Below are 57,671 nucleotides of genomic sequence, written 5' to 3'. Positions count from 1 at the left end.
CGGACGCGTCCAGCAACACGAGGTGACGGATCCGCCCCGGATGCACCCGGGCCGCCACTTCGACCACCGCGCCACCGAAGGAATGTCCCACGGCCGTGACGGGTTCCCGAACGCCGCACACGGTGAGCACGGCGGCGAACCGATGCGCCTCCTCATCGAGATCGGGGAGTTGTTCGGACACCCGGTCCCCCTGGGCGTATCCGGGGCGGTCGTACACGATCACGCGGTGGTCCCGGCGTAGCCGTTCGACGACGGGAAGCCAGTCCCACAGGGTCGACGCCACGCCGGAACAGCACACGATGACCGGCCCGGAGCCCGCATCGAGGATCCGTACGGGGCCGCCCATAACTTCGCGGGTGCTGACATGATCCCCGATGCCCGACGGCGCGGAACCGTTGTCCTTTTCGTTGTGAGTTCCCGTGAGCGCAACCGCTGGGCGACGGGCACACCGGCCGCGGCGATGAGCCACACCGCGATTGCGGGAGGACATCACTTCGCGGGCCCGTCCGTCCCTCGCGCACCGTTCGGGAGAGCGCGCCACAGGGTCCGCAGCCGCGCAGAGGAGAACGCCGTCACCCCGGCGAGCACCACCCCGACCACTGCGTCCACGGTTCGCAGCACGGTGGCCCCGGCGAGGTCCGCGACGACGCACTCGGACACGAAGGACGTCCACGGGTGCAGTTCCCGGTTCACGAGCGGATAGAGGACCCACACCGAGTACAACAGCGCCGCTACGGCCCACAATCGGCGAGAAGCCAGAGTCACGGAACCGGGTCACCCGCCTGAGTCGTGGGCCGCACGTACGGAACAGCCGCCGAGTCTACTAGGCCGCGGCGGCTCCCGGAGGCGGGTGCCGCCCTGGATACGACGAAGGCCCCCTTCCGTACTGGAAGAGGGCCTCCGTGGTGGCTCCCCCGACTGGACTCGAACCAGTAACCCTTCGATTAACAGTCGAATGCTCTGCCAATTGAGCTACGGGGGAATGTACGCACTGCTGCGCAACGAGACGATACTTTACCGCCCCGTCGCGGCTTCCTCAAATCGAATCCCCGCCACCACCCGCAAGCGCCACACCCCTCTGAGTCGGGGTCACACCCCGGTGAGGCTGCGCCGCTGCAGTTCGAGGTCCAGCAGTTCGCGGTTGAGCTGTTGGTACAGCTCGGGTTCCCGTTGCGCGTTCAACCGGTTGAGGTGGGCCAGTTTGTCCGACTTCGCCCGGTTGATGTGCATCTCCACGAGCGAGGTGAGCACGCCCACCGCGTAGTTGCGCATTTGTTGCTCGGTGGCCGCGGGTAGCGGCGTGACGGACAGTTGTGCGAGGTAGCCGTGCAACGGTTCGGGCAGGTGGGCGCGCACGTGTTCGAGCCACGCGCGACCGCCCTCCCCGTGATAGTCCTCGTCCGCGCGGGCGGCCACCACGGCATCGTGCAAGACCTGGTGCACCCGGTACGTCATGCCGGCGGAATCGAAATGCTCCCAGTAGCCGTCCGGCACGAGGTCCGGGAGCTGGAGCACCACTTCGAGCGCCTCCCGTTCCATCCGGGACACGGGTTCGCGCGGATCCGGCAGCTCGGGCGCCTCGGGCCGGTGGTTCTCACCGGGGGCCGAGCCGGGCCCGGAGACAGGCCCCGAGCCATGCCTCGATCCGACCGAGTCACCGCGGTGGCCACGCGCATCCGGACGGTCCGGGGTCGACCCCTGAGCGCGCCCCCGCCCCGGTTCTCCCCGGCCGTTCTCACTGCGGGAGGCGGCGTCGACGGCGCGCAGCACCTCGTTCGTCTCGATCCCCAGCCACCCGGACAGCTCCCGCGCGTACGCGGGGCGCAGGGCGGGGTCACGGATCCCGGCCACGATCGGGGCGCACGCCCGCATGGCGCGGAGCCGACCCTCGAGGCTGTTGACGTCGTACTCGCGGATCGTGGCTTTCAAGGCGAACTCGAACAGCGGGGTGCGGGACTCCACGAGATCACGCACGGCCACGTCCCCGCGGGTCAGGCGCAGGTCACACGGATCCATCCCGTGGGGCTCGACCGCCACGTAGGTCTGGGCCACGAACCGCTGGTCCTCCTGGAAGGCGCGCAGCGCGGCCTTCTGTCCGGCGGCGTCGCCGTCGAACGTGAACACGACCTCTCCCCCGGCGGAGTCGTCCGAGAGGAACCGGCGCACGATCTTGATGTGGTCCGCGCCGAACGCGGTGCCGCACGTGGCCACCGCCGTGGTGATCCCGGCCAGGTGGCACGCCATGACGTCCGTGTACCCCTCCACGACCACGACCTGTTTGGTCTTGGCGATCGGCCGTTTGGCCAGGTCAATGCCGTAGAGCACCTGGGACTTCTTGTAGAGCTGGGTCTCGGGGGTGTTGAGGTACTTGGGGCCGGGATCGTCGTCGTAGAGCTTGCGTGCCCCGAACCCGATGACCTCCCCCGCGACCGCGCGGATGGGCCAGATCAGCCGCCCCCGGAACCGGTCGTAGAGTCCGCGGTTGCCCTCCGAGACCATGCCGGTGAGCTTGAGTTCCTGGTCCGTAAACCCGTGATTGCGCAGGTGCTGCAACAGGTGGGACCACCCCTGCGGTGCGTAGCCGATCCCGTAGGTGCGAGCGGCGTCATGATCGAAACCGCGCTCCCCCAGGAACCGCTGGGCCGCGGCGGCCTGCCGGGTGTAGAGGTTGCGTTGAAAGAACTCCGCGGCCACCTTGTGTGCGTCGAGCAACCGCTGTCGACGCCCTACTTCCTCCCGGTTGGGTGCGGAACCCTGCTCGTAGTGCAGCTCGTACCCGATCCGGGCGGCCAACCGTTCCACGGTCTCCGAGAACGGCGTGTGGTCCATTTCCATGAGGAAGGAGATGACGTCCCCGGACTCGTCGCACCCGAAGCAGTGGTACGTGCCCAGTTGGGGGCGCACGTGGAAGGACGGCGTGCGTTCGTCGTGGAAGGGGCAGAGTCCCTTGTACGAACCGATGCCCGCGGGCTTGAGGGTCACGTACTGTTCCACGACCTCGCGGAGGTCCGTGCGCGCACGGACCTCGTCGATGTCTTCACGCTTGATCAGTCCGGCCACTCGGCCAGTTTAGGCACCCCGTCAAACCGGATCGCGCACGCGTCACGGATGTGCAGCGGCCCGGAACGACTGGTTAACGGGCCCGCAAGGACACGCGATGACTCCGGCCACGGCGTCACCGAACGGTCCTGCGACGAACAGGGCGCGGGGTCAGCGAGCCGCCGGGGCGTCGTCGTTCCCGCCGACCACCATGCGGCGGTCCGGGGCACCCACGGTCTTGGAGCCGACCATAGCCAGGCTGCCCAGGGCACCGACCGCGGCGAACGCGAAGAAGCCCCACGGGTACGCGAGCCCGGCACCCAGCAGCGTGCCGCCCACGATGGGACCGCTGATCGCGCCGAGACGCCCCACCCCGGCGGACATGCCCAGGGCGGTCGCGCGCACGCGCGGCGGGTGGTTGGTCGCGGTGAACGCGTACACGAGCACCTGGGAAGAGAACACGAAGCACCCGGTCAGGAACACCATGACGTAGATCCCGGCCACGGGCAGCCGGATCGCGAGGGCCGCGAGCAGCACGGCCGAGGCCGCGAACCACATGATGCTCGCGATGCGGGGGGTAATCCGGTCCGCCACGCGGCCACCGATCCACAGCCCCACCACGGCGCCCACGTTGAGGATGAGCAGGAAGCCCAGCGCGTTGCCGAGGTCGTAGTCCGCGGCGCGCATGATCTGCGGCAACCACGTGTTGAGCCCGTACACGAGCAGCAGACCCATGAAGGACGCGATCCAGATCACCACTGAGTTGCGCGCGTACGTGCCGCTCAACAGTAGGGCCGCGCCCTTCTTCTCGGCCACCACCTGGGCCGACGGCGCTGCGGCACCGCGCGCGCCCGAGGCCGCGGGGGCGGCGTCGCCGATCTCCAAAGGCACGTTGTAGTGCGCGGCCACCCGGCGGGCATCCTCGAGGCGGCCCTTGGACGCGAGGTAGGACGGGGACTCGGGCAGGAACACGAGCATGAGCGGTACGAGGATCAGGGCGGGCAGCGCGCCCACGATGAACATGGTGTGCCACGTGAAGTGGGACAGCACCCAGATCGCAAGCGCTGCGGTGAGCACGGCACCCACGTGGTAGCCGGTCATCATGACCGTGGTGGCGTTGGAGCCGCGGCCGGGGCGGGAGAACTCGGTGACCATGGAGATGCCGGTGGGCAGGCAACCGCCCAGGCCCAGGCCCGCGAGGAAGCGCAGGATGCCGAACCACAGGACGGTCGGGGTGAACGCGGCGGCGAACGTGAGCACCGAGAATACGATCACGGCGCCGATGAGCATCTTGCGCCGGCCCCAGCGGTCCGTGAGGTAGCCCATGCCCAGGGCGCCGACCATCATGCCGAACAGACCGGCGGTCGCGACCGCGGTGGCCTCACCGGTGGTCATCCCCCACGCCTGGTCCGCGAGCAGGGCGGGCATGACGGCGCCGAGCACCACGGCGTCGAAACCGTCGAGCAGCACCGCGATCCAACACAGCGGAGCCACCCAGGCGGCGGATTCCAGGACGAGCCCACGCGATGGGGCGGCGGTTTCGGAACTCACGGGATCACTTCCGGTCGTGGGGAGGGAACACGGTGATCTTAGTCTCACGCGGACGTGACGCACCCGATTTTCCCGATCAACGGGACGCGATGTGGGGCACAGAATTGATGCCGCCGGACCTCACCAGAGCGGCTTGTCCCCCGTGCGCCAGTTGGTGCCCCGGATCCGGTCGTGCAGCGCGACCGCGGAGCGGTCCGTGAGGCACGCGATCTGATCGACCACGAGCCGCAACCGGGCGGCTTCACTGCCGGGGCCGTCCCCCAGGGCACGCCAGTCCGCGGCGAACTCGGGGGCCAGGAACCGCCCGTCCGTCTGCATCAGGGCGTCCACGAGGATCGTGAGGATCTCGTGCTGGTTGTCGTAGAGGGGCAGGGCGTCCCGCACGGTCATCACGAACGCGGTCGCGATGCCCTTGAGCACCCCGATCTCCAGCTCCGTCTCGCGCGGGACCACGAGGGACGCCCGGTACCGGGTGAGCCGGTCGTCCCCGGCCACGTCCCGGGTGGCCGCGACCGCGGACATCGCGAACCGGCCGATCAACTGGCTCGTCATGTTCTTCAGTCGTGCCAGATCCGCGCGTGTCCCGTGCAGACGGGGAATCCACACGGATGAGGACTCGAGCCGGGACAGCGCGGCGTCGAGCTCGTCCTCCGTGGCCGCGGGCAGGTACCAGCTGCGGGTGCACTCGATGACCCGGTGGCGGTGCGCGGGTTGCGTGAGGTTCTCGAGCTGCAGGGCGTGGGCCGCGACCGCGTCCTCGACGTCGTGGACGCTGTAGGAAATGTCATCCGCGAGATCCATGACCTGGGCCTCGATGCACTTGCGTCCGGGCACCGCGCCCGCGCGGAACCACTCGAACACAGGCAGGTCGTCCTCGTAGACTCCGAACTTGCGGTTGGGGCGCCCGTCCGGCCGGGGCGGGGCGTCCGCCGCGCTCCACGGGTACTTGCACGTGGCGTCGAGTGTCGCGCGGGTAAGGTTGAGCCCCGCGGGCTCCCCCGACGGCGCGATGATCTTGGGCTCGAGCCGCACGAGCAGGCGCAGGGTCTGGGCATTACCCTCGAAGCCCCCGATCCCGCGGGTCAGCTGCGCGAGCGCCGTCTCACCGTTGTGCCCGAACGGCGGGTGACCGAGGTCGTGGGACAGGCACGCGGCGTCCACGACGTCCGGATCGCACCCGAGCGACTTGCCCAGCTCGCGCCCGATCTGGGCGACCTCGAGCGAATGGGTTAGCCGGTTGCGCACGAAGTCGTCCGACTGCGGCGAGACCACCTGGGTCTTGGCCGCGAGCCTTCGCAGCGCGGAACTGTGCAGCACGCGCGCGCGGTCCCGCTCGAAGTGGCTGCGATGGCGGTTGTGGTGGTTCTCGACGACGAACCGCTCGGTGTCGGTGGGCTCGTAGTCCGGGGGCAGGATCGCCAGACGGTCGGGGGTGTGCAGTGGGATCAGCCTCCCGAGACGTCGAGCTCGGCGGCCGCGAGACCCAGCCGTTCGGCGTCGCCCAGGATGCGGGAGTCGAGCCAGCCGTCCGGCAGGTGGGGCTTCTTGGGCGAGCCCGCCCGGCCCCGAGGCCCTTCGACGTCCGCGCCCGGGTAGGGGGCATCCAGGTCGAGTTCGTCGAGCAGTTCGCGCAGCGCGGCGAGTGTGGGCACCTGCGCCATGCGGGCGCGTAACTGCCCGCCCACCGGGTACCCCTTGAAGTACCAGGACACGTGCTTGCGGATCTCGCGGCAGCCCTTGAGTTCGTCCCCGAACTCCTGGGTGAGCAGCTCGGCGTGGCGGTACACGGTCTCCGCGACCTTGCGCACACCCGGCCGGTAGCGGCGCGGGCTGCCCTCGAAGGCTGCCTGCAGGTCCCCGAACAGCCACGGCCGGCCCTGACAGCCCCGACCCACGACGACGCCGTCCACGCCCGTGTGCTCGACCATGCGCACCGCGTCCTCCGCGGAGAAGATGTCCCCGTTGCCCAGCACGGGGATGTCCGGGAGGGCCTCGCGCAGCCGCGCGATCGCATCCCAGTCGGCGTGGCCCGAATAGTGTTGTTCGAGGGTGCGCCCGTGCAGGGCCACCGCGGCGATCCCCTCATCGCGGGCCATGCGCCCGGCATCCAGGAAGGTCTGGTGTTCGCCGTCGATGCCGATGCGCATCTTGACGGTCACGGGGATCTCCCCGGCCTCGCGCACCGCCGTGCGGATGATCGCGCGGAACAGGTCGGTCTTCCACGGCAGGGCGGAACCACCACCGCGCTTGGTGACCTTGGGCACGGGGCACCCGAAGTTGAGGTCGATGTGGTCCGCGCGATCCTCCTGCGCGACCATCCGCACGGCCTTGCCCACGTTCACGGCGTCCACACCGTAGATCTGGATGGATCTCGGGGTCTCGTGGGGGTCGTGGTCGATGATCCGCAGGGACTCGGGGCGGCGTTCCACGAGTGCCCGCGCCGTGACCATCTCGGTCACGTATAGTCCCCCGCCGTACTCCCGACACAGGGTGCGGAAGGACTTGTTCGTGACCCCGGCCATCGGCGCCAGGACCACGGGTACGTCCACGGTCAGCCGGCCCAGCTGTAGGGGTTTCAAGTTCAACACGGCCGGTTCACGGTCCGCGGTCTCAGTCGTCTCGGTGCTCATCGTGGGCCATTGTCTCATTCGTCCGCTGCCCGGCGTCGCGGTCGGTGCGCGCGGACGCGTCCACCTGCTCGAGTCGCATCGCGAGCTTGAACGCGCGCACCTGCTCCTCCCTGCGACCCAGGGTCTTGTACACCGCGCCCAGGTCCCGCAGGCACTGCACCCACTCGCGGGTGTGGGCCTCCGGCTCGGGCAGCGCGGGGTAGAGGTTGCTTGCGGTGTGGAGGGCGTGGGCAACGTCGTTCCAGGCCATCATCCCCTCGGCGAGCGCCGCGAGCCCTTTCCAGCACATGATCTGCCCGGCCACGTCCCCGCGCGCTTCGCAGCCCGCGAGCACGGTCTCGTAGTGCTCGGCCGCGAGTTTGCGCCGCCCGGCCGCTTGCGCCGCGGTGGCCAGGTGGGACACCCAGCGCAGGTCCTCCCGCGTGACGAAGCCCGCACCGTCCCCGGCGGGTCGCGCAGGATCCACCCCCGCCGCCGCGGCCCCCTCCTGGAACTCGCGGTATGCGTCCCACGGGCGCCCGGCCAGCAGCAGCACGTCCCCGAGGTTCTCGAGGCACTGCACCCGCGCTCCCAGGGATCGCGCCGACCGTGGCGCGCGCTTGTACTGCGTCGCGGCCAGTCGGTAGTAGTGTTCCGCGTCCGCCCAGTCGCCGGCGTCCCGCGCGAGATTCCCCAACCACGACGCCGCCTGGCCCGCTTCCAGCCACGCCTCCCCGAGTCGCGCCGCGCGCAGGGCCGCCTCGTAGTGATCGCGTGCCGTGGCGGTGTCCCCGGACGACGACGCCGCCCGGCCCCGTTGCAGCCTGCGCGCCACCCTGGCCCGTGCGAACATGCGCCCTCCTCCTGTGCTCCTACCGCGTGATTCTTCCAGCACCGATCATTGCCCCGTGCAACCGATGCCGCAGGGGCGCGGGGTCAGAGGACCCTGCGGGCGGCGTCGGACGGGGTGAGCGTGAGGAACAGCGGATCGGGGAACCCGTTCTCCCCGAACCGGTGCTGCACCGCGCTCGCGAGTCGCTCCACGTGGGTCTCGGGAACCAAGGCGATCACCGAGCCCCCGAAACCGCCGCCCACGACCTTGGCGCCCACGGCCCCGGCGGCCAGGCAGCCCTCGACCGCCGTATCCAGTTCCGGGACCGTGACCTGGCAGTCGTCCCGCATGGACTCGTGGCCCGCCACGAGCAGCCGCCCCACGGCCGCCCAGTCCGGGTCCGCCTCACGCAGGAGTCGGGCGATCTTCTCCGAGCGCACCATCTCGGTCACGGAATGACGCAGGCGCAACCGGGTCCCTCGGGGGTCCTCGGTCAACGGAGCGCCCGCCCCGAGCAGGTGGTCGAAGCGCTGGAGGACCGCCGCGGCGTCGTCGAACCCCGGATCCTCGGGCAGTGCGTCGCGCAACCGGGAGACCCCGAGCACCGCGGCAGCGGCCTCGCACTCGGCGCGGCGGGAACTGTACTGACCGTCGGCCAGTTTGTGCGGGGCGCACGTGTCCACGGCGAGCCACGTGAGACCCGCGAGCGCGGGATCGGCGGGCAGACGGGCGACGTCGAAATCGCGGCAGTCCAGCGCGAGCAACTGCCCGGCGTGCGAGCGCAGGGACGCCGTCTGGTCCAGGCCGCCGGTGTTGGCGCCCACGATGTAGTTCTCCGCGTCCATGCAGGCTCGGGCCAGGGCGCGGCGCAGGGTGTCGTCCGGGTGGTCGTCGCCCGTGCGCAGCGAGAACAGGGCGAGCGCGACCGAGCACTCGAGCGCCGCGGAGGAGGCGAGCCCCGCGCCGATGGGCACGGTCGAGTCCACGAGCAGGTCCGCGCCGAAGTCCGCACCGAGCGCGAGTTCGGGCACGGCCTCGTGCTCGGAGTGCCCCACGGCCACGCGGTTCATCCCCCACGCCACGCCCGCGGCGTAGCCGAACCAGCCGTGGATGGCTCCGGGTTGGACGTCACTCACCCGGGCCGCGCGCGGCTCACGGTCCGCGACGGAGGCGTCCGCGTCCTGGAGGGACTGCGCGTGCAGCAGCCCGTCCGTGCGGGGTGCGGCGGCGGTCAACGTCACATACTGGTGGGCGAAGGGCAGGCACATCCCGCCCGAGTAGTCGATGTACTCGCCCATGAGATTTGCGCGGCCGGGCGCGGCCCACACCCCTGCGGGCGGGCGGGCGTAGACCTCCTCGAACTTCGTGCTCAACCGCTGCGCCCGCTCACGCACGTCCGGTTGCGCGACCCAGCGCGGGCGCGCGAAGTCTTCCGGGGTGGTGGTTTCGCTGAGCTCACAGGACACGGACGGTTCCTCACATGGTGTGGACGGGGCGTCGTAGGACGACTGACGAACCATTGTCCCCTACCCGGCGCGGAAGTAGCGCTCCAGCTCCTCGAGGGACTTGTCCTTGGTCTCCGGGGCCACGCAGTACACCCACACGATCGCGACGAGCTGGAGCACCACGAAGATCATGATCGTGTACCCCACGCCCAGCGCGTCCGTGAGCACGGGGAACGTGAGCCCCACCAGGAACGTCATCATCCACAGGATCCATGCGCACACACCCATGCCCACGCCGCGCACGTTGAGCGGGAAGATCTCGGACATGTACAACCACGTCACGGTGCCGATGCAGCACTGCATGAACCCCACGAACACCACGATGCACGCGAGGATCACCCACGCGCGCGCCGGACTGCCCTCGGGGATCGTCAGGTAGGACACCGCGAAGCCCGTCAACGACGTTGCCGTCCCCACCAACCCGGTCAGCAACAGTGTCCGGCGGCCCACGTGCTTGAGCAGGTACATGGCCAGGGCAACAGCCACGACCCCCATGATCCCGGGGATGATGTTGGCGTAGAACGCCCCGTTGCCCCCGAAGCCCACGTCTTGCAGCACCGTGACGCCGTAGTACTGGATCGCGTTGATCCCCGAGATCTGGTTGATCACGGCCATGGACGCGCCCAGCACGAAGATTCGTCTGATCCACGGGACGCGGACCAGATCCGTGATCCGGGCCGCGGGGCGGTGCTCGTCCTCGTGGGCAAGTTCCAGGACGGTCTCACCCTCGCGCCGGTCGTAGGAGTCCTCGCGGATGCGGCGCAACACCTGGAACATCTTCTCCACCGCTCCGTGGCGGGCCAGCCAGCGGGGGGACTCCGGCACCACGATCATCCCGATCCACAGCACGAGCGCGGGGACGGTCGCGAGCACGAGCATGACGCGCCACACGTGCGGGAGGTGCCCGAACGCCGTCGCCAACCCCGCGTTGAACACGAAGGCGAGCGCCTGGCCGCCCACGATCATCAGCTCGTTCTGAGCGACCACGCGACCGCGCAGGTGCGAGGGGGCGAGTTCGGCGAGGAACACGGGCACGATCACGGAACACGCGCCCACGGCCAGCCCCAGCAGGCAGCGGAACATCACGAGCACCGCGACGGTGGGTGCGATCGAACACCCGATCGTGGCGACCACGAAGACCACAGCCAGTATCATCAGCACCCGGCGGCGGCCGTAGCGGTCGGCGAGCTTGCCGCCGAACGCCGCGCCCCACGCCCCGCCGAACGGCAGGATCGAGGCCACGAGACCCTCCAGGAACGGCGTCAACCGCAGATCCGCCACGATGGACGGCAGCGCTCCGTTGATCACCCCGGTGTCGTAACCGAACAGCAATCCGCCGAACGTGGCCACCGTGGCGATCAGCCGCAACCGGCCGTTCATCTCCTGGCGTCGCGGTGGCTCCGTGCGCGACGGACTCGCCTGGGTCTCGGGCATGGGACTCCTTTCCTCCGTGAACGTCTTACCACGAACGACGCATTGCGGGGCCCGCGAGGCTGCTCGGCGCCGACCCGCTCGACGTCCTGTCGTCAGGTCAGTCCTCGGTGCCCGCGATCCTGGCCGCGGGCTCCACCGCCGTGGCGCTCGCGAGCGTGGCCGCGTGGCTCGTGACGGCCGTGCTGTCCCGGCACGAGCAGCACGCGGAGGCCTCGTAGACCGAGACCGGACGGCGGCGGTCAGTTCGCACCGCGGCCCGAACGGATCCCGTGATCGTGGAGCTCGTCCCGCAACGCGCGCCACATCCTGTCATACGTGAACCGCTCGGTGACCACGGCCCTACCCGCCTCCGCGAGCGCCTCCCGCTCGGCCGGGTGGCGCAGCAAGCGGTCCACGGTGTGTCGCCAACCCTCGGGGTCACCGACCGCCACGGGTGCCGCGAACCCCGCGCTGAGGTATTCGCTCAGGGCTTCGGTCGCGGTGAAGGCCACGGCTGCCCCGCCGGCCGCGGCCTCGAGTGCCACCGTTTGCCCGGTGAGGTACGCGAGCTCCCGCGTGGGAACGGCCGTGATCGGACCTGGCGGCGAGGACGTCGACGGCCCGCTGCGTCCCGTCGTCGGTGAACAGTTCCGGTGCGCAGCCGAACGGGATAGCGGCCGCCTGATCGGCCCGGAACCCTGCATCCACGAGGATGTCGATCTGGTTCCGGCTCAGCGTGAGGATCAGATCCACCGCCGAGAACCGGCGGACGAGCGCGCGTCTGCGATGGGGATCCGCTCGTCGGATCCATTCCATGAGCTAGCACGAAATCATCACCAGGAGTGTGCCTGCGTACGGCGGCACGTCCCGCCGCTTGAGCTGCGCGGCGAGTGCCGTGACGGGTTCGAGCACCCCCAGGACCAGTTCGGCGTTCCGCACCCCGGGCACGGCCCTGAGGGGCACGTCCACCATAGTGTGGGTCCGATGCTCCACGACGTCCCGCAGTTTCCGGGGTAGCCTGCCGCGCAGGGGTCGGACACCGGTGACCGGGAAACCCGGACCCGGAAACAGGTCGATGCCGTACGGGCACGCCGTGTGGTCACCCGCGTGGAGAACCAGTGTCCTCACCGCACCCGTCCTCCCCCCGCACCGGCTTGGACCGGCGGCCTTACACGCGGTCGTCCACCAGCGTGACCGTTTCCGTGACCACGTGCGCGACCCCGGCCTCCAGCAGGTTGTCCACCACGGCCACGAGCGGGGTCATGGAGTCGTCCACCTCGAGCTCCACGGGGTAGTCCCGGACCAGCAGGGCCAGCAGCGTCTCCACGGCCGCACCCGCCTCACGCGCGGAACCGTCATCGGAAGAGGCGCCCGGCACGTAGCCCAGCAACACGTCCGCGGCCTCGAACCGGGTGGCCCGGTCCTCGGGATCCTGCGGATCGAACGGGCGGTAGCTCACGGCGAACGCGGTGATCGGTGCGGGACCGTCACTCCCCGGAGCGCCCGCGCGCAGCACCAGGGCTCCGAACGCTCCGGCGGTGTCCGAGAGCAACTGCCGGTTCACCGCACCGATCCCGATCTCCGCGACCGGGTCCCATTCGTGGACCGAGCGGTAGAACTCCCACAAGGCGCGTGTTAGTTCCACGGAACCGGTCGCGAGATCTTCCACGGAGCGCACCCACGAGCCGTCCGCGGCCTGTCCGAGCGCGGGTTCGGGCAGGGCACCCGCGGCCACGCGCACCACGCGCGAGCGCATGGCCGGGGTCAGGCCCTCCGCCTTCGCGAAGCTCTCCCCCGCGGAGCCGGGGGTCACGCGGGAGCGCAGCGCCGTGACGCTCGACGGCGCGTCCGCGGCCACTTTCCGCAAGCGCGCCAGGAGCTCCCGGCCGATGCCTTCGCGCTGCCGGTCCGGAGCCACCTCCACGTACGCCCACAACCGGCGCGGGTGCCACGAGGACTCGTAGACCACCCCGGCCGCCACGGGGACGCCGTCGTCGACGGCCACGAGCGTGCGGGAGAACGCGGCGGCGTCGTCGGCACCCAGTCGCGCACGGAAGGCCTGCGCGGGTGCCGACGGCGCGTCCGGCCAGACCTCGAGCAGACGCAGGTCGTCGTCCTCGCGCCACGGACGGTACTCGATGCTCATGCGGTGCCTACTTCTCGAGGTGGTCGGCGAGGTACTGCTGGACGCGGTCCAGACCCACGCGCTCCTGGGTCATCTCGTCGCGCGAGCGCACGGTCACGGCCTGGTCCTCGAGGGTGTCGAAGTCCACGGTGATGCAGAACGGCGTGCCGATCTCGTCCTGGCGGCGGTAGCGGCGGCCGATGGCCCCGGCGTCGTCGTAGTCGATGTTCCAGCGCTTGCGCAGCTCGGCGTCCAGGTTCTGCGCGGCGGGGCGCAGGTCCTCCTTCTTGGACAACGGCAGCACGGCGGCCTTGACCGGAGCGAGGCGCGGGTCCAGGCGCAGCACGGTGCGCTTGTCCACGCCGCCCTTGGTGTTGGGGGCCTCGTCCTCCACGTACGCGTCCACGAGGAACGCCATCATGGAACGGGTCAGCCCGAATGACGGCTCGATCACGTACGGGGTATAACGCTCCCCCGAGGCCTGGTCGAAGTACTGCATCTTGGTGCCGGAGTGTTCGGTGTGGTTGTTCAGGTCGAAGTCCGTGCGGTTGGCCACGCCCATCAGCTCGCCCCACTCGGAGCCCTGGAAACCGAAACGGTACTCGATGTCGATCGTGCCGTCCGAGTAGTGCGCGCGGTCGTCCTCGGGGACGTCGTAGCGGCGCATGTTGTCGGGGTTCACACCCAGGTCCACGAACCAGTTCCAACACGCCTCGACCCACTCGTCGAAGTAGCGCTTCGCCTCGTCCGGGTGGATGAAATACTCGATCTCCATCTGCTCGAACTCCCGCGTGCGGAAGATGAAGTTGCCCGGGGTGATCTCGTTGCGGAACGCCTTGCCGATCTGCCCGATCCCGAACGGGGGCTTCTTGCGCGCCGCGGTGACCACGTTGAGGAAGTTCACGAAGATGCCCTGAGCGGTCTCCGGGCGCAGGTAGTGCTTGCCCTCCTCGTTGTCCACGGGACCCAAGAAGGTCTTCATGAGCCCCGAGAACTGCTGGGGGTCGGTCCACTTGCCGTCCTGGCCCGTCTCGGGGTCCTTGACGTCCGCGAGCCCGTTGACCGGCGGATGCCCGTGCTTGGCCTCGTACGCCTCGAGCAGGTGGTCCGCGCGGTAGCGCTTGTGGGTGTGCAGCGACTCCACGAGCGGGTCTGTGAAGGTCTCCACGTGGCCCGAAGCCTCCCACACCGCGGAGGGCAGGATGATCGAGGAGTCCAGGCCCACCATGTCCGCGCGGCCGCGCACGAAGGTCTGCCACCACTCGCGCTTGATGTTCTCCTTCAGTTCCGCGCCCAGGGGCCCGTAGTCCCACGCGGAGCGCGAACCGCCGTAGATCTCACCCGCCTGGAACACGAAGCCCCGGCGCTTGGCCAGGGAGATGACATTGTCCAGGGTGGATTTGGCAGCCATGCGGTCTCACGTCCGTTTCTCGCCCGACCGCTGGCTGCGGCCGTGCGTGGAGTACTGGGTGGGTCGTTCACGGCGCCGACGACGACGCCGCGGGGCCGCCCACGCGGGACCGGCACCGAAGGGTGCGGGTGCGGTGGGGACGAGAACGCCCGACGGCGCGCGAAGGCGCTGTCACCAGGGTAACGAGGATGCCGAATCCCCGCCTAACCGTGCGGCCCTCGCTCATGAGGGACCGCGCCCGGTCGGTCACGACCCCGGGCGCGGTCGTGCGGGCACGGCTTCCCACTTCTGGTCGTCAGCTCCCGGCCACTCAGACGAACGCGGAAACCCCCGTCAGCGCCCGGGAGACGATGAGCGAGTTGATGTGGTAGCTGCCCTCGTACGTGTAGATGGCCTCGAGGTCCCCCAGGACCTTGGCGATCTCGTAGTCGCTCAGCAGGCCGTTGCCGCCCAGGGCGTCACGCGCCAGTGAGGCCGAGCGCCGGCCGAGCCGGGTCGCGGTGGACTTGGCGAGGGCCGCGTGCATCATGTCCATCTCGTCGCACGTTTGCAGGCGGGTGACTTGCACCATGAGCGCGGAGCTCGCCGCGAGGTTGCCCGCGATCTCCGCCATGGCCTGCTGGACCATCTGGAAGCTCGCGAGAGGCTTGCCGAACTGTTCCCGCCGCAGGGTGTACTCGCGCAGGACGTCCAGGATGGCCTGTTGGGCGCCCACCGCTTGCCACCCGACCCAGGCGCGCGAGTCCTTGAGCAGCATGTTGGCGGCGTCGAAACTCACGGCCCCGGGGAGCAGGGCGTCCGCGGGGACACGCAGGTCCGTGAACGTCACGTCCGCGTTCTGCATGATGCGCAGACCCATCTTGTTGCCGATCTTGGTCGCGGCGTACCCGGGTGTCCCGGTGGGCACGGCGAAACACTTGACCTGACCGTCGGCCGTGTCCCGCGCCCACACGAGGGCCAGTTGGGCCACGGTTCCGGCACCGATCCAACGTTTTCGACCGTTGATGACCCACTCGTCACCCTCGCGGGTGACCGTAGTGGCCAGGCCGCCGGCGATGTCCGAGCCGTGCTCGGGTTCAGTGAGGCAGAACGCCCCGATCGTGGAGAGGTCCGAGAGTCCGGGGAGCCACGTGTCCTGTTGCTGCTGCGACCCCAGTTCCACGAGGGTCCCCACGATCAACTCGTTGTGGATCCCGATCAGCGCGGACAGGGACACGTCCGCCCGGGCGAGCTGCGCATGCACGAGTCCCTGGAATAACAGGGACGAGCCGTCCCGGAACAGGTTGCCCAGGCCGAGCTCGGCGAGCGGGGGCAGCATCTCCAGGGGCAGGTGCTCCCGGTTCCACGGGTCGATCGACTGACGGCGGACGTTGTCCTGCAGGTGCTTCTCGATCCCCGCCAAACGGGTGCGTTCGTCATCGCAGAGCAGCTGCTGGATCTTCAGCAGGTCCACTCCGGGAAGCTCGGACGCGGCACGGGGACGAGAGGAGGTGATGGTGGTGGTCATCCTGGCCCTCGGGTGCTCGGTAATCCAATGGTGATCTTTTCAATTATAGACCGTCCAAGTACATATGTGTGTCACAGATCACATGAATTCGAGGGGGGGCGGTCATGACCGTCACGGACGAGATTCGCGCCGCACGCGACCACCTGGTGTCGCTCCAGCAGGAGTGGGAACGGGCCCGGGAAAAGTTCGTGTGGCCGCGCTTCGATGCTCAACAACCAGGTGGAGCTGTGGGAGTGCATGCTCGCGTGCATCAAGCTGGGGGCGGTGGTGATCCCCTCGACCACCCAGATGGAACCCACCGACCTCACGGCCGGGTGGAACGCGCCGGCGCCTCGCGGGCGGTGGGCGGCGTGGAGGATGCCGCCAAGTTCGCCTCCGGGCCCGGGGACTACGCGGTCGTGTACGTCCCGGGGGTCCGGGCGGGTTCCGAACCGGTCGCCGCCCCCGAGCTTCCCCACCGCACGTGCCTGGACTACCGGGACGCGTACGCGAGCTCGGACGAACTGGAACCGGACTCGCCCACGGGCGGGGACGCTACCCTGCTGCTGTACTTCACGTCCGGGACCACGTCCAAGCCGAAACTCGTGGAGCACACCCACACGTCCTACCCCGTGGGCCACCTCTCCACGATGTACTGGATCGGTCTGGAACCCGGCGACATCGTCTCGGTGGACGAGAACGGGGTGTTCAGCTACATGGGCCGCTCCGACGACGTGTTCAAGTCCAACAACTACAAGATCTCCCCGTTCGAGCTCGAGTCCGTGCTCGTGGAACACCCCGCGGTGCTGGAAGCGGCCATCGTCCCCACCCCGGACGAGCTGCGCCTCGCGGTCCCCAAGGCCTGCGTCACGCTCGCGCCCGGCCGCATGGCCGACGTCGCGACCGCCACGGAGATCCTGGCCTACTGCCGCACCAAGGTCGCACCCTACAAGCGGATCCGTCGGATCGAGTTCCTCGAACTGCCTAAGACCATCTCGGGCAAGATCCGTCGCGTGGAACTGCGCTCGGTGGAGACGCGGCGCTCCAAATCCGGCCGAGCGCCGGAGGGGTACGGGACGGAGTACCGCGAGGAGGATCTGTCCCTGGACCAGTAATGGCCGCCCGGTGACGGCCCTCCCGTGACGGTCGCCCGGTGACGGACGTTCGATGACAGGCCCTTGGTACCCTGACCGGGCCGCGGGAGGGCACCGACGGCATCCGATGAGGAAGGCGGGTTCCCTATGTCGACCACTCCCGGGCTTCCCAGGGACCCCATTGCCGAGGCCCAACGCAACTGGATGCGGCATGGGTGGGAGGACACCGCCGCGCCCATGGCGGCGGTCACGGCCATCATGCGCGTGCAACAGATCCTGCTGTCCCGGGCCGAGGCCGTCCTCAAACCGTTCGGGCTCACATTCGCGCGCTACGAGCTGATCGCGCTGCTGAGTTTCTCGCGCGAGCACCAGATGCTCATGAAGAAGGCCAGTGCCCTGTTGCAGGTCCACCCGACCTCCGTGACCAACGCGGTGGACCGCCTCGAGGACGCGGGCCTGGTGCGCCGCGAACCGCTGCCCAGTGACCGGCGGGCCATCACCATCGTGCTCACGGATCGGGGGACGGCCGTAGCCGCCGAAGCCACCGAGGCGCTCAACCGTGACCTGTTCCGCGACACGGGGTTCGCACCGGACGAGGTGGACTCGCTCATCGCGATCCTGCGGCGCTTCCGCGCACACGCCGGGGACTTCGCGATCGAGGGCTGACGCCCCTGCGACGCCAGGCCCCGCCATTTAAGCCCCGCCGCGCAAGCTCCCCGCTCAATCCTTGCTGGTCAGGCGATGCCATTCAGGCCCCGCGCTCGCTCTCGGCGCGGATGGTCTCGATGATCCCCGAGAAGTCCCGGTGGGCGCCGTCGCCGGCCGCGAACTCGCGGTACAGCTGCGCGGCGAGCGGGCCCATGTGGGCCGCGACCCCGGTATCGGTCAGTGCGGAGACGGCCAGGTTCAGGTCCTTGGCCATCAGGGCTCCGGCGAAGCCCGGCCGAAAATCGCGGTTGGCGGGACTCGCGGGAACCGGCCCGGGCACCGGGCAGTTCGTGGTCAGGGACCAGCACTGTCCCGAGGCCTGCGAGACGACGTCGTACATCGCGTCGTGCGTGAGCCCCAGTTTCTCGGCGAGCACGAACGCCTCGCTCACCGCAATCATGGACACGCCCAGGATCATGTTGTTGCAGATCTTCGCGGCCTGCCCCATGCCGTTGCCCCCGCAGTGCACGATCCGCCCGCCCATGATCTCGAGCAGCGGGAGCACCTCCCGGTATACGTCCTTCGGGGCGCCCACCATGAACGCGAGCGTTCCCGCCTCCGCCCCGACGACGCCGCCCGAGACCGGTGCGTCCGCCGCCCGGTGGCCCGCCGCCACGGCGAGTTCGGCGGCGTCCTGCGCGTCGGAGATGTCGATCGTGGAGCAGTCGAGGAACGTGGTCCCGGCGGGTGCCGCCGCGAGCAGACCGGGCGCGGCGTCGTCGCCCGTGTAGGCCTGCCGGACGTGTCGACCCGAAGGGAACATGGTGATGACGACCTGCGCCTCATGGACCGCGGCCGCGGGCGAGTCCACCACTGTGACCCCGGCCGCGCGGGCGGCGTCCATCGCGGCGGGGACCACGTCGAACCCCAGGACCGGGACGCCCGCGGCCACCAAGTTGGCGGCCATGGGCCCGCCCATATGGCCCAGGCCCAGGAAGGCCACCCGGAGATCTGTTGTGCCGGAGGTGTTCATGGTGCTCCCTGACGGTACGGAACCCGGGGGTTCGGGACGTTCGGTTCGGGCGTTCGGCTCGGGTCGCGAAGTGCGGGTCGTGAGGCGCGGGACCTATGGGGCGGGGACCAGGGCCGGGCCCCGTGGAAGGGAACCCGCGGCCGCCCGCGGGCCCGCTCAGCTGCCGGCGGGCATCACGAAGCTCGAGCCCTCCTTGGCCCCGGAGGGCCAGCGCGTGGTCACGGTCTTGGTCTTCGTGTAGAACTTCAACCCGTCCGTGCCGTGCTGGTTGAGGTCGCCGAAACCGGAGGCCTTCCACCCGCCGAAGGTGTAGTACGCGATGGGCACGGGGATCGGGACGTTCACGCCCACCATCCCCACGTCCACCCGGGACGTGAAGTCGCGCGCGGTGTCCCCGTCGCGCGTGAAGATGGCCACGCCGTTGCCGTACTCGTGCTCGGAGGGCAGGCGCAGGGCCTCCTCGTAGTCCTCGGCACGCACAACACACAGCACGGGGCCGAAGATCTCGTCCTTGTAGATCTGCATGTCCGGTGTGACGTGGTCGAACAGGGTGGCCCCGACCCAGAAGCCGTCGGGGTGACCCGCGACCTCCGCGCCGCGCCCGTCCACGAGCAGCGTGGCGCCCTCCTGCTCACCGATGCCGATGTAGCGCTCGATGCGTTCCTTGGCGTCCGGGCCCACGACCGGGCCGAAGTCCGAAGCCGGGTCGAGGGACGGGCCCAGGGTGAGTTGGTCAATGCGTTCGCGCAGCAGGTCGACCAACCGGTCTGCGGTGGCCTCCCCCACGGGCACCGCCACGGACACCGCCATACAGCGCTCCCCCGCGGAGCCGTAGGCGGCGCCCATGAGGGCGTCCGCGGCCTGCTCGAGGTCCGCGTCCGGCATGATGACCATGTGGTTCTTGGCACCCCCAAAGCACTGGGCGCGCTTGTTGTGCTGCGCGGCGGCCACGTAGATGGACTGGGCGATCGGACTCGAACCCACGAATCCCATGGCCTTGACGCGCGGGTCCTCGATCAGCGCGTCCACGGCGGTCTTGTCCCCGTGGACCACGTTCAGCACGCCCTCGGGCATCCCGGCCTCGACGGCGAGTTCCGCGAGCCGCACGGGCACGGACGGGTCGCGCTCCGAGGGCTTGAGCACGAACGTGTTGCCCGCTGCGAGCGCGATGCCGGTCTTCCACAGCGGGATCATGGCCGGGAAATTGAACGGTGTGATCCCCGCGACCACGCCGAGGGGCTGGCGGACCGAGTGGACGTCGATCCCCGTGCCGGCGTTCGCGGAGAACTCCCCCTTGAGCAGGTGGGGTGCCCCGGCGGCGAATTCCACGACCTCGACGCCGCGCTGAATGTCCCCGCGCGCGTCCTCCAGCGTCTTGCCGTGTTCGTTGGACAGCAGCTCGGCCAGCTCGTCCGCGTTCTCGTTAATCCGGTCCACCCATTTGAGCAAGAGCCGCCCCCGGCGTTGGGGGTTGAGCGCGGACCATACGGGGAACGCCTCCTGGGCCGAGATGACGGCGCGCTCGACCTCGTCCGCGGTGGCCAGGGGCACCTGCGCCGCGACCGTGCCCCGCACGGGGTTGTAGACGTCCCCGAATCGCCCGGACTCCCCCGGGACGCGTGTGCCTGCGATGAAATGTGGGATCTGGGTCATGGTCGTCTCCTCGCGGCGCTCCAGTGTGACGTGCGTCTCACGAAAAATCTAACGACAAACCATTACACGTGCAATCAATCGTGGGGCGACGGATTCCCGACCACACCACGCAGAATCGCGCCTCAGGAAAGGCGGCGTGAACCCCACGGGAGTGTGACGACCACGAGGCCCACGAGGGTGGCCAGCGTGCCCGCGACCGTGACGGGGGTGACCACGGTGGCCGCGGTGGGCACGGCGACGTCGAGCACGAGCGCCCCAAGCAGCATGCCCGTCACGAGCCCCAGGCTGGTCTGCAGCACACCCACGTGCCGGGCCAGCACCGCCCCGGCGGCCACGAACACGATGCCCAGGATCCCGCCCGTGTAGAGCCACCACTCGTGGGGCCACTGCACGGGTCCGGGGCGCGTGAGCCAGCGGGCCACACCGGCCACGACCACGAGTGCCACGGTCCCGGCCGCGAAGTTCGTGAGCGTGGATGTGAGGGGCGTCCCTGTGGCCGCGGCAATGTGAGCGTTCCACGCCGTCTGCACCGTGTTGAGCACACCCGCCAGAACCGGCAACGCCACCGCGCCCACGAGCGCCGGGGTGGACATGTGCAGGGAACCCGCCGAGAACCGCGGCACCATGGCCACGGCCACGGCGGCCAGGATCAGGACGGTACCGAGCACCCTGTAGCGGCTCAGCGGTTGCATCCCGCCGGGGCCGATCCCCCACCGGTCCACGAGCATCCCGCCCAGGGACTGGCCCACCACGAGACCCAGGATGAACACGGACACGCCCAGCAGCGCCGTCGTGAGCGTCTGCGCGATCACGAGGTACGCGCCGAAGACCCCGGCCAGGAAGTACCACCAGCGGATCCGCCGCGTGCGCAGCACGCCCGGCAACCGCGCCGCGCCGCGCCGGCCCGCAGGCAGTAGGACGGAGCCCACGAGCAACACTGCGAACCCGATCCCGAAGCTCACGAGCGCGGCGAGGTACGGGTCCCCCATGGCGCGGCCCAGCGCGCCGTTGAACCGCGACTGGACGGCCAGGCACGACCCCGCCAGGATACTCAGCACGACCCCCGTGAGCAGGACGAGCGGGCTCCGGGCGGGCGCGTGTGGAGTGGGGGCGCGACGGCGGACGGGGGTGGAAGAGGTCACCGATGAAGACTACTCCCGAGCCTGCGAGGATGGACCCATGCATCACGACGACTACGAAGAACTCCCGATCCGTGACGAGATGATCCGATTGGGCCAAGCGCTCAAGCTCGCGAACCTCGCGGAGGACGGCCAACACGCCAAGCACTTGGTGTCCGAGGGGCAGGTCACGGTCAACGGCGCGGTGGAACTGCGCCGCGGCGCGCAACTGCACGCCGGAGACGTGATCGCGGTGGTCGGGGCGGAGCTGCCGCCCGTGCGCATCGTGACGGGCTGACGCCCTACGAGGTCGCGTCCACGGCGGCCTGGAGATACTCCTTGATGTGCGCGAGTTCCTCCGGGCACACCCCGTGACCGATGCCCCGGTACTGGATCTTGGTCAGCTCGGTGTGATCGTTGGCCCACTCGGCGGTGCCGTCTACGAGCACCGAGGTGATCACGGGGTCCTCCGGGTCCCGGCCCCAGAACATGCGCAGCGGCTCGGCGCGCAGACGTTCGTCTTGGAAGAACCCCGCCTGGGCGTCGTCGGGCGCCACGGGCACCACGAACCCGGACATCCCCACGACGGCGTCCACGAGCTCGGGGACGTGACGCGCCACGGTCGTGGCCATGGCCATGCCCTGGGAGAACCCCAGCAGGAAGACGTGCGTGTGCTGCTGGGACTCTTCGCGCAACCACTCGATCACGGCCTCGGCCGCGGCGACCACGGCGTCCGTGGTGAACGCGAGATCTGCGGCTAACGGGAACCATTGGAAACCCATACCCGCGCGCTGCGGTGCGCGCACGGACGCGTACGTGTAGCCCTGCGGTAGCGCGAAGCTCAGGGCCATGAGGTCTTCCTCGTACGAACCGTAGCCGTGGAACATGACCACCAAGGGTGTTCCGGCGCGGTCCTGCGGTTCGTTGTTCCAGATCACGTGGGGAGCTTGTTGCATGGTTCCATCCTGACATGCCCACCCGGCGCTGCCCGCGGGCCTGAGTCGTTCAGGCGGGTGTGTTAGAACCCTGGTATGGATAAGAGCACGCACTCCCGAGCCCCCTCCGACCCGAAGCACCCTTGGCACCGCATGGTCTCGATCGGCGATTCTTTCACGGAGGGCGTCGGCGATCCCGACGACGCCGTCCCCGGCGGTGTGCGCGGTTGGGCCGATCGCGTGGCCGAGGAGCTCGCGCGCCACACCGACGACTTCGCGTACGCCAACCTCGCGATCCGCGGTCGGCTCTTCCAGGGCATCGTGGACGAACAGCTGGAACCGGCCATCGAACTGCGCCCGGACCTCGTGACCATCAGCGCGGGCGGCAACGATATGCTGCGACCCGGTGCGGATCCGGACGACATCGCGGTGCGGCTCGACGCCGTGATCGAGAAACTCGCCGCCACGGGTGCCACGGTCACGATGTTCGACGGCCCGGACATCGGCAACACCCCCGTGCTGCGCGGCATCCGCGGGCGCGTGGCGATCTTCAACGAGAACGTGCGCGTGGTGGCCGCCCGGCACGACGCCGTGATGGTGGACCTCTGGGGACTGCAGCAACTGGGGGAACCTGCCATGTGGGCACCGGACCGGTTGCACTTCTCGCCCCTGGGCCACCAGCTCATCGCGTGCGAGGTCCTGGACTCCCTGGGGGTCGAGCACGACCTGGTTCCCGGTGAACTCGGGGACCGCCCCGCGCGCACGTGGCGCGAGGCGCGTCGAGAGGACCTCGTGTGGGCCGGGAAGTACCTGGTCCCGTGGGTCGGCCGCCGGATCCGGCGTCGCAGCTCGGGGGACAACATCACCGCCAAGCGCCCTTCGTTCGGGCGCACCACGATCCCCGGTGCGGGCGAGGGCATCCCTGTCGAGGACCGGGAGGCCTGAGCCGGCCCGGGGCCGGGTCACCCAGTCCCGCCAGTCAGGGCCGCGCCCACTGAAGCCGACCCGTTCCCACCGGGTCTCACCGCTGAAACCGACCCGTCAGGGCTCCCTGCTCAATCCCGCAGCACGGTCTCCCGCAGCAACATGCCCACCTGCGGAGTTTCGATCAGGAACCCGTCGTGCCCGCTCGGGGACGTGATCGTGTGCAGCTCCTGCTCCCCCGGTAGCGCAGCCACGAGTTCGGCGGATTCCGAGGGGAAGAACAACCGATCGGAGTCCACCGCGGCCACGAGCCACTCGCACCGCGTGCGGGCGAGGACGTCCCGTAGCTCGCCGCGGCCCCGAGCGACGTCGTGCGACATCAAGGTCTCGTTGACACTCAGGTACGAGTTCGCGTCGAAGCGGCCCGCGAGTTTGGACGCCTGGTGGTCCAGGTAGCTCTCCACCTGGTACCGACCGCGGTCCGCGACGTGGGTGGCCTCGGGGTCCTCACGGGGTTGGGGTTCGCGGCCGAAGCGCGTCTCCAGCTCGTGCGCGCTGCGATAGGTGATGTGCGCGATCCGCCGCGCGAGCCCCAGACCCGCCTCCGGGTACTCGCCCGCGTAGTAGTCGCCGCCCCGGAAGTTCGGGTCCTGGCGGATCGCGAGCGACTGTGCCTGTCCCCACGCGAGCTGCTCGGCACCCACGCGCGCGTTGGCCGCGATCACGGCGCACGCGGCCACCCGATCCGGGTGGGACACGGCCCACTCGAGGGCGCGAGCTCCGCCCATGGACCCGCCGATCACGAGCCGCCACCGGGAGACTCCGAGCGCCCGAGCGAGCAGGGCCTCCGCGGTCACCGAGTCCCGCACGGTCACGCGCGGGAAACGCGAGCCCCACGGGACGCCGTCCGGTGCGGGACTCGCGGGTCCCGTGCTGCCGTAGCACCCGCCCAGGATGTTGGCGCACACCACGAAGTAGCGGTCCGTGTCGATCGCGGCACCCGGGCCCACGAGTCCGTCCCACCAACCGTCCGCCGCGGCGGCCGCGCCCTCGGGAGCGCTCGCGGCGTCCTCGTGTCCCGCGCCACCGCGCGCCACGTGCGTGTCACCCGTGAGCGCGTGCTCGATCAGCACCGCGTTGGAACCGTCCGCCGCGAGCTCGCCCCACGTCTCGTACGCGAGGTGCACGTCCGGCAGCCGGAACCGGGACTCGAGCACGAGCTCGCCGAGTTCGGCCCGCCGTACGACGCCGTCGCGCCGCGTGCGCGGCCCGTTGCCCACGACCGTCATGGTCAGTTCCCCGTGTCCTCCGCCGACGACGCCGCGTCACCGGCAGCGTCGCCGCGCGCACCCACCGCGGCGAATCCGGACTCGAGGTCCGCGAGGATGTCGTCGATGCCCTCGACACCCACGGACAGCCGCACGAATCCCGGTTCCACGCCGGCCGCGAGCTGCTCCTCGTCCTTGAGCTGGGCGTGCGTCGTGGAGGCGGGGTGAATCACGAGCGAGCGCACGTCACCGATGTTCGCCACGTTGGAGTGCAGGCTCAGGGCGTCCACGAACGCGACACCGGCGTCCCGGCCGCCGTCGAGCACGAAACCGAGCACCGACCCGGCACCGTTGGGCGCGTACTTCAGGGCGCGGTCGTGCCAGCGCGAGGACTCGAGACCGGCGTAGGACACCGAGCGCACCTCGGGGCGGGCCTCGAGCCACTCGGCGACCTTCTGCGCGTTGGCCACGTGACGTTCCATGCGCAACGACAGCGTCTCGATGCCCTGCTCGATCAAGAACGCGTTGAACGGAGAGATCGAGGTCCCCAGATCACGCAGCAACTGCACGCGCGCTTTGAGGATGTACGAGAGGTTGACGCCGAAGGCCCCGTCCGCACCGAGATCGCGGGCGTAGACGAGCCCGTTGTACGTCTCGTCCGGTTGGTTGAAACCGGGGAAGCGCTCGGGGTCCCGCGAGTAGTCGAACGCTCCGGTGTCCACGATGAACCCGCCGATCGCCGTGCCGTGGCCGCCCAGGAACTTGGTGGCCGAGTGCAGCACGATGTCCGCGCCCCACTCGATGGGCCGCACCAAGTAGGGCGTGGCGATCGTGTTGTCCACGATGAGCGGGACACCCGCCTCGTGGGCGATCCCGGCGATCGTCTCGATGTCGAGCACGTCGTTGCGGGGGTTCGGGATGGATTCACCGAAGAACGCCACGGTGTTCTCGCGCACCGCGTCCCGCCACTGCGCGGGATTGTCCGGGTCCGAGACGAACGTGGTCTCCACGCCCATGCGCGGCAGCGTGTGCTTGAGCAGGTTGTACGACCCGCCGTACAGGGACGGGCTGGCCACCACGTGGGTTCCGGCGCCGCCCAGGTTGAGGATCGCGAGCGTGGCCGCGGCCTGTCCGGAGGAGACCATCAGGGCCCCCACGCCGCCCTCGAGGGACGCGACCCGGTTCTCCACGACCTCCGTGGTGGGGTTGGTCAGGCGCGAGTAGATGGGGCCCATCTCCTCGAGCGCGAACCGGGCCGCCGCCGTGCGGGCGTCCGGGAACACGAAGGACGTGGTCTGGTGGATCGGCAGGGCGCGCGACCCGGTCACAGGGTCGGGGTTCTGGCCCGCGTGGATCTGTCGGGTTTCGAACGACCAGCCCTGGGGATTGTCGGGGGTGGGAGCGGTGCTCATGGCCGTACTCCTTCTCGGAGGGATCAGGGGTCCGGTGGCGATCCGCACGGTGCCCGTGCTGTGACCGGGCACCAACGACCCGCGCTTGCCGCATGACGTCGGTCGACGCCACGGCCAGGTCCTCACCCAGGGCACCCCACCGCGGAAGGGAGGGTTGCCGGTCAGCTAGCTGGGGCTTCGCGCTGACTCTCGTGACCTATTACCTCATTGTCCGAACCCGGCGGGGCGGGAGTCAAGCCGGGGACGCTGCGAGCGGGCTCGGGGTCAGTGGCCGCTCGTTCCTGCTGTTCCATCTCCCGGGTGTGCAGTTCCCGGTCCTTCATCTCACGTGGATGGACGTAGAACAGACCCGTGAGCACCGCGATCACGAACACCGCGAGCATCACGAAGAACAACGGCCGCACGCCGGTCAGGTAGATGACGGGGATGGCCAGCACCGTGACCAACCCGCCCCCGAAGAACGGTTCGAACACCAGCTGCTTGTAACCGAACGCCTCGAACACCGGGTCTTGGCCTCCGGGCCCACCACGCGCATGAGGATCAGCCCGGTGGCGGTCACACCCATGGACTGGCGGAAGTCACCGATACCGCGCCCGAATTAGTAGCGACCGATGATGTGGGGTGCCAACCACAGGAAAATGGCCACGTTGAACGCGATGCCGACCACCGCCAGGATGGTGAACGCCGCCAGCCACGGCCGCGATGGACATGTGCAGGGAGAACGGTTCCACGGAGGACGGGCGGCTGGTCATGGTGCCGGCGGGGTAGTACTCGTCGCTGCGGAACAGGCCGTTCTCGCCCCACGGCCCGTCGAAGCGGCCCAGCACCTGCGGGCCCAGGAGCAGGAGGATCGCGCCGCCGATGATGGAGCTCGGCAGGAACAGGCTCTGGACCCAACCCACCTTGACGTGCACGAACTTCCCCAGGAGCAGGGCGACTCGGAGGATCAGGAGTGTGAAACCGACGGCATTTGCGGACACGGGAACCACCTCGTAGTGATCGGGATCGATATCGGTCTCAGGTCACATAGCGAGGGCCCGGTCGGAGACTCCCCGGCTGATGCTGCGGACTCCAGCCTCTGAGACGCGCGTCTCGTTGACCTGGACCAACACAGTCCCCGCCCGGATCAGCCGTCCCGATGTCAGGTCTCGGGAGGTGCGGAGAGCCGGCCCTGCCCACCGGACCGGGCGGCGCAGGTCACACACTCGCCGGGCTCGCGCTCGATTTGGTGGCCCGTGTGGCCGGTGCCACCATGGCGTCATGAACTTGGATCACGTTTCCTTCGCGGCTCAGCCCGACGGCCTCGAGGCCACCACCGAACGCATCGCGAACCGGTTGGGGATCGAACCGGTCAAGGGCGGTGTGCACCCCCGTTTCGGCACCCGGAACATGATCCTGCCGCTCACCGACCACCAGTACGTGGAGGTCGTCACGGTGCTCGAGCACCCCGCCGCGGAGAAGGCGCCGTTCGGTCAGGCCGTCCGTGCCCGTTCCGACGCCGGCGGCGGCTGGCTCGGCTGGGTCGTGGAGGTCCCCGACCTCGCGCCCTTCGAGGCCAAGCTGGGCCGCCCCTCCGTGCCCGGTGGCCGGTTGTTCCCCGACGGTCGGCAGCTCGAATGGCATCAGATCGGCGTGAAGGGTTTGATCTCCGACCCGCAGTTGCCGTTCATGGTGCACTTCGATTCCGAGGACGAGATGCACCCGTCCCAGGCGCGGATCACGGACGTCCGGTTGAGCGGGATGGAGATCGCCGGCTCCCCCGACCGCGTCACGGAGTGGCTCGGCGGTCCCGTGGAGGACGTCCTGGGCTCGCTGGACGTCACCTGGTGCGCCCCCAACGGCACCCCCGGGGTCATGGCCGTCTCGTTCGACACCCCGGACGGCACCGTCACCATTTGATCTGGTTCCCTTCGGTGCGGCCGACGACGCCGCTCCACCGGTCTCCGGCATCAGCCCGCGAGCAGTTGCGGGGCCAGGAAGCCCACGGTGTCCAGGAGGGCGTGGGCGATCAGCAGCGGCATGAGTCGACCGCCGCGGCGGTAGAGCCACACGAACACGAGTCCCATGACCAGGTTCCCGAGCGTGGGTCCGAACCCCTGGTACAGGTGATAGCTGGCCCGCACCACCGCGGAGGCCACCGCCACGAGCCACCACGACCATCCGAGGGATCGCAAGCGCTCGCACAGGAACGCCACCACGATCATCTCTTCCACGATCGAGTGGCGCAGCGCGGAGAGCACGAGCAAAGAAACCGCCCACCAGGTCTGCTCCATGGTGGATGTGGTGATCTGCGCGGTGATCTCCAGGGACCGGCCCACCTGATAGAGCACCAGGGTGCCGCCGCCCATCACCGCGAACAGGCCCATTCCCCACAGCGTGTCCCACACGGGTCTGCGCCCATCCACCCCGATCCTGCACAGCACGCCGGGGATCCCCCGCGCCACCCCGGCCATGAGGTACAGGGCCAGCAGCACGGGGACGAGCGCGAAGCCGATGCCCGTGAGCTGACGCAACGCGTCGATCAGGGGGACGCTGCTCAGGGGCCGGTTGAGCGTCGTCGTGGTGTCGGCCAGCGAGGACCGCATGAGCACCTCGGCCAGATCCAGCACGGCGTAGACCGCGGACGTCCCGAGGGACACGCCGAGCACCAGGACGATCTGAAGCCACGTGTCGGCGCGCGACATGCCGCGCTGCGAAGGGGTGGGAGTCTGCACGGGACCATTGTGGCCGCTCGCGAGCGGGACCACGTCTGCGCGTCCCCACCCGTCCCTAGACTGTGGGCATGACTTCCGAGCAGCCGTCCTATCCCGTGGCCCCGAGCCGCCCGGTGGAACGCACGTTCCACAGGCACACCTTCGCCGATCCCTACGAGTGGCTCCGGGACAAGGACTCCCCCGAGGTGCGCTCGCACCTGGACGCCGAGAACGCCTACGCGGAGGCCACGACCGAGGATCTGGCGCCCCTGCGCGAGCGGATCTACGGGGAGATCAAGGACCGCACGCTCGAGACGGACCTGTCCGTGCCGTCGCGTCGCGGGGACTGGTGGTACTTCACGCGCACGGTCGAGGGCGGCGCCCACCAGATCTTCTGCCGCGTCCCGGTCACCGACCCCGCGCAGTGGACACCGCCCACCGTGGAACCGGGCACCGCACTGGACGGCGAACAAACCCTCCTGGACGCTAACGCCGCATCCCAGGAGCACGACTTCTACGCGCTGGGCGCCTTCAGCGTGTCGGAGGACGGCTCCAGGTTGGCCTGGTCCGAGGACACCGCAGGTGACGAACGGTTCACGATCCAGGTCAAGGATCTCGCTACGGGACAACTTCTCGCGGACCGGATCGAGCAGACCTCGTACGGCGCGTTTCTCACACCGGACGCCTCCCAGCTGATCTACATCGTCGTGGACGAGTCCTGGCGGCCGTGGCGCGTGTACCGGCACGTCATCGGCCAAGACGCATCGTCCGACGAGCTGCTGTTCCAGGAGGACGACCCCGGTCTGTGGCTCGGGGCCGAGCTCTCTGCGGACAAGCAGTGGCTCATGCTGTCCTCGTCCTGCTCGGAGTACAGCGAGTACCGGATCCTGCCGTTGACCGAGCTGGCCGGCTCCCCCACGGATGAGCCGGTCGCCGATGCGTCCGACTACACCGCTGGGCCGGCTTCCCTGCCCTGGCGCGTCATGATCTCGCGCGAGGACCGGGTGCTCTACGAGGTGGAACCCCTCACGGTGGCCGGCCAGGACTACGTGCTCCTGACCCACGACGCGCACGCCCCCAACGGCCGGGTGAGCCTCATGCCGCTCGGGCACGCGGGCCGTGCCCTCGCGGACCTCGAGCTCACGGATGTCATCCCGGCATCGGAGGACGTGCGGATCGAGTCCTGTGTTCCCACCGCCACCCACCTGGTCGTGGCCCTGCGCGCGGACACCACGCCCCGGGTCCGCCTGATCCCGCGCCGCGCGGTGGACGAGATCGTTGCGGGCCCACGCGAGGCCGTGCCCTCGACATCGGACACGGGCTCAGGACGCCTTGCGGACTCGGACGACGCCGCGGCGTCGAGCGCGGCGGCCGGTGCGGCGTCGTCGTCGCTGCTGGACGGGGCCGAGGCCGCGTTCGACGAGGAGCTCTACACGAGTGGCGTGCTCTCCGCGGAGTACGAGAACCCCGTGGTGCGGGTGTCCTACACGTCCTTCGTGACGCCGCCGCGCGTCTACGACATCCCCACGGCCGAACCCGGCGAGTCCGGGACGAACGAGTACGGCGTGGGCGAGCCCGTCCTGCGGCGCGAGGCCACCGTACTGGGCGGGTACCGCAGCCAGGACTACACCGTGGAACGGGACTGGGCCGTGACCGAGGACGGGACCCGGATCCCCGTGAGCATCGTGCGCCGCGCGGACCTGGACCCCACCCGCCCCGCACCCGTACTCCAGTACGCCTACGGGTCCTACGAGATCAGCACGGACCCCGGCTTCTCCGTGTCCCGGTTGTCGCTGCTGGACCGGGGCGTGATCTGGGCGGTCGCGCACGTGCGCGGCGGTGGCGAACTCGGTCGCGGGTGGTACGAGAACGGTAAGAAGGACACCAAGACCAACACGTTCACCGACTACGTGGCCGTCACCCGCCACCTCGCCACCCGCCCGGACGTGGACGCCCAGCGGATCGCCGTGATGGGTGGCTCGGCCGGCGGCCTGCTCGTGGGAGCCGTGCTCAACCTCGCGCCCGAGCTGTACTGTGCGGCGCTCGCGGCGGTCCCGTTCGTGGACCCGCTGACGTCCATGCTCATGCCCGAGCTACCGCTCACCGCCCTCGAGTGGGAGGAGTGGGGCAACCCCGTGGACTCGGCCGAGGTCTACGAGTACATGCGTTCGTACTCCCCCTACGAGAACCTCCGGGACGCGGACTACCCGCCCGTCCTGGCGGTCACGAGCCTCAACGACACCCGCGTGCTGTACGTGGAACCGGCCAAGTGGGTCGCCGCCCTGCGCACTCGTGCCCGGCACCCGGAGACCGTGGTGCTGCGCTGTGAGATGGCGGGCGGCCACGGTGGCGCGTCCGGGCGCTATTCGCAGTGGAAGGACACGGCCTGGGAGTACGCGTGGCTCGCGCGCTACCTGGGGGTCGCGGACTGATCGGGGGAGCCGTCCGGGGCCAGAGCATCGCGAGTGGCGGGGCTGAGCCAGTCCCCTACCTCACCGCGCAGCACCAGTTCCGCGGCGGCCCTGGCGAGTGCCGAACTCGTCTGGAACCCGTACCCGCCCTGGCCCGCGAGCCAGAACATCCCCGGTGCCACCGGGTCCCAGCCGCACACGGGGACGTCGCTCGGACGCTCCGTGCGCAGCCCGGTCCACGCCTTGACCACGCCCGTGATCCGCAGGCTGGTCTCCCGCTCGATCGTGGCGATCAGCCCGGCGACGGCGCCCTCGTGCGGTTGGGCATCGCACGGTTCGCTGGCTTCGGCCTCCCCGAGCGAGATCATGGCGCCCACGGCGTCGGGGCGGTAGTACCAGTCCTCGGCGGCATCGTCGACCATGGGGTGTTCCGGCGGCATGGGCTCGGCCAAGGTCACGAGGGCCGCCGTGCGCCGCAGAGGCCGTAATCCTTGGGGCGCCGCGCCGAACAGCGCTCCCACCTCGTCCGCCCACGCACCCGCGGCATTGACGACCGTGGCGGCACGCACGGTCTTCGGCGGGGCGGCGTCGAGGGTCAGCTCCCACAGGTCCCCGGCCCGCCTGGCATCGGTCACGCGGCTGTTCGTCCGGATCTCGACGCCGGCCGCCAGCGCTCGCTCGCGATGCCATGCCACGAGGGCGGTGGCATCCGTGCGCACGGCGGACTCGTCCACAGCGGCGGTCCGGAAGCGCTGCGGGTTTACCCGCAGTTCGGGGCACAGCTCGAACAGTTCGGCGCCCTCAAGGGTACGCAGCCCGGGAACAGTCATGGCGGCCACGTCCTCGGGCGAGCCGGCGACGACGAACGAGCTGGGCCACGCGAGCGGCGCCGCCAGATAGTTGCCAGCTTCGAGCAACCGGGCAATGCTCCAGCGGGTGAGCTCGAGCACCGGTTCCGGACCGTAGCTCGGGATCAGTTGCTGCGCGGACCGGGAGGACGTGTGCATGGCCGCGTCCCGTTCCGCCTCCACCACGAGGATTCCCTCGCCAGTCCCCCGGTGTTCCGCCAGCTCCGAGGCCGCGGACAATCCGGCGATGCCTGCTCCAATGATCGCGATCTCAGTCGTCATGACCTCATTGTGGCACCCCACAGGTCGCATCCCGGAAGCCGGAGAGGAATCCTCCGGCTCGGCAATCGGGGCCCCGCAGGATGCCGTGGCGTGAAGCCCACACCGTGGGATCCGGACCGGTTCCGGGTATGACGAAGCCCCGCCCCACACCGGGATCGGTGCGGGGCGGGGCTTCGAGGGGTCAGCGGCGGACCTCGGTCCACCGCATCACCCGGTCATCGCGAGCGATGAGTGCCTGGATCAGGCGGGGATGTTCAGAACCTGGCCCGGGAAGATCAGGTTGGCGTCCGCCACGGTGCCGGAGTTGGCGGCGAACAGGGCCTGCCAGCCACCGTTGACACCCAGCTTGTTGGCGATGGTGCCCAGGGTGTCCCCGGCCTGCACGGTGTAGGTGCCGGCGGCGGGAGCGGCCTGCTGCACGGGAGCCGCGGGAGCGGAGTAGGTCACGGCCGGAGCCTGGGCCACGGGGGCAGCCTGCTGAACCGGAGCGGCCTGCTGCACGGGGGCAGCCTGCTTCACGGGCGCGGCCTGCTGGACCGGAGCGGGAGCAGCCTGCTGCACCGGGGCAGCCTGCTTCACGGAGGACGCCTGGGTGCTCACCGAGGCGGCGGAGGCGACGCCCCCACCGTTGCCGGACAGGCCGAGCTTGGCGGAGCAAGCGGGCCATGCGCCCCAGCCCTGACCCTGCAGGACGTTCTCGGCCACGCGGATCTGCTCCCCCTTGGAAGCCCCCTGAGCGGAACCGGTGCCGCCGAAGGCAGCCCAGGTGCTCGGGGTGAACTGCAGACCGCCGGAGAAACCGTTACCGGTGTTGGTGCCCCAGTTGCCACCGGACTCGCACTGAGCCAGGGCGTCCCACGTGGAGACGGGAGCGGCGTTGGCGGGAACGGCGAAGGCGCCCACGGCCACGCCGCCCATCAGGACAGCAGCGGCACCACGGCGAATCGCGGTTGAAGTCTTCATTATGCTCCGTAAGGCCACCTACGCTCGTTCCCATCCCTGGGTGTCTTCGCGCCGTCGTCCACCCTTGACAGTTGGTGTTAGGGGTAGAAACTACGGAATGCTGCCATACAGACGACGTACGGTGTTGCGGCAACATCCAGCACAAGCCGAGCCACGGATCGAGCGGGCCCGGAAGCGAACTTCCGCTCACGAAAGTCCGCTGAGGAAGTTGATAATAACGATAACGTAACGTTCCGGGCGTTGCCAAGCAGAAAGTTACTTTTTCGTTATCCCGTTTCTGGGGACACCCCCAGTCGCGGACACGTATCACGGCCACCACGGCCGATCAACTCCGGCCACGCTAGGCCACCCGCGACGAACGGGTCAACCCGACCCGGGTTCCCGGCTCGCATAACGGTGTGATTGCCAACCGATAACGGTGTGATTACCACTACTCAGCGCGGGGCCCAGGCCGCGATCACACTGGTCACGCGGGTCTTTTCGTATGCGTTCGCGATCGCACTGCCCGCTGAGTGTTCTTGCTCACTCAGCGCCGGTGGAACGGGCAGATCGGGGCGCTGCACCACCGCCCCGGCCTCGTGGGCGATCAATGCGCCGGCCGCCCAGTCGTGCTCGTGCAGTCCACGTTCGGAGTAACCGTCCAGGGTGCCGTCGGCCACCATGCAGAGATCCAGGGAGGCCGCTCCCAGGCGCCGCATGTCCGAGAAGTTCTCCATGATGTCCAGGAACGAGCCGAATTGCTCACGCCGCACGGCGGGGTCGTACGAGAAACCCGTGCCGTAGAGCGCGCCCCGGCGGCCGGGGACCGGACCCGTGAGCCTCGTGTCCCGTCCGTCCCGCCGGACCCACGCACCCAGGCCTGCGACGCCGTAATAGATCCGCCCGAGAGCGGGGGCGTTCACGACCCCTACGAGCCAGTTCCCGTGCTCGTCGCACGCGGCCACGGAGGTGGCGTAGTACACGATGTCCCGGATGAAGTTGGTGGTCCCGTCCAGCGGGTCCACCGACCACCGCACGGGGCTGCGGTGCTCGGGCACGTACGTTCCCGATTCCTCCCCCGTGATGGCGTCCCGGGGCCGTTCACGGCGCAGGACGGCACTCACAGCCTCCTCCGCGGCGACGTCGAAGGACGTCACCCAGTCGCCGTCCGAGGACTTGGTCTGTGCGTGGAACTCGGCGCTGTCACGACCGCTCAGGACATCGGCCCCGGCCTGTGCGGCGCGCAGCGCGACCTCCAACAGCTCCTGCAGTTCGTCCGACCCCGGACCCAACCCTTCCAGTGCATCCGCCATCTCGCGTCTCACTTCCCCGCGTTGTCGTGGGATGCAGCGGCATCCGGGGCGTCAGCCGCGGCGCCCTGGCCATCCGACTCGGCCACGTCCGGGGCCGAGGCCTCCGGGTCACCGTCCTGGGCGTCCTCGGCCGAGGAAGCTCCCGGTGCGGCAGCGGCGTCGTGGAACGCCGACGGGCCCTGCGCGAGCAAGCGCTCGAAACCGGCCTCGTCCAGCACGGGAACCCCGAGGGACTCCGCCTTGTCGAGCTTGGAACCCGCGTTCTCGCCAGCCACCAGGAACGCCGTCTTCCTGGACACCGACCCGGACGCCTTGCCGCCGCGTTTTAGGATGGCCTCCTTCGCGGAGTCCCGGCTGTAGGCCTCGAGCGATCCCGTGACCACCACGGTGACTCCCTCAAGTGTGCGGGGGGTGGACTCGTCCACCTCTTCCTCCATGCGCACACCCGCGGCGGCCCAGCGGTCCACGACCTCACACCGCCACGGCTCCTCGAAGAACTCGATGACGGCCTGCGCGATGACGGGGCCCACCCCGTCCGTGCCCGCGAGCGTGTCCAGGTCCGCCGAGCGGATCGCGTCCATGCTGCGCAGGGACGTGGCCAGCGAGCGCGCGGCCGTGGGACCCACGTGGCGGATGGACAGCGCCACGAGGATCCGCCACAGGTCGGTGTCCTTGGCCTGTTCCATCTGCTGGAACATGATCTCCGTGGTCTTGGAGGGCACGCTCGGCTTGTTCTTGGTGGGCTTGGTCCAGAAGTACGGGACGAGTTCGGGGGTGACCCGCTGGGTCTTCTCCCCCGTCTCCTTGTCCGTGACGGTGCGCCGGGAGTCCCGCCACACCTTCACCTCCTTGAGGTCCTCCGGCGTGAGATCGAACAACCCGGCCTCGTTGCGCAGCGGGGGCACGGAGAACTCGGTGCCGTCCGGTGCGTCCTGGGGAACAGGTTGGGTCAGGGCCTTGGCCGCTTCCTCGCCCAGTGCCTCGATGTCGAAGGCCCCGCGACTCGCCGCGTGGTTGACGCGCTCCTTGAGCTGGGACGGGCACGTCTCCGCATTGGGGCAGCGGATGTCCACGTCCCCCTCCTTGGCGGGACGCAGGGGCGTGCCGCACGACGGGCACTCGGTGGGCATCACGAATTCCCGCTCCGTGCCGTCCCGCAGTGCGACGACGGGCCCCACGATCTCCGGGATGACGTCACCGGCCTTGCGCAGCACCACGGTGTCCCCGATGAGCACGCCCTTGGCCTTGACCACGTCCTGGTTGTGCAGGGTGGCCATCTCCACGGTGGAACCCGCCACGCGCACCGGGTCCATGAGCCCGAAGGGCGTGACGCGACCGGTACGACCCACGTTGACCAGGATGTCCACGAGTTTCGTATTGACCTCCTCCGGCGGGTACTTGTACGCCACGGCCCACCGGGGGACGCGGGAGGTGTAGCCGAGCCGGAACTGCGTGCGGCGGTCGTCCACCTTGATCACGATGCCGTCGATCTCGTGCAGCAGGCTGTGACGCTTCTCGCCGTACTCGGCGATGAACTCGAGCACCTTCTCCATCGAGTCCAGGACCCGGGAGTACGGGCTCACGGGCAGTCCCCAGTCCCGCAGGACGTCGTACGCCTGCGACTGCGTCTCCAGCTCGAAACCGCGGGAGAACCCGATGCCGTGCACGAACATGGACAGCGGCCGTCGCGCGGTGACCTGCGGGTCCTTCTGGCGCAGGGACCCCGCCGCGGCGTTACGGGGGTTCGCGAACGGCGCACGGCCTTCTTCCACGATGGCCTCGTTGAGGGCGCGGAAATCCTTGGATGAGATGAACACCTCGCCGCGGATCTCGACCTCTTCGGGGAAGTCCTCACCGGTCAGCCGCTGCGGGATGGTCTTGATGGTGGCCACGTTGTGGGTGATGTCCTCACCCGTGGTGCCGTCCCCGCGCGTGGCGGCCCGGACAAGCACACCGTTGCGGTACAGCAGGTTCACGGCCAGGCCGTCGATCTTGACCTCGCTCAACCACGCCACGGTGGGCGCACCCGGCAACTGCTCGACCTGCTGCTGGGCGCGGGTCAACCACGCCATGAGCTCGTCCGTGGAGAAGACGTCCTCGAGCGAGTACATCTTCTCGAGGTGCTTCACGGCGCTGAACGCCGCGGAAACGTCACCGCCCACCTCCTGCGTGGGGGAATCGTTCGCCTTGAGTTCGGGATGCAGGGCCTCGAACTCCTCGAGGGAGCGGTACAACCGGTCGTACTCGGCGTCCGACATGACGGGTTGGTCGTGGACGTAGTACGCCGTGCGTGCTTCGCGGACGCGGTCCGCGAGATCGGCGTACTCCTCCCGCAGTGTCTCGCTGGGCTCGTCCGGATTGAGGCTCTGGCCCGTGGCGTCCGTGGCCCGCCGCGCGTTGTCTGTGCTCACGCCCCCCATTGTGTCCCACCCCACCGACAGACACGAACACCCCCGGAACCTCGGTCCCGGGGGTGTTCGTCAGGCGGATCAGCGAGCGGTCACAGGGCCGTGACCGTGACCTCCGCGTGTGGGCGTTGCCGCTTGGGGTCCCACACGAGGACGCGGGAACCGCGCCAGTGGGCGCCCCGACCGTCGTCGTCCACCGAGACCGCCACCGTAGTTGGCAGCTGCACCGGGACGGCGAAGTCCACGGACCACGCGAAGGGGACCTCCGCGGGCACGCCGGTCAGCGCCAGCGCACGCGAGGCCGTGTACATCCCGTGCGCGATCGCCCCTTTCATCCCGAGCGCCTTGGCGGACGGGTCGGAGAGGTGGATGGGGTTGTAGTCGCCGCTGACCGCCGCGTAGTCCCGCCCGGTCCCGGCGCCCAGGACCCACTGCGCGGTCTGCTGCGGCGGATCAAACGGTGCGCGCTCGTGGGAGGACTCCTCGGGAACGCGCGCGCCCTCGTCCGCGATCGCGGTGTGCACGCCCTTGGCCAGGTACGTGGAGCGCCCGGCCCAGACCACGGACCCGCCCTCGCGGGACAGTGTCACCACGGCGTCCACCGTGGTCCCGGACCGGTGGGTGCCCAAATTCTCGGTCCACGCCGTGGCGGTGAGCCGCTCCCCCACGGCCACGTCCGTGACGTGGCGGATGGTGTTGCTCAGGTGCACCATGCCCAGCACGGGCAGGGGGAAGTCCTTGCGCGTGAGCACCGACATGGCCACGGGGAACGCGAGCGCGTGCAGCGCACCCGAGAACACCGTGGTGTGCTGCGACCCCGGGGCCACGGGATGCGTGCTTGCGTGCACCACGCGGCAGAACTTCTCGTGCCACTCGGGTTCCGCGCTAACGTCCTCCACGACGTGGGCCACGCGCGGCACCTGCAGGGCAGCCCCCACGCGTTCCGTGCGGGGCTTACGCAGCGCGCCGGGCAGCACGCGCCCCACGGGCGAGTCGCGCAGAGCCGGGAGCACCTTGTGCGTGGCCGCAGCGGCGGCGTCGGAAGCCGCCGACGACGCCGCGCGCGCCCCCGCGGACGCGTACAGCGCGGGCAGCTTCACCGAACCCGCCGGCTGGACGAGTTCGTAGTCGGAGGGAACGGTGGGCAGGACCGGGTCAGGAGTGCTCATGCGATCATGCTCCCACGAGGCTCTGGCCGCACACGCGCAACGTCTGACCGTTGATCCCACCGGCGGCGTCCGAGAGCAGGAACGTGATGGCCTGTGCCACGTCCTCCGGCGTGCCGCCCTGCTGCAGGGAGTTCAACCGGCGGGAGATCTGGCGGCGGGCCGCCGGGATCTTGGCCGTCATGTCCGACTCGATGAACCCGGGAGCCACGGCGTTGATGGTCCCGCCCTTCTCCGCGATCAGCGGTGCCGTGGCGGCCACCGCACCGATCACCCCGGCCTTGGAGGCGGCGTAGTTGGTCTGACCGCGGTTACCCGCCACGCCGCTCGTGGACGCGAGGCACACGATGCGCGGCGCCGGGCCCAGCTGATCGGAGGCGAGCAGGGTCTCGGTGATCCGCAACTGCGATTCGATGTTAACCGCGATCACGGAATCCCACTTGGCCTGGTCCATGTTGGCAAGCATCTTGTCCCGCGTGATGCCCGCGTTGTGCACCACGAGGTCCAGCCGGCCGTACCGGGACACCGCGAGGTCCAGGATCTTCTGTCCGGCCTGCGGGTCCGTGACGTCCAGCTGCAACGCGGGCACGCGCAGTTCGTTGGCGAGCTTGCTCAGCGCGTCACCGGCGGCGGGCACGTCCACGGGGATGACCGTGGCACCCGAGGCCGCGAGCGTACGCGTGACCTGCGCGCCGATCCCGCGTGCGGCACCCGTGACCACTGCGACCTTGCCCGCGACGGGGTGCACCCAGTCCACGTCCGCGTCCCCGCGGTCGTCACCCACGGTCAGGAACTGCCCGTCCACGTACGCGCTGCGGCCCGAGAGGAAGAAGCGCAGGGCGCCCGTGACACCGGGAGCGTCCGCAGCGACGTCGTCCGCGAGCAGGACGCCGTTGGCGGTCACGCCGCCGCGCATCTCCTGGGCGATCGAGCGCAGCATGCCCACGACACCCTGGCGCGCCGCGGCCTGCGACGGGGTCAACTGCCGCGCGCCGGGCAGCGTGCCCGACGCCGCTCCGGTCCCGATCCCGGGCGCCGGTCGCGACAGCGTGATGACCCGCCCGCCCGGGCGCAGCTTGCGCACGGCCGAGGCCAGCTCGAGGGCGGCGTCCGCGAGATCGGCGGGGCTGTCGACCTCCGTGTAGTCGATCACCACCGCACCCACCCGGTCCACGTCCTGAGCGTGCCGGCGCACGTCCAGGTCCCAGCCGAGCAGGGCCGACGACGCGGCGTCGCCCGCCGCACCCCGGCCGAGCACGAGCACGGAGCCGCTCGGGAAGTCCCCGTCCGCGGTGAACCGGCGCAGCGTAACCGGGCGCGGGAGGCCCAATTTGCCCGCGAGCTGCTTGCCCAGCCCCGAATTGACCATGTCCAGATATGTGTCCGTCACTTGTGTCCTCTCCCAGAAATCGTGGTGTCTCGCCGTGGCCGTGAACTCGCTTAGACCGAGCGCAGCAGCATGGCCACACCCTGACCACCGGCGGCGCACACCGAGATCAGCGCTGTCTGCGGCTTGCCCGTCTCCTTGGCACGTGCGGCCAGTTCCTTGGCGGTGGAGGCAACGATGCGACCACCCGTGGCGGCGAAGGGGTGCCCAGTGGCGAGTGAGGACCCGTTGACGTTGAGCTTGGCGCGGTCCACCGAACCCAGGGGCGCGTCCAGGCCCAGGCGGTCCTTGCAGAACTCCGGGGACTCCCATGCGGCAAGGATCGACAGCACGGTGGAGGCGAACGCCTCGTGGATCTCCACGAGGTCCAGCTCCTGCAGCGTGAGGCCGTGGCGGGCCAGCAGACGCGGCACGGCGTAGGCCGGGGCCATGAGCAGGCCCTCGTTGCCGGTCACGAAGTCCACCGCGGCGGCCTCGCTGTCCACGACCTCGGCGAGTGGGGTCAGGTGGTGCTCACCGGCCCACTCCTCGGACGAGATGAGCACCGCGGAGGCACCGTCCGTGAGCGGCGTGGAGTTGCCGGCCGTCATGGTGGCCTCACCGGAGAGCTTCTTGCCGAACACCGGGTTCAGCCCGCCCAGCTTCTCCACGGTGGAGTCCGGGCGCATGTTGTTGTCCTTGGTCAGACCCTTGAACGGGGTCACGAGGTCGTCGAAGAAGCCCCGCTCGTACGCGGCGGCCAGGTGCTGGTGGGAGGCCGCGGCCAACTCGTCCTGGGCCTCGCGTGTGATGCCCCACTTCTGGGTGGTCAGCGCCTGGTGCTCACCCATGCTCAGGCCCGTGCGCGGCTCACCGGACGAGGGCACCGACGGCGCGAGGTCGCCCGGACGCAGGTCCTTGAACGCCTTGAGCTTCTGGGCAGTGGTCTTGGCGCGCTGCAGCTTGAGCAGCGCGCGGCGCAGCCCCTCGCTCACGGCGATGGGAGCGTCCGAGGACGAGTCCACACCACCAGCGATCCCGGCCCGGATCTGGCCCAGCCGGATCTTGTTGGCGATCGAGCTCACGGTCTCCATGCCCGTGGTGCACGCCATCTGGACGTCGTATGCCGGGGTCGCGGGGTCCAGCGCGGAGCCCAGCACGGACTCGCGCGTGAGGTTGAAGTCCCGGGAGTGCTTGATCACGGCACCGGCCGCCACGGCGCCCAGGCGTTCGCCCGCGATCCCGGTCCGGGCCACGAGCCCGTCGATCGCGGCGGTCAGCATGTCCTGGTTGGACGCGTTCGCGTACGGCCCGCCCGCGCGGGAGAAGGGGATGCGGTTGCCCGCCACGACGACGGCGCGGGCTCCCGTCGCTCCGCCCTGCGGCGCGGAGGAGGCGGCCGGGGCCGCAACTCGCTTGGCGGCTTCGGAACCGGTTCCGGTGGCCGGGGTGGACGGTGCCGTGTTCTGCGTGTTCTCGCTCATGCGTAGTTCCTTTCGGGGAATTTATGCGATCTGGATCACTCGGGATCCAGAATAGCTGATACTCTCGGTATCGTGAAACAGGTCACCCACCCCGTGGACGGCAGGAGCTCGCGTTGGCAGCGGCACCGCGCCGTGCGGCGGATCGAACTGATCACGGCCGCGCGCGACGCCGTGGCCGCGAACGGTGCTGCGCTGTCCATGGAGGAGATCGCCACGGCGTGCGGGACCTCCAAGTCCGTCTTCTACCGCTACTTCAAGGACAAGGCCGGCGTGCAGGCCGCGGTGGGTGAGTACTTCGTGACCCGGATGCGTCGACGCATGGTGGCCGCGGCCAGCGAAGCGGACACGTTCGCCGCCATGATCCACGCCCTCGTCTCCGAGTACCTCAAGTCCGTGGCGGCCTCCGGTGAGGTCTACCGCTTCGTGGTGACCGCACCCACGGAACGGGGTTCCACGATCGAACGCTTCGTGGATTCCGTAAGGGACCTGCTCATGGAGCAACACATGCGCCACCACGGCAGCCGGGCCACGCCCGAGGGGGTCCTGAAGTGCTGGGCCGCTTCCACCGTGGGCATGGTCCGCGGTGCGGGTGAGGCCTGGCTCGAACTCGGCGGCGATACCGCGAAACCGGATCGCCACACCATGAGTCGGATCATCACCACGTGGGCCGTGGAGGGCCTGCGCCCCGTGACCGGCAGTGAATCCGCACCACCAACTTCCCCCATCAGGACGACGGGTAAACCACCCGTCCCAGAGAACCGTCAGGAGTCATGATGTCCATTACCTCGGTCAGCGGAACAGTTCCCAATACCGACCGCATCGAAGACCTGCCCGAGGACGGTGCCACCACCCCGTCCGGGATCAACACCGCCGAGCTCGGCGCCATCCTGCTGGGGCGCTGGCCCGAAGCACGCAAGGCGGCACGCGAGCGGGCGAAGGATCCCCGCTTCCAGTCCCAGTACGACCAGTCCTTTGCGGACCAGCGCAACGTCACGTTCGAGCAGCTCAAGCTGCTCGCGGATGCCGGGCCCCAGTACCTGGGCATGCCCGAGAGCGTGGGCGGGGCCATGAGCCCCGGCGCCAACCTCTCCGCGTTCGAGGAGCTCGTGCTCGCGGACCCGTCCCTGCAGATCAAGTCCGGTGTGCAGTGGGGCCTGTTCGGCTCCGCCGTGCTGAACCTGGGCACCGAGGAGCACCACAAGAAGTGGCTCCCCTCCATCCTGGACCTCAGCATGCCCGGTGCGTTCGCCATGACGGAGATCGGCCACGGTTCTGACGTCGCCTCGATCGGCACCACCGCCACGTACGTCGCGGAGACGGACGAGTTCGAGATCCACACGCCGTTCAAGGCCGCGTGGAAGGACTACCTCGGCAACGCCGCGGTGCACGGCCGCGCGGCCACCGTGTTCGCGCAGCTCATCGTCAACGGCACCAACCACGGTGTGCACTGCCTCTACGTGCCCCTGCGGGACGAGAACGGCGAGTTCCTGCCGGGCGTGGGCGGCGAGGACGACGGCCGCAAGGGCGGGCTCAACGGCATCGACAACGGCCGACTGCACTTCGACCACGTGCGCGTGCCCCGCACCAACCTGCTCAACAAGTACGGGGACGTGGACGAGAACGGCGTCTACTCCTCCCCCATCCCGTCCCCGGGCCGGCGCTTCTTCACCATGATCGGCACGCTGGTGCAGGGCCGCGTGTCCCTCGACGGCGCCGCGACGATCGCGAACCAGGCCGCGCTGAGCATCGCGGTGCGCTACGCCGAGCAGCGCCGGCAGTTCACCACGGACTCGGACATCCAGGAGCAGACGCTGCTGGACTACCAGCGCCACCAGCGCCGGCTGATCCCGCGGATCGCCGAGACCTACGCGATGACCTTCGCGCACCAGCAGCTGCTCGACAAGTTCCACGAGGTGTTCTCCGGCGAGGATGAGTCCGACGGCAACCGCCAGGAGCTCGAGACCCTGGCCGCGGCGTTCAAGCCGATGTCCACGTGGAGCGCCCTTGACACGCTGCAGGAGTGCCGCGAGGCGTGCGGCGGTGCGGGCTTCATGGCCAAGAACCGCCTCGTGGAGCTGCGCGCGGACCTGGACGTGTACGTGACCTTCGAGGGTGACAACACCATCCTGCTCCAGCTCGTGGCCAAGCGCCTGCTCAACGACTACTCCGCGGAGTTCAAGAACGCGGACGTGGGCGTGATGGCCCGCTACGTGGCGGACCGCGCCACCGAGGCCGGCTTCAACCGCTCCGGGTTGCGCAAGCTGACCCAGGCGTTCTCGGACACCGGGGACTCCCGCAAGTCCGTCAACGCCCTGCGCGATCCCGCGGCCCAGCGCGCGCTGCTCACCGACCGGGTGCAGACCATGATCGGCGACATCGCGGACGAGCTGCGGGCCGTCTCCCGCAAGTCCCGCACCGAGCAGGCAAAAGCGTTCAACGACAACCAGAACCGGCTGCTCGAGGCCGCCCGCTCCCACGCCCAGCTGCTGCAGTGGGAGGCGTTCACCGCTGGTCTCGAGAAGATCGAGGACCCGGACACCAAGCGCGTGCTCACGTGGCTGCGGGACCTCTTCGGCCTGCACCTGATCGAGCAGGACCTCGCGTGGTACCTCTCCTACGGTCGGCTCTCGATGCGCCGCGGCCGCGCTCTGGAGTCCTACATCAACCGCCTCATTGCGCGCCTGCGCCCCTACTCCCTGGAGCTGGTGGACGCGTTCGGGCTCTCGCCCGAGCTGCTGCGCGCTGAGATCGGCGGCACGGTGGAGGCCGAGCGCCAGGAGGAGGCCGCGGGCTACTACCGCCGGTTGCGCGCGAGCGGCAAGGCCCCCGTCAAGGAGCCCAAGCCCGCCAAGGACCCGGGCGCCCAGACGCGCGGCCACCACGCCTGACCCGGCCGGCTCGCGCGGGGGTTCCGCGTCCGCGTGAGCCGTGCCCCGACCGTTTCATTGCGAACGAAACGCTCGGGTTGAGGCGCGCACGCAACGGGCCCGAGCGGCGTGGTCCATCACGACGCCGCTCGGGGCCCGTTCGCGTGCCCAGGCACCGGCCGCGCGATGCCCGAGACGTGAACTCAGCGGATCCTGGGGATGGACGTGGTGTTGGCGCGGGGGTCGTCCGCGCGCAGCACGTCCGCGACCACAAGCGTGACATTGTCTCGGCCACCAGTGCGCAGCGCGGCCTGGACCAGGACGTCTGCGGCCTCCTTGGGGTGCGGGACCGAGTGCAGGACGCGGGCGATGTGCGCGGGCGAGAGTTCCCCCGTGAGACCGTCGGAGCACATGAGCAACCGCTGCCCCGGCACCGCGGGCACCACGATCACGTCCGGTTCCCAGATCTGGCCCGTGCCAAGGGCGCGCGTGATGACGTTGCGCCGCGGGTGCACGAGCGCCTGGGCCGGGGTGAGCTGGCCGATCGAGACGAGGTACTGCACCTCGGAGTGGTCCACGGTCAGCTGGGTCACGCCCACGGGTCCGGTCTCGGTCGTGGGCGGCTCCCCCACGGGCGGGCCTACGAGCTGGTAGGTGCGCGAATCCCCCACGTTGAACACGAGCCACAACCAGGTACCGGCGATCTCCACGAGCCACGCACCCGTGACCGTGGTCCCGGCGCGCGTGCCGCACTGGGCCTGGATGGCCTGGTCCGCTTCCCACAGCACCGAGCGCACCCGGTGCACGGCCTCCAGTGCCTCGTTGGGCACGTCCGGGTCGAGCTTGAGCTGGCGGTCGATCGTCGCGCGGAACCGGGCGACGTCCGATCCGGGTGCCGGTTCCACGATCACGTAGTCGCGGAAGTCGTCGAGCGAGAACAGGTCCGAGCCACCCAGCGTGGACACGCACAGCGCGCTGGCCACCTCACCGGCCTCGTGACCGCCCATCCCGTCCGCGACGGCACACATGGTGTCCGTGACGATCAGTGCGTCCTCGTTCGTCTCACGACGCAGTCCCCGATCGGTGACACCGCCCGATCGGATGGTCAGGGGAACGGTCATTCGACCTCGTCTTCCAGAAAGGGCCCGTGGCCCTGGGTGATCGACACGGGGCGCACGTCCCCGAAGCCGCGCACGTTGCGGGTGGGTTGCGGGGTCAGCACGAACCGGTCGTCGCCGTCGAGTACACGGGCGGTGGAGGCGTCCACCATGACACCCCCGGGTTCCGTGAGGGCCACGAGCCGGGACGCGAGGTTCACGGTGGGCCCGTAGAGATCACCGAGTCGCGGCAGCACGCGCCCCCACACGAACGCGACGCGGGCCTGCGGCAACAGGGGATCGTTCTTGATCACGCGGGCGAGTGCGAGCGAGATCTGCGCCCCGCCCTCGGGGGTCTCGGACAGGAACATCACTTCGTCGCCGATGGTCTTGATCACGCGGCCACCGCCGATCGAGATCACCTCCGCGCACCGCTTCTCGAAGCGCTGCACGAGGTTGGCCAGGGTGCGCTCGTTCATCTGCCGGGACAGGGACGTGTAGGAGACGAGGTCCGCGAACCCCACGCCGCGCGCGAGCGGCAGGGACGAGGAGCCCACGTCCGGGCCCGTCATCCCGAGGCTCACCGTGGACCCGTCCGCGCGTTCACCGCGCATGGCCAGTCGTTGCACGGCTGCGGAGAGCTGACGGCGCCACGCGTAGTCGAGCAGGTTCTCGAGCGGTTCGAGAATCTCCGGGAGCATGCGCAGCAGTTCGCGCCGTGCCTGGGCGTCCGTCATGTCCCGGTGGGCCACCATGTCCTCGACGAGCGCCTCGATCTGCCACACGACCATGCGGTCGGTCAGTTGCGCCACGGAGCGGGCCAGGGACAGCGCGGCCTCCTCGCTGAGCTTCTCCTCCTGCACGAGGTTGGAGACCACCCGCAGGGCCCGGACGTCCTCGCCCGTGAAGTAGACGTCGTCGTCGCTGAGGTTCGGGAAGCCCAGGGCACGCCAGATCTTCCGGGCGGACGCCGTGGACAGCCCCGCTTCACGCGCGGCCTCCCGGCGCCGCAGGTGACGCTGCGAACCCAACAACAGGGAGTCGAGGTGGCGCGCCGCCGCCTTGGACTCCTCCGACCCGTACAGGTTGGACTGCACGGGATTGTGCACGTTCAGGTTGAGCTGTTCGGTCTGCGGCCCGGTGACGTATCCGTCCGTGTGCTCCGAGGGGTCGTCAGCCACGCGGTCCTCCTTGCTGGGCGATATGGGTTCCGGGATACCCCGGTCCGGCCGTGTTGCCTCCACCACTGTAGTTGCCCGCGTCCGCCGCGGACTCGCGGACCAACGCGGCGAAGCGGGCCGGTTGCGGGCAGCTGGCGAGTTTGAGCCCGCCCAGGCCCCCGAAATCCGCGAGCACGGTGCCGCGGTCCAGGCCCTCGCGGGCCTCGCCGGGCCGGGTGGCCCCGCGCGTGACGCGCACCGAGCGCAGTTCGTTCAGGGGCAGGAACACAGCACCGTCCCGCGCCGGGGGCCCCACGAGGGCAAGCCGCGCGGTGGTCAGCACGAAGCGCGTGCGCAGCCAGCGCCACGCGGGCGAGAGCACGAACCGCCACGCGAGCAGCAATGCCGCAATGAGCAGCAGCCACCCCACGAACGCGTGCAGCGTGGTCCATGGGGTGGCTGTGGGCCGCCACGTGAGGTCCAGGACGCGGCGCAGGGCCGAATAACCGAACACGATCGCCCACGCGGCGAGCGCCGGGGCCACGAGTTTCACGGGGTGGGCGCGGGTGGCCACGACCGTGTCCTCCCCCGGTGCCAGGTCCAGGGCGCGGCGCGAGCGTGTCATCGGGGCCTCTCGTTCTCGTGTCCGGCGTCCTCCGGGGTGCGGGGGCCGGGTCGCACGTGGACGACGTCGCCCGCGCCGTACTCGTGCTCGCGGCCGTCGTCGTCGCGCACGCGCAGCTGACCGGACGATCCCAGTCCCACGGCGGTGGCGGGCAATGGCGCGTTGCGCCCGGGCAGGTGCACGAGCACGCGGCGTCCCAGGGTGTCGAGAGCGGATTCGAGCTCCCGTCGCAGTTCCCCACCCGGCCCGAGTTGCGCGGCGGGGTCCACGCTCGCGCGGTCGAGGGCGCGGGAGAAGTGGGCGAGCACCCCGGTGAGCACCGCGCTGCGGGTGGGGACAGCGGCGTCGTTCCCGGTCTCGAGGCGCAGGGACGTGGCGCCGGGGACCGGGAGGTGGCCCTGCTGGACGTTGATGCCCGCGCCGAGTACCACGGTGGGTCCTTGGTGTGCGGCACCGGGGGGCGAGGGTACGAGGGACGCGAGGATGCCGCAGACCTTGCGTTCGCGGATCAGGACGTCGTTGGGCCACTTCACCGCCGCGGGGACGCCGGTCAGCTCGCGCACGGTGGCCGTGACACTGTGCGCGAGCATCAGCGTGAGCCACGGCAGGAGGTCCTGCGGCCACGCGCGGCCCGAGCGGTCCCGCGGCGTGAGGGCCACCGAGAACGTCACGGCGGTGCCCGCGGGGGTGAACCAGCTGCGGTCCAGGCGCCCCTTGCCGCGGCTCTGGAATCCCGCAACGACCGCTCGCAGCGGTGCCCCGGCGGCGTCGTGCGCCGCGTCCCGCGAGAGCTGTTCGACGAGCCACTCGTTGGTGGACGGGACGCTGTCCAGGATCGTGAGGCGGCACCCGTGGCCGCGCAGCGCCCCGTCCAGCTCCGCGGCGCGGTAGTCCGCGGCGGGCCGGTCCTCGGTGGCTTCCATGGGTACTCCTCACATGACTGTGCCGACGACGCATGTCGACGACGGGGCGGTACCGCAAGTTTATGTCTAGCGTCGTGAGCCGGGCATATGCTGGGACCAGCCAGTGCCACCACGAGAGGACCCGGTATGAGCGTCTACGCCTTGAACTACGTCTACGGCGGCCCGCAGGACATCCTGACCGAGCACCGCCCCGCCCACCGCGCGTTCCTGCGCGAACTGCACGAGCGCGGCGTCGTGATCGTTTCGGGGCCCTTGGAAGGTGACGCCGCATTGATCGTCCTGCGCGCGGACAGCGCCGAGGAGATCGAACGGATCATCGCCGAGGACCCCCTGGTGGTCCACGGTGTGGTCACGGAGCACACGATCCGGGAATGGACCGTGACGATCGGCTCGGTGGGGTCCGACACCTCCGTCTGAGGGACCCGGGACGCTCGCGCCCGTCGAAAGAGCACCGGCCTGCGTTGTGGGACTTCTACAAAGGCGCGTGTGGGCCCTGCAATTACACTGGGGGGCGTTCCCAGGGCTCGCGGTACGCCCAACCAGTACCGATCACGATGACGCGAGGTGTTATGAGCCACGACCTGTCCACCACAGCAGGCAAGATCGCCGACTTCCGGCAGCGCCGCGAGGAGGCCGCGGTACCGTCCGGACAGGCGGCCGTGGACAAGCAGCACGCGCGCGGGAAGAACACCGCCCGGGAACGCATTGAGATGTTGCTGGACCCCGACTCGTTCGTGGAGTTCGACGCCCTGGCCGTGCACCACAGCACCATGTTCGGCATGGAGAAGAAGAAGCCGCTGGGTGACGGCGTGGTGAGCGGTTTCGGCACCGTGGACGGGCGCCTCGTGGCCGTCTACTCCCAGGATTTCGGCGTGTTCGGGGGCTCCCTGTCCCAGGTCAACGGCGAGAAGATCGTCAAGGTCCAGAAGTTCGCACTGCGCAACGGGTGCCCGGTGATCGGGATCAACGACGGCGGCGGCGCCCGCATCCAGGAGGGCGTGGCCTCCCTGGCGATGTTCGCGGACATCTTCCGCATGAACGTGCGCTCCTCCGGGGTGGTCCCGCAGATCTCGCTCATCATGGGCCCGTGCGCCGGTGGCGCCGCCTACTCCCCCGCACTGACCGACTTCGTGGTCATGGTGGACAAGACCTCCCACATGTTCATCACGGGCCCAGACGTCATCAAGACCGTCACGGGTGAGACCGTGGACATGGAGACCCTGGGTGGGGCCCGCTCCCACAACGAGCGCACGGGCACCGCCGCCTACCTGGCCTCGGACGAGCAGGACGCCTTCGACTTCGTCCACGAGCTGCTCGAGTACCTGCCCGGCAATAACCTGCAGGACAGCCCGGTGCTCGACCACGACCAGGTCGAAGAGGTCACGGACGAGGACCTCGCCCTGGACACCTTGACCCCGGACTCCGCGAACCAGCCGTACGACATGCGCACCGTGATCGAGACGGTCGTGGACGACGGGCACTTCATGCAGATCCAGGAACTCTACGCCCCCAACGTGATGGTGGGCTACGCCCGCGTTGAGGGTCACACCGTGGGGATCGTGGCAAACCAACCCATGCAGTTCGCCGGGACCCTGGACATCGCGGCCTCCGAGAAGGCCGCGCGGTTCGTGCGTCACTGCGACGCCTTTAACATCCCGATCCTCACGTTCGTGGACGTCCCCGGGTTCCTGCCCGGCACGGACCAGGAGTTCAACGGGATCATCCGCCGCGGGGCCAAGCTGCTCTACGCGTACGCGGAGGCCACGGTCCCCCTGGTCACGCTCATCACCCGCAAGGCCTACGGCGGCGCGTACATCGTGATGGGGTCCAAGAAGCTGGGCGCGGACATCAACCTCGCGTGGCCCACCGCCCAGATCGGTGTCATGGGCTCCCAGGGTGCGGTGGAGATCCTCTACCGCCGGGACCTCAAGGCCGCCCAGGAAACTGGTGAGGACCAGCAGCTGCGCGCCGAACTCGCGCAGAAGTTCGAGGAGGACCTGCTCAACCCCTACCAGGCCGCCGAACTTGGGTATGTGGACGCGGTGATCTGCCCGTCCGAGACCCGCGAGCAAATCATCCGGGCCCTGCGCGGGCTCGCGGACAAGCGCGCGTCCACCCCCGCCAAGAAGCATGGGAACATCCCGCTGTGAGCACGGCCGAGAACACCTCACCGGCCTCACGGGCGGCCGGTGACGTGTCCCGTCCCGCCCATGATCCGGGGACCGCGGCGGTCGCTTCGCTGCCCGAGACCACGAGTCGCCAGGACCCCCTGTTCACGGTCACCCACGGCAACCCGACCCCGGAGGAGCTGGCCGCGCTCACCGTGGTGTTCTCCGCGCAGGCCGCGGCGCAGGACGCCCAGCCCTCCCGCGCACCCAAGCCTCCGCGGTCCCAGACCCGGCGACTGCGCCTGGGCCTGCGGTTGCGACCGGGGCGCGGTGCGTGGCGGCGCACCCTGCCCGATCGTTGAGCCCAGTCCGCCGCCCCCTTGTCGGCTTGTCAGCGCACATGAGGAGGATGCATCGAAATGGATAATGTTTCCGTGGCTGTCATCTCCTCGTCCTCCCTGGGTTCACTCGCCCTCGTGCTGCTGATCAGCGGGGTGGCCAAGCTCGTCTCCCCCTCCACCGGCCCGTCCCTGCTGACGTCCCTGCCCACGCCCCTCACGGCGCGTTGGCTACAGGGCGTCCTGCCGTGGCTCGAACTGGTCCTGGCGATCGCGCTCCTGCTGGCCTCCGGGGTGGTGCTGTGGGCCGCGGCCTCCGCCGCCACGGTGCTGTTTTCGGTGTTCACGGCCGCGGTGTTCCGCGGCACCCGGCAGTCGGATCCCGCCTCGTGCGGGTGCTTCGGCTCCCTGTCCCGCGCCCCGGTGTCCAGGCGGACCGTGGTGCGCAACCTCGCCTTCACGATCGTGGCCGCCCTGGCCCTGCTGCTCGTCACCGTGGGCGGTTACGACGGGCCGGTCCTGGACGTCCCGTGGTGGGTCGTCGCGGCGGTCGCGATCCCCGTGGGACTCATGCTCGTGAGCCTGTGGAGCGAACGCCCGGGTCCGTCCCACGCCGGTGACCCGCACGCGCTCGCCGGGATCCCGCCGCTGCCGGGTTCCTCGCACGACGACGCCGCTGTGCCCGCCTACGCGCTCACAGCGGGTACTCCGGTCCCCGCGCAGGCGGGCCCACCAGCGGGTGCGGTCCCCGGCGCCGTCGCGCCTCGACCCGCGGGAGACTCCGCAGCCCCACGACCGGCCGGCATTTCCAAAGCCCCCGAAGAACACGACGTCTACGCGCGTTTACCCATTCCCTACGCGGGGCTCACGGACGCCGCCGGCAACCCGGTGACCCTGCGTGGGCTGGCCGCCACCGCGGCGCGCGCCCTGGTCCACGTGAGTCCTTCGTGCGGGGCATGCACCCCCGCGATCGACCGTGCGGCGGGGATGCCCGACCACCTGGGGCCGGTCGCGGTGCACGCCGTGGTGGCCCGCGAGGAGGACCGAGATCTGCTCCCTCCGAGCCTGCGTGCAGCGTGTTTGGTGGACCGCGAGCACGAGGTGAGCGCCATGTTCGAGCACCCCGGTACCCCGTGGGTCGTGGTGCTCGGTGCCGATGGGCTGCTCGCCGGCGGCCCGGTCGCGGGTACGGACGCAGTGCTCGAGCTGCTCGCGGAACTCGAGGAACGATTCGCGGGCTGAACTCGCAGCCCCGGTGCTTCGCGGCGGCCACACCGGTGAGTACACCGGCGCGCTCCCCGGTGCCGAGGGAACCGCGCCGTCGCCGCGCCGAATTGCGACAGCGCCGACGTGCGAGCGCACACCGCCCGGGCGTGTCGGACTCGCCAGGGTGCTTGCCGCCGGCCGGAGCGTGACTAGGGTGACACTCTGTGACGCACATCGACTCCACCCCGCAGAGCCGCGAACCCCTGGCACCCCTGGGCACCACGCACCGCTCCGCGACCGCCGTGGACACCCTCGCAGAAACCTACTTCGACCATTGCATGGCCCTGGATCCCAGCGCCGCCACGTTCAACGGCATTCCCGGCCACGAGACCGACTACCCGGACTACGGGCCCGCGGGCCGCGCGGCCGCCGCGGAACTGGCCCGCACCACGCTCGAGCTCGTCGAACGGGCGGAGCCCCAGGACGACGTGGACCGCGTGACGCTGCACGCGCTGCGCGACGAGCTGCGCCTGCAGCTGGACCGCCACGAGGCGAACCTGGACGTGTCCGTGGTCAGCAACATCGCGTCCCCGGTGCAGGAGATCCGGCAGATCCTGGACGCCATGCCGCGGGACACGGAGCAGGAGTGGAAGCACATCGCCGGCCGGATGGCCAACATCCCCGCGGCCCTGGAGCAGTACCTCGAGGGCCTGCGCGAGGCCGTGGAACTGGACCGCCCGCCGTCCGCCCCGCAGATCGTGGAGGCCTCCCAGCAGGCGGAGCAGTACGCGTCGGACAAGGGCTCCTTCGCGGTGCTCACGAACGACCCCACCGCGCCGGAGGGCGTGCGCGAGGAGCTGCGCCGCGCCGCGGACGCTGCGCGCGAGGCATACCGCGGCGTCGCCCGGGCACTGCGCGAGGAGTTCGCCCCCGGGGCGCGGGAATCGGACGCGTGCGGGATTGACGACTACCGGTTGCACCTCGCCTCGTTCCTGGGCGCCCGGCTGGACCCGCGCGAGGTCTACGACTGGGCGGTGCAGCAACTGCTCGAGCTGGATGCCGAACAGCGCCGGATCGCGGAGCAGATCCAGCCGGGAGCGAGCATCCCCGAGGCGATGGCCGCGCTCACCGCGGACCCCGCACGGCAACTGCACTCCCCCGAGGAGCTGCAGACCTGGATGCAGCGGCTATCAGACGCCGCACTGGACACCCTCGCGGACACCCACTTCGAGATCACCGAGCCCATGCGCGAACTCGAGTGCCGGATCGCCCCCACGCACGACGGCGTCATCTACTACACGCCCCCGAGCGGTGATTTCACCCGGCCCGGGCGTATGTGGTGGTCCGTCCCCGAGAACGTCTCCCAGCACGCCACGTGGGAGGAGACCACCACGGTCTACCACGAGGGTGTCCCCGGTCATCACCTGCAGATCGCCACAGCCCTGGCGAACGCGGGTGAGCTCAACAGATGGCGCCGGATGGGCATCTGGGTCTCCGGTCACGGCGAGGGCTGGGCGTTGTACGCCGAGCGACTCATGGCCGAGCTGGGCTTCTTGGACGACCCCGGGGATCGGATGGGCATGCTCGACTCGCAGCGCCTGCGGACGGTGCGCGTGATCTTCGACGTGGGATTCCACTGCGGCTTCGAGATCCCGGAGGTGCTCGGGGACCTGCTGGGCGGCGCGCGCGCGGGTGAGACCTGGACCTCCGACGACGGTTGGGCGTTCCTGCGCCACAACGTAGTGATGGCCGATTCCGTGCTGCGCTTCGAATGGTTGCGCTACATGGGATGGCCGGGTCAGGCGCCGTCCTACCGGATCGGCCAGCAGATGTGGCTCGACGCCCGGCAGCAGGCCATGGCGCGCGAGGGAGCGGACTTCGACCTCAGGCAGTTTCATGCCCGCGCACTGCGCCTGGGCTCCGTGGGATTGGACACACTCTCGTACGCCTTGGCCCTGTAGGCGGCGGATTCTCAGGGATTCGTCAGGGTGCGGGATTTTATTCCCGTGTCACGCTGTCATATTTCGTCATGTGACCCGTGCCGTTTAGGATACCCGGGCCTATCCTGGGCGCATGAATTCCGCAGAAAGTACTCGCCGTCTCCCGCGGTGGATGACGTCGTTCGGGTGGCAGATCCTGATCGCTCTGATTTTGGGTCTTCTCCTCGGATCGCTGGCCGCTGCCATGGGTGGCGACCCCGAGGAGAACCCCAACTGGCTCATGACCACGTTGGACACGATCGGCACGAGCTACGTCACCATCCTCAAGGCCGCCGTGGTCCCGCTCGTGGTCACGGCCGTGATCTCCTCCATCGCCAACCTGCGTGACGTCTCCAACGCCGCGCGCCTCGCGTGGAAGACCCTGTTGTGGTTCGCCATCACCGCGTTGATCGCGGTGGTGATCGGCATGCTGCTCGGTGTCATCGCGCAGCCCGGTGTGGGCACCGGCCAGGAACAGCCCGGCACGTATTCCGGCAGCGAGGGCTCGTGGCTCGGGTTCCTCAAGGGCCTGATCCCCGTGAACTTCCTTGGTCTGGAGACCAGCTCCAAGGTCGTGGATCCGGAGACCGTGACCACCGCCGTGAACTTCAACATCCTGCAGATCCTGGTGGTCTCGCTCGTGATCGGCATCGCCGCGCTGAAGGTCGGCAAGGCCGCCGAGCCGTTCCTGACCTTCATGCAGTCCGCGCTGGCCATCATGCAGAAGGTCGTGTGGTGGATCATCCGCCTGGCTCCCCTGGGCACCCTGGGGCTCATCGGCCGCGCCGTGTTCGAGTACGGCTGGACCTCCATGGGTTCGCTCGTGAAGTTCGTGATCACGGTTTACGTGGGCCTGCTGCTCGTGGCCTTCGTGGTCTACCCCCTGTTGATCAAGCTCAACGGGCTGTCCGTCAAGCAGTTCTTCTCGGGCGTGTGGCCCGCCATGCAGCTGGGCTTCGTCTCCCGTTCGTCCCTGGGCACCATGCCCATGACGCAGCGCGTGAGCGAGCGCAACCTGGGTGTCCCCGGGCACTACGCGTCCTTCGCGATCCCGCTGGGTGCGACCACCAAGATGGACGGTTGCGCCGCGATCTACCCGGCGATCGCCGCGATCTTCGTCGCGCAGTTCTACGGTGTGCCCCTGACCCCGATGCACTTCGTGCTGATCGCGCTGGTCTCCGTCCTGGGTTCCGCCGCGACCGCCGGCACCACCGGTGCCACGGTCATGCTGACCCTGACGCTGTCCACGCTGGGCTTGCCGCTCGACGGCGTGGGCCTGCTGCTCGCCGTGGACCCGATCCTGGACATGGGCCGCACCGCCCTGAACGTCACCGGTCAGGCCCTCGTGGCCACGATCGTCTCCAAGCGCGAAGGCATCCTGGACACCCGGCTCTACGACGCCCCGCGTTCGAGTGAGCCGTTCAAGGACGACGCCGCCCTCATGGAGCAGCCCGCCCACTCCGGTGAGCAGGGTTCGCACGCGTACGCTCCCGCCGCGCCTTCGGACGGGCAACGCACCGAGTAGGCGCCACCGACCACCGGCACTTTCTGTGAACGGGGCAGTCCGGGTTCTCCCGGGCCGCCCCGTTGCGTGTGCACATTGTGTACGCATAAGGGGGCATGCGGGTGCCTGTCATGATGTCGGGGGCCTGGCTATAGTGTGGTGCACCTCACTTTCGGACAACAGGATGGTCGCCATGAGCGTGTACACCCAGCCCGGCACGGACGGATCCGTCGTCAGCTTCAAATCCCGTTACGAACACTTCATCGGCGGCGCGTGGGTGCCCCCGGTCAAGGGGCAGTACTTCGAGGACGTCACCCCCGTCACGGGCAAGGCGTTCACCGAGGTCGGCCGGGGAACGGCCGAAGACATCGAGGCCGCACTCGACGCCGCGTGGGCCGCAGCGCCGTCGTGGAACGCCTCTACGCCCGCGCAGCGAGCGCTCATGCTCAACAGGATCGCGGACCGCATGGAGGAGAACCTCGAGGTGATCGCGGTCGCAGAAACCTGGGACAACGGCAAACCCGTGCGCGAGACGCTCAACGCGGACATCCCCCTGGCCATCGACCACTTCCGCTACTTCGCCGGTGCGATCCGCGCGCAGGAAGGGCGGCTGTCCCAGCTGGACGAGGACACCGTGGCGTACCACTTCCACGAGCCCCTCGGCGTCGTCGGCCAGATCATCCCCTGGAACTTCCCCATCCTCATGGCCGTGTGGAAGCTCGCCCCGGCGCTCGCCGCCGGCAACTGCGTGGTGCTCAAGCCCGCCGAGCAGACCCCGGCGTCCATCCTGGTGCTCATGGAGCTGATCCAAGACCTGATCCCGGACGGCGTGGTCAACATCGTCAACGGCTTCGGCGTGGAGTGCGGCAAGCCGCTCGCGTCCAACAAGCGCATTCGCAAGATCGCGTTCACCGGTGAGACCACCACGGGCCGACTCATCATGCAGTACGCGTCCGAGAACATCATCCCGGTGACCCTGGAACTCGGGGGCAAGTCGCCCAACATCTTCTTCGAGGACGTCGCCCAGCAGAAGGACGGCTTCTACGACAAGGCCCTGGAAGGCTTCGCGTTCTTCGCTCTGAACCAGGGGGAGATCTGCACGTGCCCGTCGCGCGCGCTGATCCAGGAATCGATGTACGACCAGTTCCTCGCGGACGGGGTCGAGCGCGTCTCTCGCATCACCGCCGGCAACCCGCTCGACACCGACACCATGATCGGCGCGCAGGCCTCCACGGACCAGCTCGAGAAGATCCTGTCCTACCTGGACATCGGCAAGAAGGAGGGAGCGAAGGTTCTCATCGGCGGCGAGCGCGCGGAGCTCGAGGGCGACCTCGCTGGCGGCTACTACGTGCAGCCCACCGTGTTCGAGGGCACCAACGACATGCGCATCTTCCAGGAGGAGATCTTCGGTCCGGTGCTCTCGGTGGCGAAGTTCGGCTCGTACGACGACGCTATCTCGATCGCCAACGACACCCTCTACGGTCTGGGCGCCGGTGTGTGGGCTCGTAGCGGTAACACCGCCTACCGCGCCGGCAGGGCCATCCAGTCCGGCCGCGTGTGGGTGAACCAGTACCACAGCTACCCCGCGCACTCCGCGTTCGGCGGTTACAAGTCCTCGGGCATCGGCAGGGAGAACCACCTCATGATGCTCGACCACTACCAGCAGACCAAGAACATGCTCGTGAGCTACACCGAGAACGCGCAGGGCTTCTTCTAGACCCTGACCGGAAGGCGAGGAACCGTCATGAGCACCCCTTCATCACCGGCGGACCCGTCCCCGGCGGACATCGCGGATCCCGAACACCCCGTGGTGCTCGAGGCGACCGCTGCGGTACCCGGTGAGACCACCTCACGGGTCGGTTTCACCGGGCCCGCAGTGGCCCTGTTGCAGGAACTGTGGGAGCAACATGGACCCCTCATGTTCCACCAGTCCGGGGGATGCTGTGACGGTTCCTCGCCCATGTGCTTCCCCGCCGGTGAGTTCCGCACGGGCGCGGCCGATGTCCTGCTGGGCACCGCCCGGTTGCCGTCCCCGACCGGCGAGGATCTCGGGGGCCTGGAGTTCTGGATCTCCGCCGAGCAGTTCGAGTACTGGCGGCACACGCGGTTGGTGATCGACGCCGTTCCCGGCCGCGGTGGGGGCTTCTCCCTCGAGGCCCCTACGGGCCGGCGCTTCCTCACCCGCAGCGAACTGTGTGGGATCGAGGTGTACTGATCGGAGACGTTGGTCAATCGTGAGAAGGGTGGCTGGTTCCCGCAGGCTGTGTGGGGGCGGTGGTGGTTGTAGTAGTGCAGCCAGCCCTCGGGTTTCCCGCGGCGCTCGGCCTCGCTCGTCTAGCAGCGGGCGTAGCCCCAGCCGTCGGCCAGGGTGAGGTGGAACCGCTCGATCTTCCCGTTGGTCTGCGGCCGAGACGGCCTCGTGCGTTTGTGCCGGATGCCGAGGTCGATGCAGGTGTCTCGCCACAAGTGTGAGCGGTAGGCGCCGCCGTTGTCGGACAGCACCTCTCGACGGTGACACCACGCTGGTTGAACCACTCGACGGCCCGGACGAGGACGGCAGTGGCAGTGAGGGCAATGTCGTCGTCGTGGATCTCGGCGGGGCATTCAATCGCTGGGCGAAAGGCTCACCAGGTGGGAAGTTCGCCGTGGCCTGGGGTGACGCGTCGCTCATCCTGACCAATGGGACGGTCGTTGATGCTGGCCTCGCGATGGGTCATGTAGCCCTGTGCGTCGAAACGCCACAGCTCATTGCCGTAGGAGCGCCACCACCGGCCGTCATGGTCGTGCCACTCGTACTGGAATCGCACGGCGATCTGATCGTCGGTGAAGCGCCCTGGGTTTCGTTCCGAGGTCAGGACGCAACGGGCGCTACGTCGTGGTCGTGAGTGTAGGCTA

At 69.5% G+C, this 57,671-nt stretch carries 50 protein-coding genes, 1 tRNA gene, 2 pseudogenes and 1 riboswitch (1 of these 54 running past the window's edge); of the genes and pseudogenes, 16 read left to right on the top strand and 37 right to left on the bottom strand.

Features of this window, described 5'->3' with window-relative positions; all coding sequences use genetic code 11:
- The 15 genes from RF646_RS09870 to RF646_RS09800 form a co-directional block, all read right to left on the bottom strand.
- Window positions 1-346, bottom strand: partial view of an alpha/beta fold hydrolase gene (locus RF646_RS09870; RefSeq protein WP_368835866.1) — the start only. It extends 524 nt beyond the left edge of the window; only the first 346 of its 870 coding nucleotides appear in the window; the start codon lies at window positions 344-346; its stop codon lies off the left edge, out of view.
- Window positions 347-489: 143 nt separating this feature from the next.
- The gene (locus RF646_RS09865) at window positions 490-765 is read right to left on the bottom strand and encodes a hypothetical protein (protein WP_239318208.1); all 276 of its coding nucleotides are present in this window, start codon (window positions 763-765) and stop codon (window positions 490-492) included.
- Window positions 766-906: 141 nt separating this feature from the next.
- Window positions 907-982, bottom strand: a tRNA-Asn gene (locus RF646_RS09860).
- Between the two features lie 107 nt (window positions 983-1,089).
- Window positions 1,090-3,060 (bottom strand): DNA primase, encoded by a 1,971-nt coding sequence (gene dnaG / locus RF646_RS09855; protein WP_085106644.1) that lies wholly within the window; start codon window positions 3,058-3,060, stop codon window positions 1,090-1,092.
- 150 nt (window positions 3,061-3,210) lie between these two features.
- Window positions 3,211-4,590 carry an MFS transporter gene (locus RF646_RS09850; protein WP_368835865.1) on the bottom strand — a complete coding sequence of 460 codons (1,380 nt, stop codon included), beginning with the start codon at window positions 4,588-4,590 and terminating at the stop codon, window positions 3,211-3,213.
- Between the two features lie 120 nt (window positions 4,591-4,710).
- A complete protein-coding gene (locus RF646_RS09845; protein ID WP_368835918.1) occupies window positions 4,711-6,030 on the bottom strand; it encodes a deoxyguanosinetriphosphate triphosphohydrolase in 1,320 nt (439 codons plus the stop codon).
- A gap of 5 nt (window positions 6,031-6,035) precedes the next feature.
- The gene (dusB, locus tag RF646_RS09840) at window positions 6,036-7,220 is read right to left on the bottom strand and encodes a tRNA dihydrouridine synthase DusB (protein ID WP_064846741.1); all 1,185 of its coding nucleotides are present in this window, start codon (window positions 7,218-7,220) and stop codon (window positions 6,036-6,038) included.
- Complete coding sequence (locus RF646_RS09835; protein WP_368835864.1) at window positions 7,201-8,052, bottom strand: hypothetical protein; 852 nt, start codon at window positions 8,050-8,052, stop codon at window positions 7,201-7,203. Before RF646_RS09835 ends, dusB begins: the two co-directional genes overlap by 20 nt.
- An 83-nt stretch (window positions 8,053-8,135) precedes the next feature.
- Window positions 8,136-9,497 carry a galactokinase gene (locus tag RF646_RS09830; protein ID WP_368835863.1) on the bottom strand — a complete coding sequence of 454 codons (1,362 nt, stop codon included), beginning with the start codon at window positions 9,495-9,497 and terminating at the stop codon, window positions 8,136-8,138.
- A 60-nt stretch (window positions 9,498-9,557) separates the two neighbouring features.
- A complete protein-coding gene (locus tag RF646_RS09825) occupies window positions 9,558-10,970 on the bottom strand; it encodes a sugar porter family MFS transporter (protein WP_167318691.1) in 1,413 nt (470 codons plus the stop codon).
- A gap of 239 nt (window positions 10,971-11,209) precedes the next feature.
- Window positions 11,210-11,494: a glycosyltransferase gene (locus tag RF646_RS09820; RefSeq protein ID WP_368835862.1), complete on the bottom strand. Its 285-nt coding sequence runs from the start codon at window positions 11,492-11,494 to the stop codon at window positions 11,210-11,212.
- A gap of 274 nt (window positions 11,495-11,768) precedes the next feature.
- The gene (locus RF646_RS09815) at window positions 11,769-12,077 is read right to left on the bottom strand and encodes a hypothetical protein (RefSeq protein WP_368835861.1); all 309 of its coding nucleotides are present in this window, start codon (window positions 12,075-12,077) and stop codon (window positions 11,769-11,771) included.
- A 40-nt stretch (window positions 12,078-12,117) separates the two neighbouring features.
- A complete protein-coding gene (locus RF646_RS09810; protein WP_368835860.1) occupies window positions 12,118-13,095 on the bottom strand; it encodes a GNAT family N-acetyltransferase in 978 nt (325 codons plus the stop codon).
- Between the two features lie 7 nt (window positions 13,096-13,102).
- Window positions 13,103-14,485: a glycine--tRNA ligase gene (locus RF646_RS09805; protein WP_368835859.1), complete on the bottom strand. Its 1,383-nt coding sequence runs from the start codon at window positions 14,483-14,485 to the stop codon at window positions 13,103-13,105.
- A gap of 310 nt (window positions 14,486-14,795) precedes the next feature.
- Window positions 14,796-15,992, bottom strand: a complete 1,197-nt coding sequence (locus RF646_RS09800) for an acyl-CoA dehydrogenase family protein (RefSeq protein WP_368835858.1) — start codon at window positions 15,990-15,992, stop codon at window positions 14,796-14,798.
- A gap of 104 nt (window positions 15,993-16,096) precedes the next feature.
- Here RF646_RS09800 and RF646_RS09795 point away from each other — a divergent pair.
- Together RF646_RS09795 and RF646_RS09790 are read left to right on the top strand one after the other, a co-directional pair.
- Window positions 16,097-17,086, top strand: a pseudogene (locus RF646_RS09795) (AMP-binding protein).
- A gap of 126 nt (window positions 17,087-17,212) precedes the next feature.
- Window positions 17,213-17,731: a MarR family winged helix-turn-helix transcriptional regulator gene (locus tag RF646_RS09790; RefSeq protein ID WP_167318695.1), complete on the top strand. Its 519-nt coding sequence runs from the start codon at window positions 17,213-17,215 to the stop codon at window positions 17,729-17,731.
- A gap of 82 nt (window positions 17,732-17,813) precedes the next feature.
- Here RF646_RS09790 and mmsB read toward each other — a convergent pair whose 3' ends face one another.
- From mmsB to RF646_RS09775, 3 genes are all read right to left on the bottom strand, one after another.
- Entirely contained in the window at window positions 17,814-18,746 is a 933-nt protein-coding gene (gene mmsB, locus RF646_RS09785) for a 3-hydroxyisobutyrate dehydrogenase (protein WP_239318215.1), read from the bottom strand.
- Window positions 18,747-18,902: 156 nt separating this feature from the next.
- Window positions 18,903-20,399, bottom strand: coding sequence for a CoA-acylating methylmalonate-semialdehyde dehydrogenase (locus tag RF646_RS09780; RefSeq protein WP_368835857.1), 1,497 nt, complete (start codon window positions 20,397-20,399; stop codon window positions 18,903-18,905).
- 122 nt (window positions 20,400-20,521) lie between these two features.
- On the bottom strand, window positions 20,522-21,541 hold the full coding sequence (locus RF646_RS09775) for a DMT family transporter (protein WP_368835856.1): 1,020 nt from the start codon (window positions 21,539-21,541) through the stop codon (window positions 20,522-20,524).
- Between the two features lie 37 nt (window positions 21,542-21,578).
- On the opposite strand from RF646_RS09775, the gene RF646_RS09770 reads away from it, so the two are divergent.
- A complete protein-coding gene (locus tag RF646_RS09770) occupies window positions 21,579-21,815 on the top strand; it encodes an RNA-binding S4 domain-containing protein (protein WP_064846925.1) in 237 nt (78 codons plus the stop codon).
- Between the two features lie 4 nt (window positions 21,816-21,819).
- Here the strand turns inward: RF646_RS09770 and RF646_RS09765 are convergent, their stop codons facing one another.
- Complete coding sequence (locus RF646_RS09765; protein ID WP_318545631.1) at window positions 21,820-22,473, bottom strand: alpha/beta fold hydrolase; 654 nt, start codon at window positions 22,471-22,473, stop codon at window positions 21,820-21,822.
- Window positions 22,474-22,548: 75 nt separating this feature from the next.
- Between RF646_RS09765 and RF646_RS09760 the strand changes: the two genes are divergently transcribed.
- Window positions 22,549-23,397, top strand: a complete 849-nt coding sequence (locus tag RF646_RS09760) for an SGNH/GDSL hydrolase family protein (RefSeq protein ID WP_085106631.1) — start codon at window positions 22,549-22,551, stop codon at window positions 23,395-23,397.
- A gap of 110 nt (window positions 23,398-23,507) precedes the next feature.
- Here the strand turns inward: RF646_RS09760 and RF646_RS09755 are convergent, their stop codons facing one another.
- From RF646_RS09755 to RF646_RS09740, 4 genes are all read right to left on the bottom strand, one after another.
- Window positions 23,508-24,665, bottom strand: coding sequence for a homoserine O-acetyltransferase (locus RF646_RS09755; RefSeq protein WP_085106630.1), 1,158 nt, complete (start codon window positions 24,663-24,665; stop codon window positions 23,508-23,510).
- A gap of 2 nt (window positions 24,666-24,667) precedes the next feature.
- On the bottom strand, window positions 24,668-26,056 hold the full coding sequence (locus RF646_RS09750; RefSeq protein ID WP_098053327.1) for a bifunctional o-acetylhomoserine/o-acetylserine sulfhydrylase: 1,389 nt from the start codon (window positions 26,054-26,056) through the stop codon (window positions 24,668-24,670).
- 76 nt (window positions 26,057-26,132) lie between these two features.
- Window positions 26,133-26,253, bottom strand: a riboswitch (SAM riboswitch).
- Complete coding sequence (locus RF646_RS09745; protein ID WP_206051947.1) at window positions 26,218-26,559, bottom strand: hypothetical protein; 342 nt, start codon at window positions 26,557-26,559, stop codon at window positions 26,218-26,220. (Overlaps the previous riboswitch by 36 nt.)
- 75 nt (window positions 26,560-26,634) lie before the next feature.
- The gene (locus tag RF646_RS09740) at window positions 26,635-27,036 is read right to left on the bottom strand and encodes a hypothetical protein (RefSeq protein ID WP_368835855.1); all 402 of its coding nucleotides are present in this window, start codon (window positions 27,034-27,036) and stop codon (window positions 26,635-26,637) included.
- 280 nt (window positions 27,037-27,316) lie between these two features.
- Between RF646_RS09740 and RF646_RS09735 the strand changes: the two genes are divergently transcribed.
- Window positions 27,317-27,955 (top strand): VOC family protein, encoded by a 639-nt coding sequence (locus tag RF646_RS09735; RefSeq protein ID WP_064846920.1) that lies wholly within the window; start codon window positions 27,317-27,319, stop codon window positions 27,953-27,955.
- Between the two features lie 50 nt (window positions 27,956-28,005).
- Here the strand turns inward: RF646_RS09735 and RF646_RS09730 are convergent, their stop codons facing one another.
- On the bottom strand, window positions 28,006-28,770 hold the full coding sequence (locus tag RF646_RS09730) for a CPBP family intramembrane glutamic endopeptidase (RefSeq protein WP_368835854.1): 765 nt from the start codon (window positions 28,768-28,770) through the stop codon (window positions 28,006-28,008).
- A gap of 68 nt (window positions 28,771-28,838) precedes the next feature.
- On the opposite strand from RF646_RS09730, the gene RF646_RS09725 reads away from it, so the two are divergent.
- Window positions 28,839-31,181, top strand: a complete 2,343-nt coding sequence (locus RF646_RS09725) for a S9 family peptidase (protein WP_368835853.1) — start codon at window positions 28,839-28,841, stop codon at window positions 31,179-31,181.
- On the opposite strand, the gene RF646_RS09720 is transcribed toward RF646_RS09725, so the two are convergent.
- From RF646_RS09720 to RF646_RS09690, 7 genes are all read right to left on the bottom strand, one after another.
- The gene (locus RF646_RS09720; protein ID WP_368835852.1) at window positions 31,160-32,290 is read right to left on the bottom strand and encodes an NAD(P)/FAD-dependent oxidoreductase; all 1,131 of its coding nucleotides are present in this window, start codon (window positions 32,288-32,290) and stop codon (window positions 31,160-31,162) included. The genes RF646_RS09725 and RF646_RS09720 overlap by 22 nt on opposite strands.
- A 240-nt stretch (window positions 32,291-32,530) precedes the next feature.
- Window positions 32,531-33,253: a transglycosylase family protein gene (locus RF646_RS09715; RefSeq protein ID WP_368835851.1), complete on the bottom strand. Its 723-nt coding sequence runs from the start codon at window positions 33,251-33,253 to the stop codon at window positions 32,531-32,533.
- Between the two features lie 434 nt (window positions 33,254-33,687).
- Window positions 33,688-34,545 carry an inositol monophosphatase gene (locus RF646_RS09710; RefSeq protein ID WP_368835850.1) on the bottom strand — a complete coding sequence of 286 codons (858 nt, stop codon included), beginning with the start codon at window positions 34,543-34,545 and terminating at the stop codon, window positions 33,688-33,690.
- Between the two features lie 8 nt (window positions 34,546-34,553).
- Complete coding sequence (gene ligA / locus RF646_RS09705; RefSeq protein ID WP_368835849.1) at window positions 34,554-36,956, bottom strand: NAD-dependent DNA ligase LigA; 2,403 nt, start codon at window positions 36,954-36,956, stop codon at window positions 34,554-34,556.
- Between the two features lie 89 nt (window positions 36,957-37,045).
- Window positions 37,046-38,122: a MaoC family dehydratase gene (locus RF646_RS09700; protein WP_368835848.1), complete on the bottom strand. Its 1,077-nt coding sequence runs from the start codon at window positions 38,120-38,122 to the stop codon at window positions 37,046-37,048.
- 4 nt (window positions 38,123-38,126) lie between these two features.
- Complete coding sequence (locus RF646_RS09695) at window positions 38,127-39,509, bottom strand: 3-oxoacyl-ACP reductase (RefSeq protein WP_144999022.1); 1,383 nt, start codon at window positions 39,507-39,509, stop codon at window positions 38,127-38,129.
- 50 nt (window positions 39,510-39,559) lie between these two features.
- Window positions 39,560-40,969: an acetyl-CoA C-acetyltransferase gene (locus tag RF646_RS09690; protein ID WP_368835847.1), complete on the bottom strand. Its 1,410-nt coding sequence runs from the start codon at window positions 40,967-40,969 to the stop codon at window positions 39,560-39,562.
- A 72-nt stretch (window positions 40,970-41,041) separates the two neighbouring features.
- On the opposite strand from RF646_RS09690, the gene RF646_RS09685 reads away from it, so the two are divergent.
- Together RF646_RS09685 and RF646_RS09680 are read left to right on the top strand one after the other, a co-directional pair.
- Complete coding sequence (locus RF646_RS09685) at window positions 41,042-41,743, top strand: TetR/AcrR family transcriptional regulator (protein WP_231885613.1); 702 nt, start codon at window positions 41,042-41,044, stop codon at window positions 41,741-41,743.
- Entirely contained in the window at window positions 41,743-43,857 is a 2,115-nt protein-coding gene (locus RF646_RS09680) for an acyl-CoA dehydrogenase (RefSeq protein WP_368835917.1), read from the top strand. The genes RF646_RS09685 and RF646_RS09680 overlap by 1 nt, the downstream gene beginning before the upstream one ends.
- Window positions 43,858-44,039: 182 nt before the next feature.
- On the opposite strand, the gene RF646_RS09675 is transcribed toward RF646_RS09680, so the two are convergent.
- The 4 genes from RF646_RS09675 to RF646_RS09660 are packed head-to-tail and all read right to left on the bottom strand — an operon-like array spanning window position 44,040 to window position 47,641.
- Complete coding sequence (locus RF646_RS09675) at window positions 44,040-44,957, bottom strand: PP2C family serine/threonine-protein phosphatase (protein WP_144999020.1); 918 nt, start codon at window positions 44,955-44,957, stop codon at window positions 44,040-44,042.
- Window positions 44,954-46,114, bottom strand: coding sequence for an adenylate/guanylate cyclase domain-containing protein (locus tag RF646_RS09670; protein ID WP_085106618.1), 1,161 nt, complete (start codon window positions 46,112-46,114; stop codon window positions 44,954-44,956). The genes RF646_RS09675 and RF646_RS09670 overlap by 4 nt, the downstream gene beginning before the upstream one ends.
- Entirely contained in the window at window positions 46,107-46,718 is a 612-nt protein-coding gene (locus RF646_RS09665) for a hypothetical protein (RefSeq protein WP_368835846.1), read from the bottom strand. Before RF646_RS09665 ends, RF646_RS09670 begins: the two co-directional genes overlap by 8 nt.
- Window positions 46,715-47,641, bottom strand: coding sequence for a biotin--[acetyl-CoA-carboxylase] ligase (locus tag RF646_RS09660; RefSeq protein ID WP_144999016.1), 927 nt, complete (start codon window positions 47,639-47,641; stop codon window positions 46,715-46,717). The genes RF646_RS09665 and RF646_RS09660 overlap by 4 nt, the downstream gene beginning before the upstream one ends.
- Window positions 47,642-47,767: 126 nt before the next feature.
- On the opposite strand from RF646_RS09660, the gene RF646_RS09655 reads away from it, so the two are divergent.
- The 8 genes from RF646_RS09655 (at window position 47,768) to RF646_RS09620 (ending at window position 56,991) form a co-directional block, all read left to right on the top strand.
- On the top strand, window positions 47,768-48,058 hold the full coding sequence (locus tag RF646_RS09655; protein WP_368835845.1) for a YciI family protein: 291 nt from the start codon (window positions 47,768-47,770) through the stop codon (window positions 48,056-48,058).
- A 152-nt stretch (window positions 48,059-48,210) separates the two neighbouring features.
- Entirely contained in the window at window positions 48,211-49,791 is a 1,581-nt protein-coding gene (locus RF646_RS09650) for an acyl-CoA carboxylase subunit beta (RefSeq protein WP_368835844.1), read from the top strand.
- Window positions 49,788-50,111 (top strand): acyl-CoA carboxylase subunit epsilon, encoded by a 324-nt coding sequence (locus RF646_RS09645; RefSeq protein ID WP_368835843.1) that lies wholly within the window; start codon window positions 49,788-49,790, stop codon window positions 50,109-50,111. Before RF646_RS09650 ends, RF646_RS09645 begins: the two co-directional genes overlap by 4 nt.
- Before the next feature lie 72 nt (window positions 50,112-50,183).
- Window positions 50,184-51,329: a MauE/DoxX family redox-associated membrane protein gene (locus RF646_RS09640; RefSeq protein WP_368835842.1), complete on the top strand. Its 1,146-nt coding sequence runs from the start codon at window positions 50,184-50,186 to the stop codon at window positions 51,327-51,329.
- A 188-nt stretch (window positions 51,330-51,517) separates the two neighbouring features.
- Window positions 51,518-53,254 (top strand): DUF885 domain-containing protein, encoded by a 1,737-nt coding sequence (locus tag RF646_RS09635; RefSeq protein WP_368835841.1) that lies wholly within the window; start codon window positions 51,518-51,520, stop codon window positions 53,252-53,254.
- A 112-nt stretch (window positions 53,255-53,366) separates the two neighbouring features.
- Complete coding sequence (locus RF646_RS09630; RefSeq protein WP_368835840.1) at window positions 53,367-54,797, top strand: dicarboxylate/amino acid:cation symporter; 1,431 nt, start codon at window positions 53,367-53,369, stop codon at window positions 54,795-54,797.
- Window positions 54,798-54,969: 172 nt separating this feature from the next.
- Window positions 54,970-56,493 (top strand): aldehyde dehydrogenase family protein, encoded by a 1,524-nt coding sequence (locus tag RF646_RS09625; RefSeq protein WP_064846902.1) that lies wholly within the window; start codon window positions 54,970-54,972, stop codon window positions 56,491-56,493.
- Between the two features lie 27 nt (window positions 56,494-56,520).
- Window positions 56,521-56,991, top strand: a complete 471-nt coding sequence (locus RF646_RS09620) for a DUF779 domain-containing protein (protein WP_144999006.1) — start codon at window positions 56,521-56,523, stop codon at window positions 56,989-56,991.
- Here RF646_RS09620 and RF646_RS09615 read toward each other — a convergent pair.
- Both RF646_RS09615 and RF646_RS09610 read right to left on the bottom strand, forming a co-directional pair.
- Window positions 56,985-57,370 (bottom strand): annotated as a pseudogene (locus tag RF646_RS09615) (integrase core domain-containing protein); the annotation flags it as partial. The gene RF646_RS09620 and the pseudogene RF646_RS09615 sit on opposite strands and share 7 nt — an antisense overlap.
- Before the next feature lie 30 nt (window positions 57,371-57,400).
- Window positions 57,401-57,671 (bottom strand): DUF1348 family protein (locus tag RF646_RS09610; protein ID WP_368835839.1); only part of this gene is annotated, 271 nt, incomplete at its 5' end.

It is taken from the genome of Kocuria sp. CPCC 205261 (assembly GCF_040981025.1).
In the GTDB taxonomy this organism is placed as follows: Bacteria; Actinomycetota; Actinomycetes; order Actinomycetales; family Micrococcaceae; genus Kocuria; species Kocuria marina.
This window is presented reverse-complemented; position numbering and strand designations above follow the sequence as displayed.

Coding starts and splice junctions, on each gene's coding strand:
- dusB (WP_064846741.1), bottom strand. CDS start 7,220: ATGAGCACCGAGACGACTGAGACCGCGGACCGTGAACCGGCCGTGTTG.
- RF646_RS09835 (WP_368835864.1), bottom strand. CDS start 8,052: ATGTTCGCACGGGCCAGGGTGGCGCGCAGGCTGCAACGGGGCCGGGCG.
- RF646_RS09825 (WP_167318691.1), bottom strand. CDS start 10,970: ATGCCCGAGACCCAGGCGAGTCCGTCGCGCACGGAGCCACCGCGACGC.
- RF646_RS09810 (WP_368835860.1), bottom strand. CDS start 13,095: ATGAGCATCGAGTACCGTCCGTGGCGCGAGGACGACGACCTGCGTCTG.
- RF646_RS09805 (WP_368835859.1), bottom strand. CDS start 14,485: ATGGCTGCCAAATCCACCCTGGACAATGTCATCTCCCTGGCCAAGCGC.
- RF646_RS09800 (WP_368835858.1), bottom strand. CDS start 15,992: ATGACCACCACCATCACCTCCTCTCGTCCCCGTGCCGCGTCCGAGCTT.
- RF646_RS09790 (WP_167318695.1), top strand. CDS start 17,213: ATGTCGACCACTCCCGGGCTTCCCAGGGACCCCATTGCCGAGGCCCAA.
- mmsB (WP_239318215.1), bottom strand. CDS start 18,746: ATGAACACCTCCGGCACAACAGATCTCCGGGTGGCCTTCCTGGGCCTG.
- RF646_RS09780 (WP_368835857.1), bottom strand. CDS start 20,399: ATGACCCAGATCCCACATTTCATCGCAGGCACACGCGTCCCGGGGGAG.
- RF646_RS09770 (WP_064846925.1), top strand. CDS start 21,579: ATGCATCACGACGACTACGAAGAACTCCCGATCCGTGACGAGATGATC.
- RF646_RS09765 (WP_318545631.1), bottom strand. CDS start 22,473: ATGCAACAAGCTCCCCACGTGATCTGGAACAACGAACCGCAGGACCGC.
- RF646_RS09760 (WP_085106631.1), top strand. CDS start 22,549: ATGGATAAGAGCACGCACTCCCGAGCCCCCTCCGACCCGAAGCACCCT.
- RF646_RS09755 (WP_085106630.1), bottom strand. CDS start 24,665: ATGACGGTCGTGGGCAACGGGCCGCGCACGCGGCGCGACGGCGTCGTA.
- RF646_RS09750 (WP_098053327.1), bottom strand. CDS start 26,056: ATGAGCACCGCTCCCACCCCCGACAATCCCCAGGGCTGGTCGTTCGAA.
- RF646_RS09735 (WP_064846920.1), top strand. CDS start 27,317: ATGAACTTGGATCACGTTTCCTTCGCGGCTCAGCCCGACGGCCTCGAG.
- RF646_RS09725 (WP_368835853.1), top strand. CDS start 28,839: ATGACTTCCGAGCAGCCGTCCTATCCCGTGGCCCCGAGCCGCCCGGTG.
- RF646_RS09720 (WP_368835852.1), bottom strand. CDS start 32,290: ATGACGACTGAGATCGCGATCATTGGAGCAGGCATCGCCGGATTGTCC.
- RF646_RS09715 (WP_368835851.1), bottom strand. CDS start 33,253: ATGAAGACTTCAACCGCGATTCGCCGTGGTGCCGCTGCTGTCCTGATG.
- RF646_RS09710 (WP_368835850.1), bottom strand. CDS start 34,545: ATGGCGGATGCACTGGAAGGGTTGGGTCCGGGGTCGGACGAACTGCAG.
- RF646_RS09700 (WP_368835848.1), bottom strand. CDS start 38,122: ATGAGCACTCCTGACCCGGTCCTGCCCACCGTTCCCTCCGACTACGAA.
- RF646_RS09690 (WP_368835847.1), bottom strand. CDS start 40,969: ATGAGCGAGAACACGCAGAACACGGCACCGTCCACCCCGGCCACCGGA.
- RF646_RS09680 (WP_368835917.1), top strand. CDS start 41,743: ATGTCCATTACCTCGGTCAGCGGAACAGTTCCCAATACCGACCGCATC.
- RF646_RS09675 (WP_144999020.1), bottom strand. CDS start 44,957: ATGACCGTTCCCCTGACCATCCGATCGGGCGGTGTCACCGATCGGGGA.
- RF646_RS09665 (WP_368835846.1), bottom strand. CDS start 46,718: ATGACACGCTCGCGCCGCGCCCTGGACCTGGCACCGGGGGAGGACACG.
- RF646_RS09660 (WP_144999016.1), bottom strand. CDS start 47,641: ATGGAAGCCACCGAGGACCGGCCCGCCGCGGACTACCGCGCCGCGGAG.
- RF646_RS09655 (WP_368835845.1), top strand. CDS start 47,768: ATGAGCGTCTACGCCTTGAACTACGTCTACGGCGGCCCGCAGGACATC.
- RF646_RS09650 (WP_368835844.1), top strand. CDS start 48,211: ATGAGCCACGACCTGTCCACCACAGCAGGCAAGATCGCCGACTTCCGG.
- RF646_RS09630 (WP_368835840.1), top strand. CDS start 53,367: ATGAATTCCGCAGAAAGTACTCGCCGTCTCCCGCGGTGGATGACGTCG.
- RF646_RS09625 (WP_064846902.1), top strand. CDS start 54,970: ATGAGCGTGTACACCCAGCCCGGCACGGACGGATCCGTCGTCAGCTTC.
- RF646_RS09620 (WP_144999006.1), top strand. CDS start 56,521: ATGAGCACCCCTTCATCACCGGCGGACCCGTCCCCGGCGGACATCGCG.